54 protein-coding genes and 1 pseudogene (1 of these 55 cut by a window edge) are annotated in these 55,129 nt (G+C 67.5%); 26 read left to right on the top strand and 29 right to left on the bottom strand.

Annotation, left to right across the window (positions count from 1 at the left end; translation table 11 throughout):
* Both AACH00_RS15580 and AACH00_RS19890 read right to left on the bottom strand, forming a co-directional pair.
* Nucleotides 1–337: the 5' portion of a hypothetical protein gene (locus AACH00_RS15580; protein ID WP_341400090.1), read on the bottom strand. The gene continues 80 nt to the left of window position 1, outside the view; only the first 337 of its 417 coding nucleotides appear in the window; it begins with the start codon at nt 335–337; its stop codon lies beyond the left edge, outside the window.
* Nucleotides 321–950, bottom strand: a complete 630-nt coding sequence (locus AACH00_RS19890; RefSeq protein WP_423221947.1) for a DUF1328 domain-containing protein — start codon at nt 948–950, stop codon at nt 321–323. The genes AACH00_RS15580 and AACH00_RS19890 overlap by 17 nt, the downstream gene beginning before the upstream one ends.
* A gap of 318 nt (nt 951–1,268) precedes the next feature.
* Between AACH00_RS19890 and AACH00_RS15565 the strand changes: the two genes are divergently transcribed.
* The 4 genes from AACH00_RS15565 to AACH00_RS15550 all read left to right on the top strand — a co-directional run bounded on the left by AACH00_RS15565 (nt 1,269) and on the right by AACH00_RS15550 (nt 3,494).
* Nucleotides 1,269–1,742: a DUF4398 domain-containing protein gene (locus AACH00_RS15565; RefSeq protein WP_341400088.1), complete on the top strand. Its 474-nt coding sequence runs from the start codon at nt 1,269–1,271 to the stop codon at nt 1,740–1,742.
* 42 nt (nt 1,743–1,784) lie between these two features.
* Nucleotides 1,785–2,651: an OmpA family protein gene (locus AACH00_RS15560; protein ID WP_341400087.1), complete on the top strand. Its 867-nt coding sequence runs from the start codon at nt 1,785–1,787 to the stop codon at nt 2,649–2,651.
* Between the two features lie 82 nt (nt 2,652–2,733).
* Nucleotides 2,734–3,078: a BON domain-containing protein gene (locus AACH00_RS15555; protein WP_341400086.1), complete on the top strand. Its 345-nt coding sequence runs from the start codon at nt 2,734–2,736 to the stop codon at nt 3,076–3,078.
* A gap of 125 nt (nt 3,079–3,203) precedes the next feature.
* Nucleotides 3,204–3,494, top strand: coding sequence for a hypothetical protein (locus AACH00_RS15550; RefSeq protein WP_341400085.1), 291 nt, complete (start codon nt 3,204–3,206; stop codon nt 3,492–3,494).
* A gap of 26 nt (nt 3,495–3,520) precedes the next feature.
* Here the strand turns inward: AACH00_RS15550 and AACH00_RS15545 are convergent, their stop codons facing one another.
* Complete coding sequence (locus tag AACH00_RS15545; protein WP_341400084.1) at nt 3,521–4,576, bottom strand: helix-turn-helix domain-containing protein; 1,056 nt, start codon at nt 4,574–4,576, stop codon at nt 3,521–3,523.
* A complete protein-coding gene (locus AACH00_RS15540; protein ID WP_341400083.1) occupies nt 4,573–5,487 on the bottom strand; it encodes a GGDEF domain-containing protein in 915 nt (304 codons plus the stop codon). Before AACH00_RS15540 ends, AACH00_RS15545 begins: the two co-directional genes overlap by 4 nt.
* Nucleotides 5,488–5,686: 199 nt before the next feature.
* On the opposite strand from AACH00_RS15540, the gene AACH00_RS15535 reads away from it, so the two are divergent.
* The 4 genes from AACH00_RS15535 (at nt 5,687) to AACH00_RS15520 (ending at nt 11,038) form a co-directional block, all read left to right on the top strand.
* Nucleotides 5,687–8,221: a TonB-dependent receptor gene (locus tag AACH00_RS15535; RefSeq protein ID WP_341400082.1), complete on the top strand. Its 2,535-nt coding sequence runs from the start codon at nt 5,687–5,689 to the stop codon at nt 8,219–8,221.
* Nucleotides 8,222–8,238: 17 nt separating this feature from the next.
* Nucleotides 8,239–9,852, top strand: coding sequence for a phytase (locus tag AACH00_RS15530; RefSeq protein WP_341400081.1), 1,614 nt, complete (start codon nt 8,239–8,241; stop codon nt 9,850–9,852).
* A gap of 78 nt (nt 9,853–9,930) precedes the next feature.
* A complete protein-coding gene (locus tag AACH00_RS15525; RefSeq protein ID WP_341400080.1) occupies nt 9,931–10,407 on the top strand; it encodes a hypothetical protein in 477 nt (158 codons plus the stop codon).
* Between the two features lie 16 nt (nt 10,408–10,423).
* The gene (locus AACH00_RS15520) at nt 10,424–11,038 is read left to right on the top strand and encodes a pyridoxamine 5'-phosphate oxidase family protein (protein ID WP_341400079.1); all 615 of its coding nucleotides are present in this window, start codon (nt 10,424–10,426) and stop codon (nt 11,036–11,038) included.
* Nucleotides 11,039–11,104: 66 nt separating this feature from the next.
* Here the strand turns inward: AACH00_RS15520 and AACH00_RS15515 are convergent, their stop codons facing one another.
* Both AACH00_RS15515 and AACH00_RS15510 read right to left on the bottom strand, forming a co-directional pair.
* Nucleotides 11,105–11,752 carry a hypothetical protein gene (locus tag AACH00_RS15515; RefSeq protein ID WP_341400078.1) on the bottom strand — a complete coding sequence of 216 codons (648 nt, stop codon included), beginning with the start codon at nt 11,750–11,752 and terminating at the stop codon, nt 11,105–11,107.
* 129 nt (nt 11,753–11,881) lie between these two features.
* Nucleotides 11,882–12,844, bottom strand: coding sequence for a helix-turn-helix domain-containing protein (locus AACH00_RS15510; RefSeq protein ID WP_341400077.1), 963 nt, complete (start codon nt 12,842–12,844; stop codon nt 11,882–11,884).
* 137 nt (nt 12,845–12,981) lie between these two features.
* Here AACH00_RS15510 and AACH00_RS15505 point away from each other — a divergent pair, with 137 nt between their 5' ends.
* Nucleotides 12,982–13,884, top strand: coding sequence for a dienelactone hydrolase family protein (locus AACH00_RS15505; RefSeq protein WP_341400076.1), 903 nt, complete (start codon nt 12,982–12,984; stop codon nt 13,882–13,884).
* Here the strand turns inward: AACH00_RS15505 and AACH00_RS15500 are convergent.
* The 4 genes from AACH00_RS15500 to AACH00_RS15485 are packed head-to-tail and all read right to left on the bottom strand — an operon-like array spanning nt 13,865 to nt 18,405.
* Nucleotides 13,865–14,215: a DUF3325 domain-containing protein gene (locus AACH00_RS15500; protein WP_341400075.1), complete on the bottom strand. Its 351-nt coding sequence runs from the start codon at nt 14,213–14,215 to the stop codon at nt 13,865–13,867. The genes AACH00_RS15505 and AACH00_RS15500 overlap by 20 nt on opposite strands.
* Nucleotides 14,208–15,917, bottom strand: coding sequence for a PepSY-associated TM helix domain-containing protein (locus AACH00_RS15495; protein WP_341400074.1), 1,710 nt, complete (start codon nt 15,915–15,917; stop codon nt 14,208–14,210). The genes AACH00_RS15500 and AACH00_RS15495 overlap by 8 nt, the downstream gene beginning before the upstream one ends.
* Before the next feature lie 12 nt (nt 15,918–15,929).
* Nucleotides 15,930–16,244, bottom strand: a complete 315-nt coding sequence (locus AACH00_RS15490) for an iron uptake protein (RefSeq protein ID WP_341400073.1) — start codon at nt 16,242–16,244, stop codon at nt 15,930–15,932.
* Nucleotides 16,245–16,269: 25 nt separating this feature from the next.
* On the bottom strand, nt 16,270–18,405 hold the full coding sequence (locus tag AACH00_RS15485; protein WP_341400072.1) for a TonB-dependent siderophore receptor: 2,136 nt from the start codon (nt 18,403–18,405) through the stop codon (nt 16,270–16,272).
* Between the two features lie 262 nt (nt 18,406–18,667).
* On the opposite strand from AACH00_RS15485, the gene AACH00_RS15480 reads away from it, so the two are divergent.
* Nucleotides 18,668–21,910 carry an MHYT domain-containing protein gene (locus AACH00_RS15480; protein WP_341400071.1) on the top strand — a complete coding sequence of 1,081 codons (3,243 nt, stop codon included), beginning with the start codon at nt 18,668–18,670 and terminating at the stop codon, nt 21,908–21,910.
* Nucleotides 21,907–22,974: an HD domain-containing phosphohydrolase gene (locus tag AACH00_RS15475; protein ID WP_341400070.1), complete on the top strand. Its 1,068-nt coding sequence runs from the start codon at nt 21,907–21,909 to the stop codon at nt 22,972–22,974. The genes AACH00_RS15480 and AACH00_RS15475 overlap by 4 nt, the downstream gene beginning before the upstream one ends.
* Nucleotides 22,975–23,011: 37 nt before the next feature.
* Here AACH00_RS15475 and AACH00_RS15470 read toward each other — a convergent pair whose 3' ends face one another.
* From AACH00_RS15470 to AACH00_RS15455, 4 genes and pseudogenes are all read right to left on the bottom strand, one after another.
* Nucleotides 23,012–23,449, bottom strand: coding sequence for a PRC-barrel domain-containing protein (locus tag AACH00_RS15470; protein ID WP_341400069.1), 438 nt, complete (start codon nt 23,447–23,449; stop codon nt 23,012–23,014).
* 67 nt (nt 23,450–23,516) lie between these two features.
* Nucleotides 23,517–24,245 carry an ABC transporter ATP-binding protein gene (locus AACH00_RS15465; RefSeq protein WP_341400068.1) on the bottom strand — a complete coding sequence of 243 codons (729 nt, stop codon included), beginning with the start codon at nt 24,243–24,245 and terminating at the stop codon, nt 23,517–23,519.
* A gap of 40 nt (nt 24,246–24,285) precedes the next feature.
* Nucleotides 24,286–24,885, bottom strand: a complete 600-nt coding sequence (locus AACH00_RS15460) for an ABC transporter permease (protein WP_341400067.1) — start codon at nt 24,883–24,885, stop codon at nt 24,286–24,288.
* Between the two features lie 64 nt (nt 24,886–24,949).
* A pseudogene (locus AACH00_RS15455) lies at nt 24,950–25,423 on the bottom strand (ABC transporter permease); the annotation flags it as partial.
* Between AACH00_RS15455 and AACH00_RS15450 the strand changes: the two are divergent.
* On the top strand, nt 25,364–25,567 hold the full coding sequence (locus AACH00_RS15450; protein ID WP_341400066.1) for a hypothetical protein: 204 nt from the start codon (nt 25,364–25,366) through the stop codon (nt 25,565–25,567). The pseudogene AACH00_RS15455 and the gene AACH00_RS15450 sit on opposite strands and share 60 nt — an antisense overlap.
* Before the next feature lie 114 nt (nt 25,568–25,681).
* Here the strand turns inward: AACH00_RS15450 and AACH00_RS15445 are convergent, their stop codons facing one another.
* The 4 genes from AACH00_RS15445 to AACH00_RS15430 all read right to left on the bottom strand — a co-directional run bounded on the left by AACH00_RS15445 (nt 25,682) and on the right by AACH00_RS15430 (nt 30,124).
* Entirely contained in the window at nt 25,682–27,181 is a 1,500-nt protein-coding gene (locus AACH00_RS15445) for an efflux RND transporter periplasmic adaptor subunit (protein WP_341400065.1), read from the bottom strand.
* A complete protein-coding gene (locus AACH00_RS15440; protein WP_341400064.1) occupies nt 27,181–27,786 on the bottom strand; it encodes a sterol desaturase family protein in 606 nt (201 codons plus the stop codon). Before AACH00_RS15440 ends, AACH00_RS15445 begins: the two co-directional genes overlap by 1 nt.
* A 10-nt stretch (nt 27,787–27,796) precedes the next feature.
* On the bottom strand, nt 27,797–29,011 hold the full coding sequence (locus AACH00_RS15435) for an OmpA family protein (RefSeq protein ID WP_341400063.1): 1,215 nt from the start codon (nt 29,009–29,011) through the stop codon (nt 27,797–27,799).
* A 147-nt stretch (nt 29,012–29,158) separates the two neighbouring features.
* Nucleotides 29,159–30,124: a DnaJ C-terminal domain-containing protein gene (locus tag AACH00_RS15430; protein WP_341400062.1), complete on the bottom strand. Its 966-nt coding sequence runs from the start codon at nt 30,122–30,124 to the stop codon at nt 29,159–29,161.
* Nucleotides 30,125–30,295: 171 nt separating this feature from the next.
* Between AACH00_RS15430 and AACH00_RS15425 the strand changes: the two genes are divergently transcribed.
* The 4 genes from AACH00_RS15425 (at nt 30,296) to AACH00_RS15410 (ending at nt 33,780) form a co-directional block, all read left to right on the top strand.
* On the top strand, nt 30,296–30,889 hold the full coding sequence (locus AACH00_RS15425) for a Dps family protein (protein ID WP_341400060.1): 594 nt from the start codon (nt 30,296–30,298) through the stop codon (nt 30,887–30,889).
* A gap of 192 nt (nt 30,890–31,081) precedes the next feature.
* Nucleotides 31,082–32,830, top strand: a complete 1,749-nt coding sequence (locus AACH00_RS15420) for a galactose oxidase early set domain-containing protein (protein ID WP_341400059.1) — start codon at nt 31,082–31,084, stop codon at nt 32,828–32,830.
* 31 nt (nt 32,831–32,861) lie between these two features.
* Complete coding sequence (locus AACH00_RS15415) at nt 32,862–33,374, top strand: hypothetical protein (RefSeq protein WP_341400058.1); 513 nt, start codon at nt 32,862–32,864, stop codon at nt 33,372–33,374.
* A gap of 55 nt (nt 33,375–33,429) precedes the next feature.
* A complete protein-coding gene (locus AACH00_RS15410; RefSeq protein WP_341400057.1) occupies nt 33,430–33,780 on the top strand; it encodes a Spx/MgsR family RNA polymerase-binding regulatory protein in 351 nt (116 codons plus the stop codon).
* A gap of 35 nt (nt 33,781–33,815) precedes the next feature.
* Here the strand turns inward: AACH00_RS15410 and AACH00_RS15405 are convergent, their stop codons facing one another.
* The gene (locus AACH00_RS15405) at nt 33,816–35,318 is read right to left on the bottom strand and encodes a Ppx/GppA phosphatase family protein (RefSeq protein ID WP_341400056.1); all 1,503 of its coding nucleotides are present in this window, start codon (nt 35,316–35,318) and stop codon (nt 33,816–33,818) included.
* A 142-nt stretch (nt 35,319–35,460) separates the two neighbouring features.
* On the opposite strand from AACH00_RS15405, the gene AACH00_RS15400 reads away from it, so the two are divergent.
* Nucleotides 35,461–37,155: a galactose oxidase early set domain-containing protein gene (locus AACH00_RS15400; RefSeq protein WP_341400055.1), complete on the top strand. Its 1,695-nt coding sequence runs from the start codon at nt 35,461–35,463 to the stop codon at nt 37,153–37,155.
* Between the two features lie 123 nt (nt 37,156–37,278).
* Nucleotides 37,279–38,055 carry a ZIP family metal transporter gene (locus tag AACH00_RS15395; RefSeq protein ID WP_341400054.1) on the top strand — a complete coding sequence of 259 codons (777 nt, stop codon included), beginning with the start codon at nt 37,279–37,281 and terminating at the stop codon, nt 38,053–38,055.
* Between the two features lie 13 nt (nt 38,056–38,068).
* Here the strand turns inward: AACH00_RS15395 and AACH00_RS15390 are convergent, their stop codons facing one another.
* From AACH00_RS15390 to trpS, 4 genes are all read right to left on the bottom strand, one after another.
* Nucleotides 38,069–38,503 (bottom strand): universal stress protein, encoded by a 435-nt coding sequence (locus AACH00_RS15390; protein WP_341400053.1) that lies wholly within the window; start codon nt 38,501–38,503, stop codon nt 38,069–38,071.
* 116 nt (nt 38,504–38,619) lie between these two features.
* Nucleotides 38,620–39,492: a sulfurtransferase gene (locus tag AACH00_RS15385; protein WP_341400052.1), complete on the bottom strand. Its 873-nt coding sequence runs from the start codon at nt 39,490–39,492 to the stop codon at nt 38,620–38,622.
* A gap of 21 nt (nt 39,493–39,513) precedes the next feature.
* Nucleotides 39,514–40,428, bottom strand: coding sequence for a DMT family transporter (locus tag AACH00_RS15380; RefSeq protein ID WP_341400051.1), 915 nt, complete (start codon nt 40,426–40,428; stop codon nt 39,514–39,516).
* Between the two features lie 17 nt (nt 40,429–40,445).
* Complete coding sequence (gene trpS, locus AACH00_RS15375) at nt 40,446–41,447, bottom strand: tryptophan--tRNA ligase (protein WP_341400050.1); 1,002 nt, start codon at nt 41,445–41,447, stop codon at nt 40,446–40,448.
* A gap of 59 nt (nt 41,448–41,506) precedes the next feature.
* Here trpS and purN point away from each other — a divergent pair, with 59 nt between their 5' ends.
* Nucleotides 41,507–42,133 (top strand): phosphoribosylglycinamide formyltransferase, encoded by a 627-nt coding sequence (gene purN / locus AACH00_RS15370; RefSeq protein ID WP_341400049.1) that lies wholly within the window; start codon nt 41,507–41,509, stop codon nt 42,131–42,133.
* Between the two features lie 9 nt (nt 42,134–42,142).
* Here purN and AACH00_RS15365 read toward each other — a convergent pair whose 3' ends face one another.
* Complete coding sequence (locus AACH00_RS15365; RefSeq protein ID WP_341400048.1) at nt 42,143–42,760, bottom strand: DUF1345 domain-containing protein; 618 nt, start codon at nt 42,758–42,760, stop codon at nt 42,143–42,145.
* Between the two features lie 73 nt (nt 42,761–42,833).
* On the opposite strand from AACH00_RS15365, the gene AACH00_RS15360 reads away from it, so the two are divergent.
* Both AACH00_RS15360 and AACH00_RS15355 read left to right on the top strand, forming a co-directional pair.
* The gene (locus tag AACH00_RS15360; protein WP_341400047.1) at nt 42,834–44,093 is read left to right on the top strand and encodes an RsmB/NOP family class I SAM-dependent RNA methyltransferase; all 1,260 of its coding nucleotides are present in this window, start codon (nt 42,834–42,836) and stop codon (nt 44,091–44,093) included.
* 179 nt (nt 44,094–44,272) lie between these two features.
* Nucleotides 44,273–45,493, top strand: a complete 1,221-nt coding sequence (locus AACH00_RS15355; RefSeq protein ID WP_341400046.1) for a DesA family fatty acid desaturase — start codon at nt 44,273–44,275, stop codon at nt 45,491–45,493.
* A 246-nt stretch (nt 45,494–45,739) separates the two neighbouring features.
* On the opposite strand, the gene rpmG is transcribed toward AACH00_RS15355, so the two are convergent.
* The 3 genes from rpmG to trxB form a co-directional block, all read right to left on the bottom strand.
* A complete protein-coding gene (gene rpmG, locus AACH00_RS15350) occupies nt 45,740–45,910 on the bottom strand; it encodes a 50S ribosomal protein L33 (protein WP_141286813.1) in 171 nt (56 codons plus the stop codon).
* 35 nt (nt 45,911–45,945) lie between these two features.
* A complete protein-coding gene (gene rpmB / locus AACH00_RS15345; RefSeq protein ID WP_341400045.1) occupies nt 45,946–46,179 on the bottom strand; it encodes a 50S ribosomal protein L28 in 234 nt (77 codons plus the stop codon).
* 239 nt (nt 46,180–46,418) lie between these two features.
* Nucleotides 46,419–47,378 (bottom strand): thioredoxin-disulfide reductase, encoded by a 960-nt coding sequence (gene trxB, locus AACH00_RS15340; RefSeq protein ID WP_341400044.1) that lies wholly within the window; start codon nt 47,376–47,378, stop codon nt 46,419–46,421.
* Between the two features lie 181 nt (nt 47,379–47,559).
* Between trxB and AACH00_RS15335 the strand changes: the two genes are divergently transcribed.
* Genes AACH00_RS15335 through lolA form a run of 3 tightly spaced genes read left to right on the top strand, consistent with a single transcriptional unit; the run spans nt 47,560 to nt 51,198 of the window.
* A complete protein-coding gene (locus AACH00_RS15335; RefSeq protein ID WP_341400043.1) occupies nt 47,560–48,225 on the top strand; it encodes a Crp/Fnr family transcriptional regulator in 666 nt (221 codons plus the stop codon).
* Nucleotides 48,222–50,534, top strand: coding sequence for a DNA translocase FtsK (locus AACH00_RS15330; RefSeq protein ID WP_423221946.1), 2,313 nt, complete (start codon nt 48,222–48,224; stop codon nt 50,532–50,534). Before AACH00_RS15335 ends, AACH00_RS15330 begins: the two co-directional genes overlap by 4 nt.
* Complete coding sequence (lolA, locus tag AACH00_RS15325; protein ID WP_341400042.1) at nt 50,527–51,198, top strand: outer membrane lipoprotein periplasmic chaperone LolA; 672 nt, start codon at nt 50,527–50,529, stop codon at nt 51,196–51,198. The genes AACH00_RS15330 and lolA overlap by 8 nt, the downstream gene beginning before the upstream one ends.
* A 42-nt stretch (nt 51,199–51,240) precedes the next feature.
* On the opposite strand, the gene AACH00_RS15320 is transcribed toward lolA, so the two are convergent.
* Nucleotides 51,241–52,005 (bottom strand): hypothetical protein, encoded by a 765-nt coding sequence (locus tag AACH00_RS15320; RefSeq protein WP_341400041.1) that lies wholly within the window; start codon nt 52,003–52,005, stop codon nt 51,241–51,243.
* Between the two features lie 26 nt (nt 52,006–52,031).
* Entirely contained in the window at nt 52,032–52,562 is a 531-nt protein-coding gene (locus tag AACH00_RS15315) for a chemotaxis protein CheW (RefSeq protein WP_341400040.1), read from the bottom strand.
* Nucleotides 52,563–52,717: 155 nt separating this feature from the next.
* On the opposite strand from AACH00_RS15315, the gene AACH00_RS15310 reads away from it, so the two are divergent.
* Together AACH00_RS15310 and AACH00_RS15305 are read left to right on the top strand one after the other, a co-directional pair.
* Nucleotides 52,718–54,139 (top strand): replication-associated recombination protein A, encoded by a 1,422-nt coding sequence (locus AACH00_RS15310; RefSeq protein ID WP_341400039.1) that lies wholly within the window; start codon nt 52,718–52,720, stop codon nt 54,137–54,139.
* Between the two features lie 166 nt (nt 54,140–54,305).
* The coding region (locus AACH00_RS15305) for a branched-chain amino acid ABC transporter permease (RefSeq protein WP_341400038.1) at nt 54,306–55,129 on the top strand (824 nt) is incomplete at its 3' end.

The following is a 55,129-nucleotide window of genomic DNA, read 5'->3' as shown; positions in this document are numbered from 1 at the left end:
CGCGCTGGCCGCTGCGCCAGCTGGTGAACATCCACAGCGCCAGCAGCAGCGGCAGCGCGGGCACCGTAGCCATCAGCAGCCACTCCAGCAGGCTGGTGGGCGGGTGGCCCGCCACCCACCACAGCATCAGCCACACGCCTGCCAGCGTGCTCGCGACCACGGCCGCGGCCAGGCCCACGGCGAGCCTAAGCAACTGGCGCAGGGTGTGGCGCTGCGCTTGGGCAATGTCCTGCCGAAGCAGGCCACCCCAGGCGACCAGATGGTGGGGCAGGCCCGGCGGCGGGTTCAACAGCAGCCGGGCCAGCACCGCGCCTGTGGGTTCAGCGGGTGCGACCACGGCCCAGCCATTGGCTCAGCAGCATCACGGCGGCGCCAGTGGCCGCGGCCAGCATCACCGACTTCAGCGGTGCATGCCGGATGGCCGCCTGGGCCCCCTGGCGTGCCTGGTCTGCCTGATGGCGCCATTCGGTGGCTTGGGCGCGGATGGCGTTGCTGCCTGATTCAGCGATGCGGCTGGCGTCTGTGGCCAGGCCGTCCAGGGCGTTGCCGGCGCTGGCGCGGGCGGTGTCCAGACGCTGGGCCAGGTGGTCAAGGCTGCTGTTGGCCAGGTGACGGGTGCCGTCAATGGCGTGGTCGGCGCTGCGCACGGCGGCGTCGAGCATCTGGCTCGACTTGTCTGCAACGGTGGGTGAGGAAGAAGGATGGTTGGTCGACATGGTGGGGTTTCTTTCTGAAGGGTGGGTTGAGGGGAATCGGGAGGGGAATGAAGGGTTGGCTGTCGTGTTCAGCGTCGGCGGACCAGGCCCACCACCAGGCTGACCACGGCCAGCACGATGAAAGAACACGAACAACCACTGGGCGATGTTGGCGGCCGTGGCGGCCAGCCCGCCAAAGCCCAGCACGGCGGCGATGAGGGCGACTACCGCAAAGATCAGGGCGTAATGCAGCATGGGGATTCCTTCCGGTTGCAGGCACTGCAGGCTTGGCACGGGCGTGTCGGCGGTCGATGCCGGCATCACAGGTTGAGCCCACTGAGCAGCCAGCTTGGACCCTGCAGAACCGGGTGTCTGTGCGACAGCACACCGGCCGATGCTGTGTTGGTGCAGGTTGGCGCAGATCGATGTGCTGATGCCGCCGAGGCTTGTTCACCAGAGGGTGCGTTGGCGGACAGACACCCGGCCGGTGCCCGTGTCTGATCAGGTTCTCTTCAGAACCGCATCGTCAGGACCACCATGAACCGCACCCAGGGCCTTTTGCAAGCTCATGACGTGAGCCAGCCAGACGCTGGTGCACGGCCTGCTGCCTTCAGCGTCATAACACGCGCCACCTTGATCACCGCTGCGGCCGTTGCCTTGGCGGCGCTCGGCGGCTGCGCCAGCACCCCCACACCCTTGCCGGCGATGGCCGTCGCGCAGGCTGCGGTGAGCCGCGCCGACAGCCCGGGCACCAAGGCCGATGCCCCGGCGGCGCTGGCCGTGGCCACGGCCAAGCTGGAAGCGGCTCAGGTGGCGTTCAAGGGGGGCGATTCGAACCGCGCCCGCCAGCTGGCCGATGAAGCCGCGCTGGACGCTGAAGTAGCCGACATGCATGCGCAGGCCATGCGCTCACAACGCGCCGCCACCGACAGCCGGGCTGCCGCCAGCGTGCTGCAGCAGGAGCTGGCTCGCAAGTCGGGCATGCCGCCAGCGCAAGTGCCTGCGATGCCAATGCAGATGCCGATGCCCGTGCCTGCAGCGCGTTGAATGCCCACCCACCACAAGACCAGACCATCAGGAGCACACCCCATGATCAAGCAACTCCCGCCCCGCAGCACGCTGACCTGGGCCACGCTGGCCCTGCTGTCTGCCTGCAGCGCCACACCCGTCGTGCCTTCGTCACTCGTGCAGGCGCGCACCGCCATGGAAGAAGCCCAGGCGCAGCCTGAGGTGGTGCGCCTGGCCAGCGATGAACTGCAACGGGCGGGCGAGGCCTTGCGCCAGGCTGAGCAGGCGCAAACCCGCGACGCTGGCGCCGACACCGTCGGCCACCTCGCCTACCTGGCCCGTCAGCGCGTGACGCTGGCCGTGGATAGCGCCTCCAGCCGATCAGGCCAGGCGGCTGTGCGCAATGCTGCGGCTGAGCGTGACCGCGAACAACTCGGCCGTCGCACCGCCGAGGCCGATGCCGCCGGCGCGGCGCTGGGCCAGGCCCAGCAGAACCAGGCCACGCAGCAGGCGCGCATCAGCGAGATGGACAGCCAGCTGCGGGCGCTGAAGGCCCAACCGACCGACCGCGGCATGGTGGTGACGCTGGGCGACATGCGCTTCGCCACCAACCAGTCCACGCTGTCAGCTGATGGCGAGCACAGCCTGTCGCAGCTGGCCGATTTCATGAAGCGCTTTCCGCAGCGGCGGGTGCTGATCGAGGGCCATGCCGACAGCCAGGGTTCGTCTGAATCGAACCAGCGTTTGTCAGAGCGCCGCGCTCAAACCGTGAACAACGCTTTGCTGAGCCTGGGTGTGGCCGCTGACCGCCTGAGCGCCACGGCCGTCGGTGAAACCCACCCCGTGGCCACCAACGCCACCGCCGAAGGCCGGCGCATGAACCGCCGGGTGGAGGTGATCTTCGTGCCCGAAGACGTCACGACCAACCCGCCAGCGCCGCGCTCTTGAGCGTCTTGCCTGATCACTTCGCTTGATCGTCTGGTTTCCGCCTCGTTTTCCCGTTGATTCCCAACCCCAAGAAAGACACACCATGACCCAATCCCTGAACACCCGGAACACCCGCAGCCGCTTCCCCCGGGGCGCCACCTTGCTGCTCGGCAGCCTGGCCTTGACGCTGCTCGGCGCCTGCGCCGCCACCCGAACGTCGGAGGGCACCGGCGAGTACCTCGACGACACGATGATCACCACCAAGGTCAAGGCCGCGGTGTTGAACGAGCCGACGCTGAAGTCGGCCGAAATCAATGTCGAAACCTTCAAGGGCCGCGTGCAGCTCAGTGGCTTCGTCAACTCCCGCGCCGACATGGACAAGGCCACGGCCCTGGCCCGTGACGTCAAGGGCGTGACGACGGTGGCCAATGACATGAAGCTGAAGTGAGGTGAACTGAGCTGAACTGGGCTTCAGCGGCCGGTGGCGCTGGGCGGGCTGAACCGGGCCCGCCACGCTTCTTCTGGCTGCGTCAGTGGCTCTGTTGGGTGTTCTGTTTGCATGAGAATGCACACATGACCCCAACCCCCTTGAACCCTTGGTTGCGCCGGGCCGGCCTGTTGCTGGCCTCGCTGTTGGTGACTGCGCTGGTGATGCTGGCCGCTTCTGCAGGCGCTGGCGCTTACATGCGCTGGGCCGGTGCGCTGTCACCCAGCCAGGAGGCGCTGTTGCGCGGTGCCTTGCTGGTGACACCGGGCCTGGCCGTGCTGGCTGGGGTGTGGATGCGCCGACGTGCTGCCGCCGCAGCCGCAGCCGCAACGGACTCTGCCACCACCACCGCGACACCTGCCGCACGCCGCGGCTGATGCTCCCGGCGCGCAGCGCCGCAAAGTCACGCGCCCAGTTGCCCCGGCGTCAGCCCCGTCCAGCGCTTGAATGAGCGCCTGAAGTTGGCCGCGTCGTGGAAGCCCAGGGCGTGTGCCACACGCTCGTGGCCGTGGCCTTCCTCACGCAGCAGGTAGCACGCGAGGTGGCTGCGCAGGGTGTCGAACTCGCCCTGGAAGCTGCTGCCGTGATGGGCCAGATGGCGCTTCAGCGTGGCCGGGCTCACGCCGAAATGCCGCGCGGCGCCGTCGAGGCTGGGCTGGCCGGCGGCCTGTGGCAGCAGGTGGTCGTACAGGGCCGTCAGCAGGCCGCGGCGCGGTGCGTCGGGGTCAGCGGCCAGCACACGTTCTGAGGGCAAGGCCGCTGCGCCGCGCCAGGGCTGCAGGGCGCGTGCCAGTGGCAGGCGCATGGCGTCGACCTGGCAGTCAAACCGCAGGTCGGTGCCCAGGAAGCTGGCGTGACGGGCCAGATCACGCGGCACGGTGCGGTTGAAGCTGCAGCGCCACGGCAGGCGCGCTTCGCCTTGCAGCCAGGCCGCCATGCCCACCACCGCGCTCATGTGCAGGTCCACCAGAAAGGGCCGCAGCGGTGCCGGTGCGCCGCAGGCGTCGGTCCAGTACAGGAACAGCTCATCGCCTTGCACCAGCAGCCGCGGGGTGAGCAGCGGCGTCAGCCGGCCGGCGAAGCGGCAGAGGGTTTGCAGTGCGCCCAGCAGGTGTGGCGCCTGCTGCAGCGCCTGGCTGGCCAGGCCAAAGTGGCCGGGCAGCGCCAGACGGCCGAGCACGAAGGCGGCGTCGGGCGCGCTGCAGCGGGCTTGCTCCAGCAGGGCCAGCAACTGCCGCGGGCTGAGCAGCAGCCCCAGGCCAGAACCTTCTGCCACGCCGGCCCGGCGCCGCCACTCGGCCAGATCCATCTCCCGGCTGTGGGCGTATTCCGCCACCAAGGCGCCCTGGTAGGCCCAGGGGATCAGCGGCGTGTCCAGCGCATAGGCCGTGGCCCCGTCGGGCGTGGCGGGGGCCAACCCCTGCGGAATCAGGGCCTGCAGGCGGGCGGCCAGATTCACTTGCGGGCCTCGTTGTCTTCCAGCGTCTGCAGCAGGCTCAGCATCAGCGCATCGGGTAACAAGGGCGACAGCACCTCGGCGGACACGCCCTGGGGCGGCGGTGCTTTGGGTGCCCGGGCCTGCGCAAACAACTGCAGCGCCTGCAGCAGCAGGGCACTGCGCTCACGCGCGGCGGGGCCTGAGCGTTCAGGCAGCAGCACCAGCCAATGTTGGGCGGCATAGCGGCACAGCAACTCATCGGGCTGCAGGTAGAGCAGCAGCATCTGCGCGGCTTCCTGCAACAGTTTTTCCGCGGCCACCAGACCGTGCTCACGCTGCACGGCTTCCAGGCCGGGCCAGGCCAGCATCAGCAACTGGCCGGGGTGGCCGGCGGCGCGCTCACGCAGCAGCTGGGCCTGCATGTAGCTGGCATCACCCAGCTGCGTCAGCGCGTCGACGCTGCGGTGTTCGCGGAACAGCCGCTCGCGGCGTTGCTGTTGCTGGTTCAGGGCCAGCTGCTCACCGCGCCATTGCTGCAGGCCCCAGGTGAGCAGGCCCATGCCCAGCAGGTTCAAGCTTGATTCCAGCCCCCACAACCACACCACCTGGTGCGGCACCTTCCAGAACTCGTCCATCAGGTCGGCCCAGCTGCCGGCCAGCAGGCTGGCCAGGCCCAGGCACAGCAGGGTGGTGACGTGGCCTTCGGGGCGGCTGGCGCGCAGCTGCACCAGCCACACGCCGAGCATCACCACGGCCAGGCCTTCGCTGAGCAGATCGATCAAATGCCAGGCGGCCACGGGCTTGGCCACGGCGTGTTCGGCGTAGAGCAGGGTGATGCCGGCCAGGCCCAGCGCCAGCAGATGGCCGAAGTGGCGCAGTCCGCCCACATTGACCTGGGGCCAGGGTCGCCAGTTCGGCATGACAATCTTCATGGGCGCGATGCTAGGTGGGCTGTGTGACAGTTCGTCATACAAGGCGGCCAGCGGGTGGGCAGGGGGTTCCAAAAGCTCAGCCGGGCCGGGGGTGTGCGCCGGCCGGTACTGCGGCGCGGTGGTGTCACGGAAGTGCCATGAGCGCTTTCTAAGGTGCCCATCCACCGCACCACAGCGCGCCGCATCCGGCCCCACACCCATGACCACCAAAGCTTTCCCCCATCACTTGAACGTCATCTGCCTGGCCCTGCTGGCCGCCAGTGCCGCCCAGGCGCAAACCGCGCCGGTTGCTGTTCCGGCTGCTGTTCCGGCTGAAGCCGACAAGGCCGCCGTCGAGAAGGTCAACATCGTTGGCCAGGCGGCCAGCCTGCGCAGTGCGCTCGACAAGCAGCAGGCCGCGCAAGGCGTCATCAACGTGGTGCACGCCGACGCCATCGGCCAGCTGCCCGACAACAACGCCGCCGAAGCACTGGCCCGCCTGCCGGGCGTGTCGGTGGAGCGTGACCAGGGCGAAGGCCGCTTCGTGCGGGTGCGGGGCCTGGGCGCCGACTACAACGCGGTCAACATCAATGGCGCCCTCACGCCGGCGTCTGAAGCCGGCCGCCGCGCGCCGGGCCTGGACCTGGTGCCGGCTGGCCTGATCCGCTCGCTGGAAGTCGACAAGACCCCGCTGCCCGAGCACGACGCCAACTCGCTCGGCGGCACGGTCACGGTGCGCACGCTCAGCGCGTTCGACCAGCCCGGCCGACTGCTGACGCTGGACCTGGGCCTGAACCACGACACCAATGCCGGCCGCACCCGCCCGCGTGGCTCGGTGGCGTTTGCTGATCGCTTCCTGGACGGCACGCTGGGCGTGGCCCTGGCCTTGTCGGCCGACCAGCGCCGCTTCGCCAGTGACAACGTCGAGACCGGTGGCGGCTGGGATGGTGAGCAACTCGCCAGCTATGAGCTGCGTCGCTACGAGATCACCCGTGAGCGCGTTGGCGGTGCCCTGAACATCGATTTCAAGCCAGCCGATGGCCGTCACTTCTACCTGCGCAGCTTCAGCAGCCGGCTCACCGATGACGAAGAGCGCCAGTCGGCCAAGGTGTCGTTTGCCGCGCCGCAGGCGGATGGCGCCACGGGCAGCGGCAGCGTGACGCGCTCGCTCAAGGCCCGTCAGGAGATCAACCGCTCCAGCGCCCTGGTGCTGGGCACGGTGCTGCGTGAAGGCGACTGGAAGGGCGAGCTGGAAGGCGGCCTCTCACGGGCCAGTGAAGACAAGCCGAACGTGATTTCTTCCAGTGGCTTCAAGGCCTCGTTCACCGGCCTGGGTTTCACCGACAGCCAGCGGCCACAACTGGTGGCCCCTGACAGCGTGTTCAACGGCAGCCTCTATGCCTTTGACAAGGCCAAGCTGCAGCAGAGCGCCGCCACCGACCGCGTGCGCCATGTGCGCATGGACCTGCAGCGCAGCCTGGAAGCCGCGGGTTGGGACGTGGACCTGAAGGCTGGCCTGAAGGCCACCCGCCGCGACAAGGACAACGACGAAGAGACCTTTGCCATCAGCGCCAAGCAGCTCACGGCCACTGGCGGGGGCTTCACCAAGACCCAGCTGAACATGGGCAACTTCCTGACGGCGGATGAGCCAGCGTATGCCTGGGGTCGCTTCGGGCCGGGCCTGGACCAGGCCGCGCTGCGCAAGCTCTACAGCGGCCTGACGCTGGCCAACTTCCGCGATGCCGTTGATTCACAGACCAACGATTTCCGCCTCAAAGAAGACGTGGATGCGGGCTACCTGCAGGCCCGCCTGGAGCAGGGCGGCACCCAGCTGGTGACCGGTGTGCGGCTGGAGCGCAGCCGCTTCGTGGCCGATGGTTTTGCCTCGACCGACGACACGCTGGCCGATGTGCACAGCGAAAGCACCCGCCACCACTGGCTGCCCGGCGTGCTGCTGCGCCAGGATCTGGGCAACCAGACCCAGCTGCGCGCCGCACTGACGAACTCGGTGGTGCGCCCCGGGTTTGACCAGCTCAGCCCGGGCAAGGTCATCGATGGTGACGAGGCCACGGTGGGCAACCCGGCGCTCAAGCCGCTGCGCTCCCGCAATCTGGATCTGGGCATCGAGCACCGCCTCGCCCGTGATGCGTCGGTGTCGGCCTACGTGTTCCACAAGCGCATCCGCGACTTTGCCTTCCAGACGGATCTGGCCGGCACGCCGGGCTGGGAAGCCTTCAGCCATGTGAGCAGCTTTGCCAACGGTGATGCCGCCAAGCTCACCGGCCTGGAAGTGGCCTACAGCCAGGCCCTGCGCATGCTGCCGGCCCCGTTCAATGGCTTGATCGTTGGTGCCAATGCCAGCTTCGTGCACTCACGCGCCACGGTGGGCGGCTACAGCGGCGGTACCTGGACGGGCCGCAGCATCAGCCTGCCCAGCCAGTCTGACCGCAGCATCAACCTCAGCGTGGGTTGGGAAGGCCAGGGCCTGAGCACCCGCCTGGCGCTGAACCACAAGTCGCCCTACCTGCTGGAAGTGGGCGACGTGCTGGACGCCGCGCAAGACCGCTATGTGGATACGCAGAACCAGCTCGATTTTTCGATGAGCCTGCAGCTGGACAAGCGCTGGACCCTGAGCTTGGAAGCGCTGAACCTGAGCAACGAGCGCTACTACGTCTACCAGGGCAGCAAGGCGCGCAACGCGCAGTACGAACAGTACGGCCGCAGCATCAAGGTCGGCGTGAAGCTGGCGCTGTGAGGTGGGTTGAGGTGAGCATGACGATGTCAATCAAGAAGATCGCGGCGCTGGCCCTGGCCACCGTGCTGGCCAGCCCGGCCCTGGCCGATTCATTGAGCCTGGGCAAACAGGGCCTGCGCTTGCTGGGTGAGCAGGGCCAGGTGCTGGACGAGGTACAGCTGCGCGCCAAGCGCTGGGACCAGCGTCTGCTGGCCGATGGAGCGCCACTGGCCTTGCTGCATGACGCCGACAGCGGTGAGCTGCTGCTGTTGCAGGCTGCGGCCGGCCGCCTGAGAACCGTGGCCCGCTGGCCGGGCCCCGAGTTCAACCTCGAAGCACTGTGCCTGTACCGTGACCCGCAGCAACTTCTGCAGGTGTTCCTGCTGGGCGACGAGGGCTTGGGCGAGCAATGGCTGCTGGCGGAAACCGCACCTCAGCTGAAGCCCTTGAAGCAGGCTCGTGCGATGCGCCAGCTGGCCGCCGCGCCCGGCGTGAAGGCCTGCGCGGTGCGCGATGAATCGGCGGAGCTGCTGTATGTGGAGCCGGGCGTGGGCCTGTGGGCCGGCGCCACCAACCCCGAGCGGGCGGGGCGCCACCTGCTGGCCCCGGCGCCCATCACGCTGGAGGCGGGGTTGGCGGCCCACCCTGCAGTGGCCGCACCGGCCCTGCCGCGCGCCGTGTTGCCCGTGGTGCAGACCGAGCCCGTGCGCGGGCAGGGCGATGCGGCCGACGACCCCGCCATCTGGGTGCACCCCACCCAGCCGGCGCGCAGCCTGGTGCTGGGCACCGACAAGAAGCGCGGCCTGGTGGTGTATGACCTGCAAGGGCACGAGCGCCAGTTCCTGCCCGTGGGCCGGGTGAACAACGTGGACCTGCGTCAGGGCCTGCGCTGGGTCGACTGGCGCGGTGACCTGGCCGTGGCCACCCACCGCGACGAGAACAGCGTGGTGCTGTTCGAGGTGCAGCGCAGCGGCCGCGTGCAGGTGCTGGCCCACCTGCCGACCACGCTGACCGACATCTACGGCCTGTGCAGCGGCCGCAACCCGCAGGGCGGGCTGGACATCTTCGTCAACGACAAGGACGGCCACTTCCAGCAGCTGCGCTTGCAGCGGCCAGCCGGCCAGTGGCGCTCCGAAACGGTGGCGGCCGTGAAGCTGGAAAGCCAGCCAGAAGGCTGCGTGGCCGACGAGCGCGGCCGGCAGGTGTTCATCGGTGAGGAAAAGCGCGGCATCTGGCGCCTGGGCACCGACGAACAGGGCCGCATGAGCGCGCCGCAGATGGTGCTGCCGGTGGGCGGTTTGCTCACGGCTGATGTGGAAGGTATGGCCATCCACAACGGGCCGCAGGGGCGCCGGCTGGTGGTGTCGTCACAAGGCAGCGACAGCTATGTGGTGCTGAATGCCGACGCGCCGCACGCGGTGATCGGCGATTTCCGAATCGGGGTGAATGCGGCAGCGGGCATTGATGCCGTGTCGGAAACCGATGGTCTGGACGTGGTGTCGGCCAACCTGGGCGGCGCCTTCAGCGAAGGCCTGCTGGTGGTTCAGGACGGCCACAAGCGCTGGCCCACCACGCGGCAGAACTTCAAGCTCGTGCCCTGGAAAGCCGTGCGCGAGGCGCTGGGCCAGCCCCGTGTGGCCGGCGCGAAGTAAAGTGCAGGGCCGCCACGGCATGCCGGCCTGAATGGCTGGGTATGCGGTGGTGCCTTCACTCCGCTTCAAAGCCCCGCCGTGCCACCTTCAGACCTGCCGTTCTACCTTCAACCCCAGTGGTTCTTGCCGGGCCTGGTGCTGCTCTGGCTGGTCACCTCCGTGGTCATCGCCTGGCTGGCCGGCTGGCGCGCGCTGGCAGCCTTGTATCCGGCGCTTGCTGATGGCGCCGGCCCGTGGCTGCGGTTCGTCACTGGCACGCTGGGCTCACCGCACTGGCCCATGCGCTACAAGCGCTGTCTGCGGCTGCGGGTAGACGAAGCCGGCCTCACGGTGGGTGTGATGATCCCCTTCAGCTTTGGCAGCCGGCCCTTCCGCGTGGCGTGGACGGAGGTGGCGGCCGTGGCAGAAAGCCAGAGCATCAAGAACCGCATGGTGAGCTTGCAGTTCAAGGGCGCGAGCCCGGTGCTGACGCTCGGTGATGACATCGGCCAGCATGTGCTGGCGGCCTGGCGCGCGGCGGTGCCGGCTGGTGATGCAGCACAGCCCTTTGACTGAGCCTTGAGGTGCCCCGATGAAAGTGCAGACCCTTGAGCAGCTGCGCGGCCTGTACCCGCCGGCGTCCGAGCGCTCGCTGCGCAAGCAGCTGAGCGCGCTGGAGCCGCACAGCCGGCAGTTCATCGCGCTCTCGCCGTTTCTGGTGGTGTCCAGCGCTGGCGCCGATGGCAGGCAGGATGCCTCGCCGCGCGGCGGTGCGCCCGGTTTCGTGCAGGTGCAGGGTGACCACACGGTGCTCATCCCTGATGCGCCGGGCAACAACCGCCTCGACACGCTGGAGAACATCGTGGCCACCGGCCGCGTAGGCCTGCTGTTCATGGTGCCGGGGGTGGATGAAACCCTGCGCATCAACGGTCTGGCCAGCCTGAGCATCGATCCGGCCCATCTGGCCTTGTTTGCAGACGAGCCGCGCCCGCCGCGCGTGGTGATCGAGGTGCAGGTGCAGGAGCTCTACCTGCACTGCGCCAAGGCCCTGATGCGCTCGAAGCTGTGGCAACCCGGCGCGCAGGTGCCGCGTGAGGCGCTGCCCAGCATGGGCGAGATGATCCGCAGCCAGACAGGGCAGACTGCCCCTGCTGAAACCCAGGCAGAGATGCTGCGGCGCTATCAGTCGGATATCGGGCCGGCTTGAGCGGCATGGCCGAGTTGCCGTGTCACCCGGAGCCAGGCTGCAGCCGCTCAGGCGAGTAGATCAGCGTCACACTGGCCCGCTGGCCGGTAGCAGCAACACAGAACAGTGCTCACGACAGCCCGCGGGCCTTGTCAAAGCGGGGCTGCCCGAGCGAGGAGGCAGGGTGCGTTTACTGGTGGGTGGCCGACAGTGTTTGTAGACGTGCTCTTGCGGCCCCCTGGAATACACAAGAAAGCGTTCGAGGAATCCATTGGTCCTGCTGATGTAGGCTTCCCTGGGCTCCCCGACCGAAGGCACCCTGTTCTCATCGTGCGCAAGCGTGATGCCCTTGCGCAGGTCAGCCACCGCTTCCGCGAATGCCTTGCAGGGCGATGAGAATCGACGCAGGTTCTGAACTCGCTTGTCGAAACTAGGCAGGACCGAGGCCTTGCATTCGTCTTCGGCTTTCTGTGCGTTTGCAATCATCGCCTCGTCGACGTAGCCCATCAACTGCCCGTCGATCGTCTGACCCATGTCGCGAAAGATCGTGAAGATTTGCATCGAACGCTCCCTCCCCAGGTGAACACAAAGCTCGAGGTCGACTCGAGTGTCGCGGGTCAGCTCGATGACTGCCGCCAGAGGCGCAGGGATGGCCTTGACGTCTCGCGCGAGTGAGCTCGGCGGGCAGACGAAGGCGAAGAGGGCAACGGTGATCGTGGTAAACAGCTTGTTCATGCGCCATGACAGTCGAGGGGAGGCGAGGCCTTCAGCGAGCGGACTCGCCCGCCGCAGGGATGATACGCACGGCCCTGGAGCGGCTGCTCCCGTCTTCACCGCGCAGGCGGCAGGCCCCCACCCGCCCGATCACGAGCCGGCGCGCAGCTCCCTCACGCCGCGGCCCAGCTTGCGGCGCAGCAAGGTGCGCAGGGTGACCCCGTCGGAGTAGCCGATCTGTGCCGCGATCTGGTCCACGCTGTCGGTGCTGGTGCGCAGCAGATGCACGGCCCGCTCGACGCGCAGATCCTGGAAATACGACAGCGGTGACTTGCCAAGCACCACCTGCAGACGCCGCGCCAAGGTGCGTTCGCTGGCGCCCGTGGCGGCCGCTGCCTCGGCCAGCGAAAACCCGTTCGCGAGCTGCTGTCGAGCCCAGTCCTCGAAGCGCTCGACCACCGGGTCGGCGTGCGCGAGGTGGTCGGGGATCACGAATTCGGCTTGCGAGCCGCGCGCCTCGACCAGCAGGTAGCGGGCTGCCAGCGCTGCCAGCGTAGGGCTGCAACTGCGCACCGTGCCCAGGGCCAGATCGAGGTGGGCCAGCGCGGCGCCGGCCGTGGTGAAACCGGCCGAGTTCACGAGCATGCGGGATTCATTGAGCAGCACGTCCGGATAGCGCTGCCGAAACATCGGGGCCAGCCACCATGAGGTCGTGGCGCGTTGGCCATCCAGCAGCGCGCTTTCCGCCAGCACGAAGGTGCCGGTACACGCCGCGCCGACCACCGCCCCGGCGGCAGACCATTGCTGCAACGCGCCGGCTGCATCGGCCACGTCTGCAAGCGCCAGCCGCGCAGCCAATGTGTCGGGCATGTTGGCGCCCAGCGCGGGCACGAGCACCACGTCGGGATTGCGCACGCTGCGCACCGGCACCACGGGCACCGTCAGGCCCTGGGCCGTTCGCACCCGACGCCGTACGCCGACCACCGTCACGTCGATGGGGGCCGGTGCCTGCGCCAGCGTGCCTGCCAGTTGCCTGGCTGTGCTCAGCGTGTCAGTGAGGGCTGCCAGGCCGAGGTCAAAGACGCCGTCGAGGGCAAGGATGTGGATCTGCATGGCGGAAATGATATCAATATTGTCTTTCTTGCCACTCGTGGTCCTGGGTTTCGCGGCTTAGACTGCGACGCGGCGCCGAGGCTCATCCGGTCTACCGGAGCCTGGCGAACAACTCTCTCATCACCCTTGGAGCATTCATGAAACTGATGGACTACGGACTCGAGCCGATCGACTTCAACGACCCCGCCCCGACGGTCGACAAGGCCGACGCCGGCCTGTCACGGCGCGGCTTCGTGATGACGTCGCTGGCCTCCGGCTTTGCCGTTGCATCCAACCCTGTGCTGGCCCAGGCCATCACGACCGACAGCAAGGGCCTGGTGGCCGGCGAGGTCAGCATCCCGGTCGCCGACGGCAAGATTCCGGCCTACCGGGCCATGCCCGCCGGCCCCGGCAAGTTCCCGGTGATGCTGGTGGTGCAGGAAATTTTCGGCGTGCATGAGCACATCAAGGACATGTGCCGCCGCTACGCCAAGATGGGCTACTACGCCATCGCGCCGGAAATGTTCGCTCGCCAGGGCGATGTGGCGAAGATGACCGACATCCCGGCCATCCTGTCGCAGGTGGTGTCCAAGGTGCCCGACGCGCAGGTGTGCGCCGACCTCGACGCCACGCTGGCCTTCGCCCGCGCCAGCGGCCACGCCGATGCCAAGCGCACCGGCCTGGTCGGCTATTGCTGGGGTGGCCGCACGGCCTGGGTCTATGCGCGTCACAACGGCAACCTGAACGCCGCCGTGGCGTATTACGGGCTGCTCGAAGGCCTGAAGACGCCCGAGCTGCGCCCGCAGGATCCGATCGATTTCGCCGACTCGATCAAGGTGCCGGTGCTGGGGCTTTATTCCGGCATCGATGCCTTCGTCAAGCAAGAGACCATCGCCAAGATGCGCGGCCTCATCAACAAGGGCGGCAGTGGCTCGGAGATCGTGGTGTTTCCGGACGTTGACCACGGCTTCAATGCCGACTACCGGCCGAGCTACGACAAGGCCGCTGCCACCTATGCGCAGAAGCTGGCCAGCGACTGGTTCAAGAAGCACCGCGTCTGATACCCGGGCCCCCGGGCCCCCCGAGTGGCAGCGCCGCACGGAGGGCCCGCGGCCGGTGTGCCAGCAGCATGGCCACCAGCACCGCGCTGCCAGCCAGCAGCATCAGCCAGACGAGCACAGCCATGGAGGGCCGGTCTGCCCGCAGGCAGGCCAGCAGCGCTAATGGGAGGGCGATGGCGCCGAACATGCGCAGCGCTTGCCGGATGCGAATGGCCGCCTCAGCCGGGCGCTGCATCACCTGGCTCCAGTGCCCCTCCATCGCCAGCGCCAGCCAGGCCATGCCAGCCAGGCTGAGGGCGCCGGCGGTGATCAGCCAGAGTGCTTCAGCCATGGGCCACCTCGGCCAGTGGCGTTGGATGGGCGTTGGTGGTCGGCGCGGTGGCCGGGCGTTCTCGCCGCGCCAGGTGCCGCGCCGCCCATACGGCGACGCCTGCGGTGACCAGCAGGCTCAGATCAACACCAGCCACCGGCCAGTAAGGTTCGGTGATGATGGTCTTGAGCAGGTGGTCGCCCGTGGTGAGGGCATTGAGCACCACGGCCACCACGGCCAGCGCGGCCACTGCCCAGCTTTGCTCGCGCCAGGCCGGATTGATGCGCGCCCGGGCCACCGGGCCGCTGCGCGCCAGGGCGTGCAACAGGGCCAGCAGCCACACGCCCCAGAAGCTCCATTTCTCCCACTCGCCCTTGTTGGCCAGCTCGGCGGGCAGCAAGCGGTTGGCCACCAGCATGCCCACGGCGGCCAGCACCATGCCGGTGACGGTGGTCACCGCCAGTGCGTCGACCAGGCGGCTGCCCAGGACGTCAGTCTTGGCGTGCTGCTGCTTGCGCTTTTCCACGAAGAAGACAAAGCCGGTGGCGATGCACACGCAGCCCAGCAGCCCGCCCAGCACATACAGCCAACGCAGCAGCCAGTGCTTGAAGTGCTGCAGGTGCAGACCGGTGAGGAACTCGGTCACCTGGCCGACGGCGCTGGGCGGCGGGTCTTCGCGCAGCACCTCACCGGTGCTGGCCTTGAAGTGGATGCCCTCACCCACCAGGGCCACGCGGTCACTACCCGCGCGGTAGACGCTGACATAGCCGTTGGCGTCACCCATGTGATGCAGCTGCAAAAAGCCGACCTGGCCGGCCGCATCACGTGCCGCCCAGCGGCGCTGGGCCTCGGCCACCATGGCATCGACCGAGGCCAGCGGTGCCGCGACGCCCGAGCGTGCGTGCGGCAGGCCGGTGTCGCGGGCTTCAACAACCTCATGCCGGTCATGCAGGGCCTTGAGCTGGAACTGCGACACCGGGAACCAGTAGTAGCCGGCGAAGATCAGCAGCCCGGTGAAGGCAAAGAAGAAGTGGAAAGGCAGGGCCACCACGCCGGTGAGGTTGTGCAGGTCCAGGGTGGCGCGCTGGGTGTGTTTTTTCGGCCGGAAAGTGAAGAACTCCTTGAAGACCTTGCGGTGCATGACCACGCCGCTGACCAAGGCGGCCAGCATGCCCAGCGCAGCCAGGCCGACGATGTAGATGCCCAGGTTGTTCCACTGCCAGTTCAGGCCGTAATGCATGGGATAGAACCACTGGCTGCCGATCTTCAGCTGGTCTGCGCGGACCAGGGCGCCTGTACGTGGGTCGAGCGTGGCGTCCCCGTGGATGTGGTTTTCCGCGGTCGGGTCTTTGGCCAGCGGCACCCTAAAGCCGGCACCGATGGCCAGCACCGGGTCGCGGTGCGTGGTGTAGGCCCAGTATTCGTCGGGCGGCAATTGCAGGCGCGGCGTGGGTGCGCCGAGCGCCGGGTCGTGCAGCACCGGCATCTGGAGGTCGTATTCAACCGGGCTGGGTTGCAGCTGCGCGAAGGCCGGCTGGAGCACCTTGTCGAAGGACGGCATGGGCTGCGGCTCGAAGCGCGTTTCCGGCAGCGCCCATCGGTCGAACTCGCGGTCGAACACCGACAGCGTGCCAAAGAAAAAGCACGCCATCAGCACATAACCGAGCACCAGGCCGAACCAGGTGTGCAGCCAGGCCATGGAGAGATGGAAGCGGGTGAACATGGAGCGAATCCTTCAGGCCAGCAGGGCGCGCTGCAGCAGCCAGGCGCCAAGGTTGAGCAGCGTGGCACCAATGGCCAGTCCGCCGACGATGCGCAAGACACTGGCGCCGGCGATTGACCAGAGCAGGACGCCCAGCAGGCTCAGCAGACCCAGCATCTGCATGACGGCCTCGGCGTCGTGGAACGACAGGCCGAGGCCAGCCAGGGCGGCGGTGCCGCAGGCCACCAGGCCCCAGGAAAAGGCCCAGCCGCCCAGGGTGGCGCAGACGATGCGCAGGCCGATGTCCAGCTGGGGGAAGGGTGTGGCGATGCGCGCGTTGCGGGTCATGGCTGGGCGGCTTGCTGGCGCGTGATCAGAGCTTGTGCTCCAGCGAGATCGACGCCGTGCGCGGTGCGCCGTAGATCGCGCCGTATTGCACCGTGCGCAGGTACTTCTGGTCGAACAGGTTGTTGACGTTGACGCGGAGGGTGGCGGCTTCGTTCAGCGCATAGGCCGCATAGGCGTCGGCCACGGCATAGGCACCTTGGCTGGCGCCTGCGTTCTTCGAGATGCCGGACTGCCAGCGCACGCCACCGCCCACACGCAGCTGCGGCAGCATGGCCACGCGCGTGTCGGCGCGCAGCTTCAGCGTGCGGCGCGGCACCCATTCATAAATGTCGTTGCCGTCCGGGCCGGTCAGCTGGAGCGAGGTGAAGCCAGCGGTGAGCCGGGTGTCTGCGCTGAGCCGGCCGGTGGCCTCGATCTCGAAGCCGCGTGACTTCACGTCCTTGGGTGCGTAGTAGGTGTCTTGTGCCACTGGATCAAATCCGTCGATGGTGGCCAACCCTTTCTGCGTGCCGGTGAACACGGCCAGGCTGGTCAACAACTGGCCGCCCAGCCAGTCGGTCTTGACGCCGGCTTCGGCATTCAAGCCCTTCATGGGCGCCAGGAAGGCGCCGTTCACATCGCGCTGGTCCTGGGCCTGGAAGATGTCGGAGTACGAGGCGTAGACCAGCGTAGCGGGCGTCAGCTCGTAGGTCAGGCCCGCATAGGGGCTGACCTTCTCCGTCGTCTCGTTGTCGAGATTGACGCCGCCGCCGTAGATCGAGGTGCCATCGCGTTTCAGGCTGATGGCATTGAGGCCGGCGATGGCCTTGAGCCGGTCGGTCAGCGACAGGCGGGTGGCTGCATAGAAGCGCGTCAGGCGCTGGTTGCCGTCGGACGCCACCGACTTGTCACCCCAGACCGGCTCGGCGTAGACATCGCCGGCATAGGGAAAGGCCGGCAGAACCGCGGACGGGGCACTGGTGACGGCATAGGTGTCGGTGACGCTGGTCTGCCGGGACTGGGTGAGCCCGATCACGGCGTCATGCTGGCGGCCAAAGGCCTTGAAACGACCACTGAGGTTGAGATTGAGGACGTTGCTGCGGGTCTCGCCCTCGCTGCGGTAGGGCCAGGCTGACAAACCGGTGTTGTCGGCGTTCAGGTGGCCGGTCAGGCTGTAGGCGTAGAACAGCTTGGTGGCCGTGGTGCCCTGGTTGTGGCTGTAGGTCAGCTTGGCTTCCCAGTCGGGCGACAGGCTGTGGGTGTATTCGGCAAACAGATTGGTGGAGCGCACGTTCCAGTACGTCCAGTCCTGCGAGGTCGACGCCGACACATCGAACTCCGCCAGCGTGCCGTCGGCATAAGGCAGTGTCAGAGAGCCCCACATCGGCGACTTCTGGCGGCCGTCCTGGTGGCTGAAGCCGAGCGTCAAGGTGCCGTTGTCGCCGATCTGGCCCTCGACGACGCCATACAGCGTGCCGCGCCGGTCGTGCAGCGCGCGCAGGTACGAGTCCTTGTCCTCGAAGGCGGCCACCAGCCGGCCGGCCCAGGCGCCGTCGGTCGTCAGCACCTTGTTGTAGTCGATGGCCAGGCGACCCAGGCCGTTGGAGCCAGCGGTGGCGATCAGCTCACCACCGTCCTTGTTGGTCGGGCGCTTGCGGATGTAGTTGATCGTGCCCGAGGCATTGCCGACGCCGGTCAGCAGCCCGTTGGCGCCTCGCACCAGCTCGATGCTCTCGAACAGATAGGTGTCCTGCTGGCCCTCCACCAGGCCCCATTCATTGGTCATGCCCAGGCCATCGACCTGGGTCAGCATCACGTCAAACCCGCGCGCGCTGTAGTTGGTGCGGTTGGTTTCCCATTCGTCGACCGTCAGGCCTGTGCCCAGGCGCAAGGCATCGTTGCTGCCGCTCGCGCCGAAATCACGCAGGGTCTGCTGGTCGATGGTGCTGATCGATTGAGGCGTCTCCTTGATCGTCAGCGCGAGGTTGGTCGCGCCTTTGGATACCCGGCGTTCGCGCTTGGCGGTGATCTCGACCTTCTCCGGCGACACCTCGGCTTGTTGTGCAGCCAACGTGGGCTCGGGCTGGGCCACCGCCTGCGCATGGGCGGTGCCCAAGGCCGTCAAGGCGGCCAGCGCGACGGCGTTGCGAGTGTGTGCGTAGATGCTGGGCGAGTAGGTCATGGTGTTGTCTGTGGCGGGTGCAGGGCGGTGCCCGTGGGCAAGCCAGCAGTCTACGTTAATCTTAATGAGATTGATTCGTATTTGTATGTAAATGGTGTTTTTGCCGTGTGTCCGTTTGAACGCGGCGCCTCGACAAGCGGCATCAGATGGTCAATCCAGACCTTTTTCCGCCGAATGCCGGGGCGGCTTGTCGGGAAAACTGGATTCGCGCAGTCATGTCGACTGCCAGCTTCAGCTCACCCGGCCACGGCGCCGGCCAGCCATGGACCTGATCGCACGATTTTTTCTGCTCGACGAGGTACCAGAGACCCTGCTGCTGCCGGGCTCGCACGACCCGCTGCTGGTGGGCTTGTCGGTGCTGGTGGCGTTTCTCACCTCCTTCATGGCCTTGTCGCTGGTGGACAAGGCGCGCGCCACGCGCAACCGCAAGCTGCGGGCCGGGGCGCTGGCCGCTGGCGCCATCAGCCTGGGCGGTGGCGTGTGGACCATGCACTTCATCGGCATGCTGGCTTTCCAGTTCTGCGTGAAGGCGGACTACGACCCGCTCTGGACGATGTTGTCCATCGTGCCGTCGCTGGGTGCCGCCTGGGTGGCATTGCGCACGCTCATTCGCCCGACCCTGTCGCCACTGCAGTTGCTGGTGGCCGGCGTGATGATGGGCAGTGGCATCGGCCTGATGCATTACGGCGGCATGGGCGCGCTGCGCTCGTCGGCGCAGGTGCGCTATGACCCGACCTGGTTCGGCTTGTCGATCGTCGTGGCAGTGGCCCTGTCGGTCGCCGCTCTGTGGATGCACCACGGCCTGCGCCGCTCGCCGCTGGCCAGCTGGCGCCTGCGCACGGTGGTGGCGGGTGCGGTGCTGGGCGGGGCCATCAGCGGCATGCACTACACGGCGATGGGCGCCACGCGCTTCATCGGCGTGGCGGAGATCGAGGGCGTCACCCAACTGATGCATGTGGAACTGGCCATGGCGATTGCCCTGGCCGCGCTGACCATGGGCGCACTGGCCGTGGGCTTGTATGCCCTGGTCGCGCAGCGGCAGCTCTTCCGGGACAAGGTGACCAGCGAAGCGCGGTTGCAGGCGCTGGTCGACACCGCGGTGGACGGCGTCATTCGCATGGATGGCGCCGGTGTCATCGTGGCCGCCAATCGCGCGGCCGAGCTGATCTTCGGCCTGCCCGAAGCTCGCCTGATCGGCCAGGCCCTGACCACACTCATTCCCGATCTGCCCCATGACTACGCCGCGCAACTCGACGGCGTGATCGAGACCAGCGCCCGGCGCGCGGATGGCAGCGTGGTGCTGCTGCGCCTGGCCATCGGCCACAGTGATCACGATGGCGACCGCCTGGGCGTGGCCTTTGTCACCGACATCACCGAGGCCCAGCGCCGGCAGGCCGAGCTGGAAGGTGTGCAGGCTGCCATCCGGCGCGCGCTGGTGGTGGTGGAGTTCGACATGGCCGGCTGCGTGCTCAGTGCCAATGAGGCGTTCCTGAGCCTGACCGGCCACACGACACACACCTTGTACGGCCAGCACCACAGTGCCTTGTGCCTGCCCGAGGAAGTGCAGAGCGAGGCCTACCGGGAGCATTGGGCGGCCCTGCGTCGCGGCGAGTTCCGCACCGGTGACTTCGAGCGCGTGGGCGCCGACGGCCGACACATCTGGATCCAGGCCACCTACAACCCCATCCTTGATGCCAACGGCCGGCCGCTGCGCATTATCAAGTTCGTCAATGACCTGACCGAGCGCCATGCGATGGAGCTGGACCTGCGCCAGGCCAAGAGTCGCGCCGAGCAGGCCGCCGCCGCCAAGAGCACCTTCCTGGCCAACATGAGCCACGAAATCCGCACCCCGATGAACGCCATCATCGGCTTCAGCGAAGTGGCGCTGGACGGTGACCTGGGGCCTGATGCCCGCCAGCATCTGCAGGTGATCCACCGGTCTGCCCGGGCCTTGCTCGATCTGCTCAACGGCATCCTCGACACCGCCAAGCTCGACCACGGCGCGATGCAGCTGGAGCAGCAGGATTTCTCCCTGCGCCAGTTGTGCGCCGACGTGATCGACACGCTGCAGATCACGGCGGATCGCAAGGGCCTGGCGCTGGTGCTGGATGTGGCCGACACGGTGCCCGCACACCACCGGGGAGATCCGATGCGGCTGCGCCAGGTGCTGATCAACCTGGTGGGCAATGCGGTGAAGTTCACCGAGCAGGGCTCCGTCACGCTGTCGGCGCAGCTGGTGGCAGGCGGTGCCCTGGAGATGGAGGTGCGAGACACCGGCATCGGCATTCCGGCGGACCGGCTCGAGGCGATCTTCGATCCGTTTTCGCAGGCGGATGCCAGCACCACCCGGCGTTTTGGCGGCACCGGCCTCGGCACCACGATTGCGCGCCAGCTGGTGCAGCTGATGCAAGGCGAAATCGGGGTACAGAGCACGGTGGGGCAGGGCAGCCGCTTCTGGATTCGTGTGCCTCTGCCGGCCGGCCAGGCCCCGGCGCCAGCCGCACGTGGCAGTCATGCCGTGGCACTGCCGCCGCTGAACCTGCTGGCCGCCGACGACGTCCCTGAAAACCTCCGCCTGCTGGAGCTGCGCCTGAGCGCGATGGGCCACCGACTGACGCTGGTACAGGACGGTCAGGAAGCACTCGACCTGCTGTGCACAGGCACGTTCGACATGGCCCTGCTGGACGTGCAGATGCCGCGGCTGGACGGGCTGCAGGCTTGCGCGGGCCTGCGCGCCTTCGAGCTTGCGCACGGCCGGCCCCGGCTGCCGGTGATCGCCCTCACCGCCAGCGCCAGTGAGGACGACCGTGCAGACACCATCGCGGCCGGCATGGACGGCTTCGTGGCCAAGCCCATCGACTGGCAGAAGCTGCTGGTTGAAATGGCGCGTGTGCTGGGTGTGGCTGCCGGGCCTGTGGGCGCAACGACCACGGTGAGCGCGCCCTCGCCCGATGCTGGCATGCCCGGCTTGCCGGATGCCGTGGATTGGCCCGAAGCCCTGGCGCGCTGGGGTGACCTGGGAACCTGGCGCAGCCAACTCGGCCGCTTCCTGCGGGACAGCCTGAAACACTGGACACCGCCTGCGCCTGAGACGGCCTCAGCGGCGGCCCACAAGCTGCGCGGGGCCTGCGCCAACTTCGGCTTGACCAGCCTGGCCTCGACCTGCGAGCAACTGGAGCGCAGTGCTTATGGTGAGCAAGTGACGGCCGAGTGGGACGCGCTGCATGCGCGCTTGCTGGCCATGAACGGTGCGCTGGCCTTGGCGGCCGCTGCCGCTGGGTCGCCAGCTGCGGCGGCCCCGGCCATGCTGACGGCCTGGCCGCAAGCCGCGGCCGACAGTCTGGCCGCCGGCCTGGCCCGTGGCGAGCTGCCAGACACCGCCTACCAGGCCGTGCTGGCGGCACTGCCTGAGCCTGAACGCCAGCAGCTGATCGACAGGGTGGATAGCTTCGAGTTTGACGAGGCCCGTGCCTGGCTGGCACGCCGCCTGGAGGAGATGGCATGACGACCGACCAAACGACGGGCACCACGACCGACACAACGACCGACACAACGACGAACACCACGGCAGCAAGCGCCACGCTGCCCGATAAGCGTCCGCGGGTGCTGGTGGTGGACGACGAGCCTGCCAACCTGCAGGTGCTGCGCCTGATCCTGCAGAAGGACTACCGCCTGGCCTTCGCGCGCGACGGCGCCAAGGCGCTGGAGCTGGTGGAGCAATCGCCACCCGACCTCATCCTGCTCGACGTGATGATGCCCGGCATGAGTGGGCTGGAGGTGTGTGCCGCGCTGAAAGCGTCAACTGCCACCCGCGGTGTGCCGGTGATCTTCGTCACTGCGCTGTCTGACCCGCAACATGAGGCCGACGGCTTTGCGGCGGGCGCGGTGGACTACATCACCAAGCCGGTGAGCGGACCCATCGTGCTGGCCCGTGTGAAAACCCACCTGTCGCTGGTGGCGGCCGACGAGCTGCGCGCCAGCCGCCTGGCCATCGTGCAATGCCTTGGCCGCGCCGGTGAATACCGCGACAACGAAACCGGCCTCCACGTGATGCGCATGAGCCACTTCTCGCAGGTGGTGGGCCGCTCGATGGGCATGACGGAGGCGGAAGCCGATGACTTGCTGAATGCCGCCGCCATGCACGACGTGGGCAAGATCGGCATTTCAGATGCCATCCTGCTCAAGCCCGGGCCGCTGGACGGGCCGGAGTGGGAGCGCATGCGCCAGCACCCTTTGATCGGCGCCGAGATCATCGGCCAGCACAGCGCGCGGGTGCTGCAGATGGCGCGTCGCGTGGCCCTGTGCCACCACGAGAAGTGGAATGGCTCGGGCTATCCGCAGGGCCTGGCCGGTACCGACATTCCGCTGGAAGCGCGCATCGTGGCGCTGGCCGACGTATTTGACGCGCTGACCAGCGTGCGGCCCTACAAGGCGACCTGGGAGATTGACCGTGCCGTGCAGTTGCTGCACGACGAATCCGGCAAACACTTCGACCCCGAGGTGGTGACGCATTTCGTGCGCCACCTGCCCGAGATCCTCGACATCCGCGCGCGCTGGGCCGACCACTGACATTTGCCCGTGATCGGCACCACGCTTGCCGTGCCGATCAGGAGTCGCTGTCGCCCGCTTCCGTCAGGCCGTACCAATGGTGGATGCCCTGGGACCAGGTGCTGTCGGCCATGTCGGGCCAGTTGTCCTTGGCGAAGCCGGGGGCCTCGCTCAGGCGTTCCTTGGGCACCTTGAGCATGAAGCGCTTGTTCACGGTGTCCAACGTCAGCGCGGCCCACGGCACGGCGAAGAGCTTGTCGCCCAGGCCGAAGAAGCCGCCGAACGACAGCACGGCGTAGCCCACGCGGCCGCTGTGCACGTGCAGCATGATTTCCTTGATGTCGCCGAGCTTCTCGTGGTCATCGTTGAACACGTCATTGCCGATCAGCGTGTTGGCACCCATCAGCGATGGGCCCGGGCCTTTGTGCGGTGTTGAATCGCTGTCCAGGTTGAGGCGGCGGTACATGCCGTAGGGGTCGCGGTCTTCGTAGTTCATGGGGTGTCCGATCAGGGCTGTGGGTCAGGGCTTCACGATGGGGCCTGGCACGCGGCGGGTCTGTGCGTCAGCGCGCACCGGCCGGCAGCAGGTGGCCATCGACCACCTCGATGGTGTGGTCGCAGCGCGCCGCCAGTTCGGGGTTGTGGGTCACGAAGAGCACGCTGGTGCCCTGGGTCTTGTTCACATGGCGCAGCAGGGCGAACACGGCGTCGGCACTCACGGTATCGAGGTTGCCGGTGGGCTCGTCGGCCAGCAGCAGGGCCGGCGACATGGCCAGCGCGCGAGCCAGCGCCACGCGTTGTTGCTGGCCACCGCTGAGCTGGTCGGCCAGCTGGTCGCGCCAGGGCGTCAGCCCGACACTGTCCAGCAACTCGGCGGCGTGTTCGGTCATCGCGCGGGTGGCGAAACCGGCGTCGCCGAGCAGCGGCATCAGCACGTTTTCAAGTGCGGTGAACGCACCCAGCAGGTGGTGGTACTGGAACACGAAGCCGATGCGCTGGCCGCGCAGCCGGGTCAGGCCGGCGTCGTCCAGCGTGGTGGTTTCCTGGCCCATCAAGGCCAGGCTGCCGTGGGTGGGTCGGTCCAGCAGGCCGACGATGTTGAGCAGCGTGCTCTTGCCCGAGCCCGAAGGCCCGACCACCGCGCAGAAGGCGCCGCGTTCCAGCGTCAAATCGATGCCGTGCAGCACCTCGCACTCATTGCGCTGACCGAGGTTGTACGACTTGCGCACACCGCGCAGCACCAGCAGGGGCGCTGTGGTTGCAGTGGCCGGTGCGGTGGCTGGCGCAGTCACGGGCGCAGTGACGGGCGCTTTGTCGACCGCTTTGACAACTTCACCCACCAATCGCCTCCACCGGGTCAAGCCTTGCTGCCCGCAAGGCAGGCGCAAACGCAGCTGCCAACCCGGTGAGCGTGGCCAGGGCCAGCGTCACCACAAACAGCATCGGCGACAGGTTGATCGGGAAAAGCGCCGTGCCGTCGGCATTGCGCACCAGCGTCTGCCACGCCAGCAAGGAGCCTGCCCCCAGCGCGCAGCCCACGATGGCGCCGCCCAGGCCCAGCAGGCCGCCCTGGATGAGGAACAGCCGCAGCACCTGCGCACGCGTCACGCCCATGGCCCGCAAGATGCCGATCTCGCGTGAGCGCTGCACTACCGACACCACCAGCACGCTGGCAATGCCCATGGCTACCGACAGCGCCACGAAGGCCCGGATCACGGTGTTCGAGCTTTGCTGCGCATTCACCGCGGTGAAGAACTGCGCGTTGGTCTTGATCCAGCTGTCGGCCTGCACGCCGGTGTCGCTGGTGATGCGCTGGGCGACGATTTCGGCGGCGTAGGGGTCGGTCACGGTCACGTCCAGCACCGTCACGCCGCCGGGCAGGCCGAGCAGGCTTTGCGCGGTGCGCAGGGCCACGAAGGTGGTTGCGCGCATTGGCGCCCTTGTTGCCCAGGTCGAACAGGCCGGAAATGGTGAGTGTGCTGGCCGTTCCGGTGGCCGAGGTGACGCGCAGCTTGTCGCCCATGCCCACGCCCAGGTCGGCCGCCAGCTCGATGCCGATGAGGATGTCGCTGCTGCCCAGACGGGTGGTGCCGGCCACCAGCTTGTCGTCCATCGTGACGATGCGGAAGTACAGCGCGGGGTCAATGCCGAGGGTCGAGATGGACCGGCTGGCATCACCCCGCACCACCAGCATCGAGCCGGTGGCGGCCGGTGACACCACCTTCACCTCCGGCATCTGGCGGATCTGCACGGCCAGCGCCTGCCATTGGTCGAGGTGCTTGGTGCGCTGGGTGGGTGATTGCAGGATGGCGCCTTCGATCAGCTCGGGCGTGAGCTGGCCGCCGCCGGGGCCAGGCCACAGGCGCAGCGGCCGCGCCACCTCTTTGGGCGGCAGCAACTGGATGTGCGCTTGACCCGTCAACACGCGCCGAACGAAGTTGCTCTGCAGGCCCGAGAGCAAGGCGGACATGAACACGATGACGGCCACGCCAATGGCCACGACGCCAATGATGAAGGCCGTCTGGATGCGGCCCTCGCGCAGGAAGCGCAGCGCGACGATCCATTCAAACGGCTGCCACCGGGCCAGCACGGGCAGGTTGGCCGTGGCCGATGAGGGTGGCGTCTGGGGGGCGGGTTGCGGCGGTGCGGTGGGGCTCAGGGCGTCGGGCGGCATGGGGTGGCTTGGTGGTGCGGCTCAGTGGTGCGGCTCAGTGGTGCAACTCGGTGCTCAGGGCGCCGTTGGCTGCGTGGGCGTTTTCACCACGGCTGAAGCCGCCGAGGCCGCGCTGCTGGCGGCTGACGCAGGCCCCGCAGCGCGCAACCGTTGGCCCGCCACGATGCTGGCGGTCGCCACCGGCACCAGCCGGTCACCGGCTTTCAGAGGCGGTGCGCTGCTGTTGTTGTTGTCCTTGCTGTCATCGCTGCCCACCGGCCCGGGCAGGGCCTGCAACTGGCTGCCGCTGCGCAGGCCCGGCACCACGGCCACGCGCCGGGCATGGCGTCCTTCCAGGCGCAGCACCCACGGGGTGGCGGTGTCGGCATCGTGCACGGCGGCCGTCGGGATGAGCACCGCGTTCGTGCGCCGGGCCACCTCAATGTCAACCGACACGGTCATGTCTTGCGCCAGCGTGGGCGGTGGGCGGGGCACGGCCAGCTTCACTTCCACCGCACCGCGTTCGGCGTCGACACCGGGGTTGATGAACACGAGGCGGGCGTCGAAGCGTTCGTTCGGGTAGGCATCGGCCGAGGCGAGCGCGGTCAGCCCGGTGCGCATCAGGCGCAGGTTGCGCTCGTCGATCTGCACCACCAGCTCGGTGCTGCCTGCGGGTGAAAGCAGCATCAGCACCTTGCCCGGCTGCACCACGTCACCGGGCTCTACCGCACGGGCGATCAACACGCCGCTGGCCGGGGCGCGCACCACGGCGTAGGCCAGGCGGGCGCGAGCGGCGTCGTCACCGGCCCGGGCCAGGGCCAGCGTGGTCAGGGCCAGCTGGTGATCTGTGCCGGCGGGCAGGGCGCTGGCCCATTGCCGCTTGGTGATGTCGAGTTGCGCGGCGGCCACCCGTTCGGCGCGCAGACTGTCGTCGAGCGCGGCCTGGCCGATGAAGCCCTGGGCCACCAGCTCGCGGCTGCGCAGCAGGGTGCGCTGCATCTGGGTGTGCGTTGCGCTGGCCTGCAGCACGGCTTGGGCGGCCAGCGGGGCCTGCAGGGCTTGCAGGCTGCGCAGCCGAGCGTCGGCCTGGGCGCTGTTCAGCCGCGCCTGCAGCAGCGTGGCCTGCAGTTCGGTGTCGTTCAGGCGGATCAGCACGTCGCCGCTGGCCACGGTTTGGCCTTCCTGCACCGGCACGTCCGCCACGGTGCCGGTGATCTGCACGCCCACGCTCACGCGGTGCGGCGCCGCCACGCGGCCACTGGCCACCACGGTTTGCACCAGATCGCCCTGGCGCACCGTGAGCAGCTCAACGCGTGGCCCCAGCACCAGGTCAGGCCCGAACCACGCCGCAGCGGCCAGCACCACCACGCCGGTGCCGATGCGCCCGGACCGCGCCAGCAGCCAGTGCCAGCGCGGGTGCTGGTCTGGGTGCAGGGGCGGTGGGGTGGCAGCGCCGGTGGCGGTGGTGATGGGTGGATTTGTGGGTGGGTTCGTGGTTGGGTTTGCGGGCGCAGCTGTGACGGCCGGAGCCGCCGGCGTGCTCACGGGGGTGGCGGGCGTGGGGTTGTCGGGCATCAGCGTTGCCGGCCCGGCGCAGGGGCAGACGCCGTGCCGAACACCTGGTCCCAGAAGTCCAGCGTCACCCCGAAGTGCCGGCTGCCAGCCTCAGGGAACATCACGGCGTGGCCGTGGTGGGCATGGTGCAGCGCATGACTGCGGCGCCGCCGGGCCAGCCACGCGTTGCGGGGTGACAGCCACGGCACGCGGTGGTGCGTGGCATGGTGCGCAAGGCCATACCCCAGGTAGCCGGTGACCAGGCCGAAGCTCAGCGCGCAGGCCGGCCAGCGGCCCAGCAGCCACCAGGCCGGGCCAGCCGCCAGCCCGAGGAACAGCAGCACAGTGATCCACGTCGGTGAGGCGATCAGCGCGGTGGGGCGGCGGTGGTGCTCGGCATGCCAGTCGCTGAAGGGCGGCAGGCCGTGCAGCACGAAGCGGTGCAGCACATATTCCACCAGCGTCCAGCTGGCGACACCGGCGACCGCCCACAGCGTGAGTGTCAGGCCGCTGCCAGCCGGGCTGCCGGCCAGCAGGGTGAGGCACAGCGACAAGGACGCTGCGGCGTAGAGGGCGATGTCCGCCCACCACGCCGCACGGCTGTGCTCCAGAGTGAACCAGCGCATGGGCCGGCGCTCAGCGCGTGCCGCTCACGTCCACGTCCACCCGGCGGTCGGGTTGCAGGCAGGCCCGCAACTCGGTCGTCGGCAGGCTGGCCTTGCAGTCAGCAGGCTGTGTCGTGGGCGCGCGCTCACCCATGCCAGCGGTACTGATGCGCGTTGCATCAAACCCGCCGGAAGACACCAGCCAGGCCTTCACGGTGTCGGCCCGTTGCAGCGAGAGCTTCTGGTTGTAGGCGGCCGACCCGGTGCGGTCAGCATGGCCTTCCACCACGATCAGGTCGAACTGGGTGCCGGCCATGTCACGGGCGAAGGCGTCGAGCGCCGACTTGCCTTCGGTGCGCAGGCTGGCCTTGTCAAAGTCGAACAGCGCATCAGCCGAAAAGCTCACCCGCTTCGGCATGGCGGGCGGCGGTGCCGGCACCACCATGGGGGCGGCGGCCACCACCACCGGCTCAGGCATCGGGGCTGGCGTGGGGGCCGGGCCGGCGGCAGGGGGCGCGTAGCTCATCGGCATGGCGCGTGCGGTGCGCCGCATGCCGGCGCCTTCGCCAAACGGCATCACCAGGCTGATGGACGCCACCTGCACACGACCATGGTTGCCCATCGCGTCATTGACCCGGTATTGCTCGGCCTCGGCCCGCATCAGGAAGTTCGCGCTGAAGGCGTATTGCAGGCCCACGCCAACCTTGTAGTTCAGCTCACGGTGGCTGGGCGACGGGTTGTTCACCACGAACGCGCCGGAGCCGCTGAACACGCCGACCGTCTTGGCGTATTGGCCACCCACGCGGGCCAGGAACGAGAGCTGTTCACCCAGCGGCATGGCGCCCACCACATCAAGCCCACCACCCTGCATCTTCAGCTCGCCGTTCAGCGTGCCGGTGGGCAGGGTGTCGGCCTGCAGGTGGAAGCGGCCCAACTGGAAGAAGCTGGCTTCCAGGCCGATGTTGCGGTTGAACTGGTAGCCCAAGAAGACGCGGTAGCTGGTGTCTCGGGTGTCCTCGCTGATGCCGGTGATGGTCACGGCATTGCCGCCGCTGAGGCGCTGGGATTCGGCGATGGCGCCTTCATCGAGCAGCGCGCGTGAGCTGCCGAGCGACAGGCCACCGTAGTAGTAGGGCTGGTCCTGGCCTTGAGCTTGGGCGGATGCGCCGAAGCCGGTGAGCACCAGGGCGGCGAGCCAGATGGGGGAGGGGCGAAAGGTCGGGGTCTGGGTGGGGGTGCGGGTCATGGTGGGCTTTCGGGGTTTGTGGATTTGTTGGATGCGGTGTCACGGGGTGTCACGGGTGATGAGGCGTTGTAGGCCTTTGAGGCCGCAGCGTCTGTGCGCCACCCGACAGGGGCGGGGTGGCTCACCTGCTGCGCCTGAGCGGTTCAATCAATGCGCCCAGGCAGGGCGGGCATCAAACGGCAGCTGCCGCGCGAACTCGGCATAAGCGGCGCGGGCATCGGGCGTGTCGGCACGTGGCAGCACCAGCTGCAGCACGGCATACAGATCGCCCGCAGGCTTGCCCGGGATGCCGCGGCCACTCAGGCGCAGGCGGCGTCCGCCCGGGCTGTCGGGCGGCACGGTCAGCGTGAGTGAGCCGGTGGGGGTCGGCAGCGTCACCTGGGCGCCCAGCGCGGCTTCCCACGGGGTCACTGGCAGCTGCAGGCTGATGTCTCGGCCTTGCACGCTGAACAGGGGGTGTGGCTGCAGGTGCACGGTAAGCACCACGTCGCCATGCCGCCCGAGGGCGTCCACGCCCGCCTGGCCGGCCAGCCGCAGGCGTTGGCCGTCGGCCATGCCCGGTGGAATGGTCACGTCCAGCTCTCGCAGGCCATCGCTCTGGCCGCTGTGGTGGTGGCCCTGCAGCTGCACCAGGCGGTGGCCACCCGTGCAGGCCTCTTCCACGCTGATCTGCAGCTCGGCGGTCTGGTCTTGCGGTGGGGTGTCTTGCTGGTGCTGGCGCAGCAGGGCTTCGAGCAACTCGCTGGCGCTGTCGCCCTGCGTGCCCGAGAAGAAGTCTTCGTCGATGGACGGGCCCCGGCCCGCCGGGCGCCGCTGCGCGCGCTGTGACGGCCGAGTGCTGCGCTGCGGCGGTGGTTGGTGGAAGCCGGGATGGGTTTCGGGGTCGGGATCGCCGCGGTCATAGGCGGCGCGGCGGGCCGGGTCCTTCAGCAGCCGGTGGGCATCGGCCAGGGCCTTGAAGCGGGCTTCGGCATCGGGCGCCTTGCTCACATCGGGGTGGTAGCGCCGGGCCTGCCGCCGCCAGGCCTGCTTGATCTCCTGCTCGGTGGCGTTGGTGGCCACGCCCAGCACGGTGTAAGGGTTGGCAGGTGGTTCAGGGCGAGCAGCGGGCATGGCCCACAGCGTGAGCCTGTGCGTGTGCCGCGTCTGTGCGGTGGCCCGAGGCCCCCAGGTCAGGGTTCGCTGGCGAACCGACGCTGGCCGGGCCTGCCGCCAGCATCAGTGCAGGCGCTCTGAAACCCGTGCATGTTGCCCGGCCATGGGCGCACAACCAGCAGGCCCACCATGAACCCATCTTCTCATTCGCCCAGCTCTTCGTCCGCAGCCAGCACGGCTGAGTTGCAAGAGCGCCGAGCAGCACCGCTCAGCACCCCCACTGATCTGAAGAGCCCCGCCACCGAGCAGATTTCGAACACCCTGTCGGTGCTGCTGGCCGATGTGTTTGCGCTGTATGTGAAGACCAAGAACTTCCATTGGCACATGAGCGGCGTTCACTTCCGCGACCTGCACCTGATGCTGGATGAGCAAGCCGCGCAGCTGTGGGCGATGACCGACCCGCTGGCCGAGCGCTGCCGCAAGTTAGGGGGGCGCACGGTGCATTCGATCGGCGAGATCAGCCGCCTGCAACGCGTGCTCGACAACGACGCCGCCTTCGTGGACCCGCCAGACATGATGGCGGAGCTGCGCGAAGACAGCCGCATGTTGGTGCGCCAGTTGCGTCGCGCACATGCCTTGTGCGCCGAGCACGGCGACGTGGGCACCAATAGCCTGCTGGAAACCTGGATCGATCAGGGAGAGCAGCGCATCTGGTTCCTGTTCGAGGCCAGCCGCGGCGCCGGACAGGACAACGGCACCCACCGCACCACCTTGGCGCTGTGAGCCTGCCCTGAAACAGGCACCACGTGCAGGTGACACGGCATTGACGGTGCCGTGATCTGCTGATGAAGGCGTGGCGTGAACGTCACGTCAACGTACCTGCTTGTGTGGTGTGGGAGTGACGTGGACCGGTAGTTTCACCACACTTGTTTCATCACGTATTGCAAGCCGCCATTCCACCCGAGGAGGTTCGCCATGAGCGCCATCGATTTTTCGCCCCTGCCTGTTCGAAAAACCCTGCCGGCGGGCGGACGCCAGTGGGCGTCCTTGGGGATGTCGTTCAGGGTGTCGGCTGGGGTGTGCGCATTGATGGCCGTGGCCGTGCTGCCGGCCATCACCCGGGCCGCCGTGGTGGGCAGACCGGCGTTGCCGGAAGACCTGCTGCAGAGTCGCCCGGCCCTGGTCGACCGCGGGCTGGGTGCCGGCGTGCCGCTGGCCTGGCCGGGTAGCCAGGCCCGGCGTGTCGGGCCGGCCGCGTGGGTCAGCCCGGCGGGCTCGGTGAATGCGGCGCAGCAGGGTGTGTTTGGCGCGCCGTTCTACTGGCCCGTCATACCGATGCACACCGTGCTGCTGCCGGACGGTCGCGTGCTGGCCTACGGCTCGACGCCGGAAGGTGAGCAGGGCGCGTCGCTGAACTACGCGGTCTGGGACCCTCGGCTCGGCACCGGCGTTGAATCGATGACGCTGCTGCCCAACAGCACCGGCACCGACATCTTCTGTGCCGGACAAACCCTGTTGCCCGTCACGGGCGATGTGCTGGTGGTGGGCGGTGACCGGCAGGTGGCGGGCGTGCGCAACTTCGCCAACAGCGATGTCAATGTGTTCAGGCGCGGCACCAACACGCTGGAGCGGCAGACCGCCTCCATGGCCTGGCAGCGCTGGTATGCCACGGTGGTGTCGTCGGCGGCCGGTGAGCAGGTGGTGCTGGGCGGGCGGGTTGATCGACTCTGGGAGGGCAATGACGTCATGGCCCCCACGGTCGATACCTTCGCCAGCACACCCGAGGTCTGGCGCTCTGACACGGGTTGGCGCTCTTTGACGGGCGCCACGGCCAACTGGGTCTGGGGCAGCGATGACATGAGCTGGTACTACCCCCGCGCCTGGGCGATGCCGGACGGCCGCATCGTCAGCGTGGCCCATGCGGGCGGCGTGTTTGCGCTGTGGCCCTCGGGCGTTGGCAAGCTGCGCACCTTGCCGGTGGTGCTGCCTGCGGGTGATCCGTCGTATCCGTCGGTCATGTTCAGCCCGGGCAAGGTGTTGTCGGTGCGGCTGAACCGGCAGGCCGTGGTGCTGGACATGAGCGGCACGACGCCCGTGGTGCAAGCCACCACGTCCATCGACCAGGACCGCCAGTACGGCAATGCCACGCTGCTGGCCGACGGCCAGGTCTGGGTGAACGGCGGCTCTTCCACTGGCAATGACCTGGCTGGCGCGGCCTACCTGTCGAGCACCTGGAGCCCGGCCACGGGTTTGTGGACGGCTCAGGCAGCGGCCACCAAGGCGCGGCTGTACCACGCCACCTCGATGCTGCTGCCTGATGGCAGCGTGCTGACGGCCGGCGGTGGCGGGCCCGGCCCGGTGGCCCAGCTGAATGCCGAAATTTTTTACCCGCCTTACCTGTACCGCGCCGACGGCTCAGGCCAGCCCGCCACACGGCCGGTTGTGGCCAAGGCACCGACGGTGGTCCGCCCGTCGCAGACCTTCAACGTGACGATGGGCAGCACGGCGGCCGTGTCGCGGGTGACGCTGGTGCGCTTCGGCGCCGTCACCCATGCCTTCAACGCGGATCAGCGCTTCCAGGCACTGACGTTCAGTCAATCGGGCAGCGTGCTGCAGGTGAAGGCGCCAGCGAACAAGAACCTCGCGCCGCCCGGGTTTTATCTGCTGTTCGCGTTTGATCAGGCCGGCGTGCCGGCCATCGGCAAGGTGTTGAGCCTGCTGTGACACGGCCGGTTTCTCGGGTACGCTGCGCGGCATGACAAACCGCCTTTCGTCGCCCGCTCCCCAGTCTGCCCGCGCACCCGCAGCCAGCTCAGTCGTCTGGCTGCTGTGCCTGGCGCTGGCTGCGCCGGTGGCCCTGGCCCAGCAGTCTCAGGCCCCCACCGAGCCGCGTCCGATCAGCCGACCCACGCCGGAAATGCCGAACTGGCTGCGTGACAAGGCCGGTGCCGTGAAAGACGCGGAGGCTCTCTCGGTGAAAGAGCTGTTCGTGGCGTCCGACAACACCTTCAGCCTGCTCGACACCTCGGCGAGTGGCCGCTTCGTGCGCCCGCGTGACGGCGGGTTTGTGGAAGCCACGGTACAGGTGGCCAACCCGGCCAAGTCACTGCTGCGCACCTTCCTGTTCCGCGCTCAGTGCAGCGAGCGCAGCTACTACTTCGGGCCCGCGCCAGTGGCTGCGGCGGCCTCAGCGGCCAGCCCGCCGGCGATGAAGCCTGTCGACGACGGCACGGTCATCGCCTTGCTGTTCAAGGACGTCTGCGCCTGAGTCGGCGAACGTTCCCGGTCTACCTGTTCAGCTCTACTTTTTTCCGGTGCCCTGCATGGTTCTCTACGGCATTCCCAATTGCGACACGGTGAAGCGCGCCCGCGTCTGGCTCGCCGAGCATGGCCAGAACGTGGCCTTCCACGATTTCAAGAAGCAGGGCGTGCCGCTCGACCGCTTGCCGGTTTGGGTAAGCGCCGTGGGGTGGGAAAAGCTGGTGAACCGGCAAGGCACCACCTGGCGCAAGCTGGACGCGGCGGTGCAGGCCGCGGTGGTAGACGCCACCTCGGCGCAGGCCTTGATGCAGACCCAGGCCAGCGTCATCAAGCGCCCCGTGGTGGAGTGGCCCGACGGCAGCGTCACCGTGGGCTTTGATGCGGCGCTGTGGGGCAGCAAGCTGCCCGGCTGAACTGTTTGAGCGCACCTGCCTCGCAGGCTCGGCGCTCAGCCCAGGCGCAGCGCCAGCACCTCGGTGCGTGACCAGCCTTCGGCTTCTTCGCGCAGCAAGTGCATGGTGCGTGGCGAGGCCTCGGCCCATGCCGGCGTGAAGTGCAGGCGTGCCTGACGGCCGCGGTGGCTCAGGCGCAGCGCGTCCAGGCGGATCGGTTGTCGGGCATGGCACTTGATGACCGCCAGCCGCAGGCACAGCACCTGCCACAGGCAGGCGGGCTGTTGAAGCAGGCCTTCCACCTTCTTCAGGCCACCGCGCTGCGACAAGACCAGGTCGGCCAGGTGCCGCTGCTGGCTTTGTGAAAAGCCGGCGATGTCGACGTTCGCCATCAGGTAGGCGCTGTGGCGGTGGTGGTCGTGGTGCGAGACCATCAGGCCGATCTCATGCAGCTGCGCCGCCCAGCGCAGCTCGTTGCGTTCGGCCACCGTGGCGCGGGGCGCCACCTGGTCGTACAGCGTCAGGGCCAGGTCGCTCACGCGGGCAGCCTGGTGAACATCCACGCCAAAGCGCGCCTGCAGGTTGCGCACGGAGTCGTCACGCAGGTCGTGGCCGTTGTCCTGGCTTTCGGCCAGCAGACGGTCGTGCAGGTCCACGATCACGCCCTGGCGCAGCGCGCCCTTGGCGGGTTGCAGCTGCTGGATGTTGAAGTGGGTTGACAGCGTGTACAGGATGGCCACACCGCCGGCAATCACCTGACGGCGGTCAGCCTTCAGGCCGGGCAGATCAAGCGCGTCGGCGGTGCCGGCTGCCATGCATTGGTCGATCAGCCAGCGCAGACCGTCCGGCGTGATGCTGCCGTCGGTGATGCCGCTGGCCTTGAGGATGTCAGACACCGCACCGGCCGTGCCAGACGAGCCCAGGGCCTCCTGCCAGTGCTTGGGCGCGAATTGGTCGAGCGCTTCTTCAAACGCGGCGCCTGCGGCCACCTGCGCCTGCCGGAAGCCTTCAGCGGTGAAGCTGCCACCCGGGAAATAGCGCATCGACAGGCTGACGCTGCCGACCTGGAAGCTCTCGGCCTGGCTGGGCACGCGGCCCTTGCCGAGGATCATCTCGGTCGAGCGACCGCCGATGTCGATCACCAGCCGGTTGGCCGCGGACGGTTGCAGGTGCGACACGCCTGCGTAAATCAGCCGGGCTTCTTCCCGGCCCGAGATGATTTCGATCGGCAGGCCGAGCGCGGCTTCGGCACGCACCAGGAAGGCATTGCGGTTGCGGGCTTCACGCAGGGTTTGCGTGGCCACGGCCCGCACCTGCGATGGCCGCAGGCCGCCCAGGTTCTGCGCAAAGCGCTGCAGTGACAGCAGGCCGCGTTGCGTGGCCTCTTCGGTGAGCATGCCGTCGGCATCCAGACCGGCACCCAGACGAACGGTGTCTTTCAGATAGAGGTTGCGACGGTAACGGCCGTCACGCACCTGGCCAATTTCCAGCCGGAAGCTGTTCGACCCCATGTCAATGGCGGCCAGCAAACCGGTGGCGGCGATGTTTTTCTCGGACATGGGTGGACATTGTGCCCGCCGTTCAGTGACAAGCAGGTGTGGGATGGCACATCCATCGCCGGATTCCCACACTATGGATCAGCAGTACCCCTTTTCATCCCTGAATGCCCGAGTGGCTGGAGGTACTGTGACAGCGAAATTCATGTATTGGCCCTCGTCGGCCTGGGCGATGGGTGTGGTGCTGGCGGCCTGCGGCGGTTCGTCGGTCAGCCCGAACCAGCTCAGTGAGGAAGACCATGATCTGGGCCGGGCCACGCCGGTGGACACCGGTGACGCATCGGGTACCGACGCCGCGACACTGAGCACGACTTTGGGCGCAGCTGGCCGGGCGCAGGCGCTGGCGGTCGGTGCAGTGGTGGGGGCCGTGCCTGGCGCCTTGCCCGTGCCCGACGGACCACCCGACGCCGGCGAGATGGGCGTGTTCGGTCGCTCCTTCGGCTGGCCGATCATCCCCATCCACACGGTGTTGCTGCCCGATGGCCGGGTGCTCAGCTACGGCAACCAGTTGCCCACCCGACCGGTCCCCCTGCTGAACTACGCGCTCTGGGACCCGGCTGCCGGCACAGGCACCTCGGCCATGCAGGTGCTGGTCAACACCACTGAAACCGACATCTTCTGCGCGGGCCAGGCGCTGTTGCCGGCGGGTGATGTGCTGATCGTCGGCGGGGACCGCGCGGTGGACGGCGTGCGAAATTACGCCAACAACGACGTCAATCGTTTTTCACCGGCCACTGGTGTCTTGCAACGCGAGCCCCTGTCGATGGGGTTTCGCCGCTGGTATGCCACGGTGGTGATGAGCGCACAGGGCGACGCGGTGGTGCTGGGCGGGCGCGACGACCGCGACAGTCTGGAAGGCGGCCCCGAGAGCACGCCGACCTTCTCGCCCACGCCCGAGCTGCGCAGCCCGGACGGCCTGTGGCGCAGCTTGCCGGGTGCCACCAGCGACCAGGCCCTGGGTTCGATCGGCTCGCATTGGTACTACCCCCGGGCCTGGCAATTGCCGGAGGGCCGCATCGGTGTCATCACGGTGAACGGCCCGATGTATGCGGTGAGCACGGCCGGCGACGGTGCCATCGAGCGCATGCCGGCGGAGCTGCCGACGGGGTCGGCGCGCCTGCCTTCGGTGATGGTGGCGCCGGGGCGGGTGCTGTCGGTGCGCAATGACGGGGCCAGCTGGCTGGTGGACTGGTCCACCAAAGCCAAGCCGACGGTGGCCCGCAGCGGCAATCTCTCCGGCCACCGCCTGTATGCCAACGCCACCGCACTGGCTGATGGTTCGGTGTGGGTGAACGGCGGCTCGTCCTCCGGCAACTCACTGGCCGGCGCGTTTTACGCCAGCGAGCTTTGGCAGGCGCAGACCGGCCAGTGGCGGCCCACGGCGGCGGCGGCCAAGCCACGGCTGTATCACTCGATCTCGATGCTGATGCCCGATGGCTCGGTGTTGACCGGAGGCGGCGGGGCGCCTGGGCCGGTGGCACAACTCAATGCCGAGGTGTACTTCCCGCCTTACCTGTACCGCAAGGACGGCAGTGGGCTGGCGGCCGAGCGGCCGGTGGTCCGCGAGGCGCCTGCTGCGCTGGGCTGGGGCCAGCAGTTCGATGTGCGCATGCGCGGCGAGGGGGCGGTCTCTGCGGTCAACCTGGTGCGCTTTGGCGCTGTCACCCATGCCTTTGGCAACGATCAGCGCGTCGTGCCGATGACCTTCACCCAGACTGGCAGCAAGCTGCGCCTGCACAGCCCGGCGGCGGCCACGCTGGCGCCACCGGGCTTCTACATGCTGTTCGTGCTGGATGCGGCCGGGGTGCCTTCGGTGGCGCGGGTGCTGCGGCTGGGTTGAAACACCGCCCGCAAAGCGGCGGCCGCCCGCTCGTGGCATGATCCACGCCCACCTCGCGCGGCAGCTGCCCGTGTGGGGCACACTCTCTGCAGTCGCCCGCCGGGCACGCTTTCCGGTTTCTGAATGACGCTGTTCTACATTGTTCTGGCCACCTTCATGGGTGGCGTGCTGTCCGTGGTGGTGGCGGCCTCGCTCACCTACGCAATGCTGGGTCAGCTGGTGAAGCACCTGGTCAGCCTGTCGGCCGGCGTGTTGCTGGGCACGGCCTTGCTGCACACGCTGCCGGAAGCCTTCGAGAGCCAGGTTGACCCCCGGACGCTGTTCGCGGTGCTGCTGGGCGGCCTGCTGTTCTTCTTCCTGCTGGAAAAGGCCGAGCTGTACCGGCATGACCACCACCACGAAGGTGACGGCCACGACCACCACCACCATTTCGACGCCGAGCAGGCAGGCCGCGGTGGCTTCAGCGTGCTGGTCGGCGACAGCATCCACAACTTCTGCGACGGCATCATCATCGCCGCCGCCTTCATCGCCAGCCCCGAGCTGGGCCTGACCACATCGCTGGCGATCATCCTGCACGAGATCCCGCAGGAAGTCGGCGACACCATCGTGCTGATCAACGCCGGCTTCACCCGGCGCAAGGCCCTGTTCTACAACGCCTTGTCGGGCCTCGCGGCCGTGGTTGGCGGCGTGCTGGGCTACTTCGTGCTGGGCACCTGGCAGGCGATCTTCCCGTACCTGCTGGTGGTGGCGGCCAGCAGCTTCATCTATGTGGCCGTGGCCGACCTGATCCCGCAGATGCAGCGCCGCATGCCCTGGCGCGAGATGCTGCAGCAGGTGCTGTGGATCGGTGCCGGCCTGGGCCTGATCGTGCTGGCGCTGTCGCACCTGCACGAGCACTGAGCCCGACGCAGGCTTACTTCACCACCAGCACCGGGATCTGGCAGTGCGTCAGCACCTTCTGGGTTTCGCTGCCCAGGAGCAGGGCGCTCACGCCGCGGCGGCCGTGTGAGGCCATGACGATCAGATCGCAGCCCAGCTCCTTCGCCTGATCGACGATGGCTTCCCAGGGGTGCACAGATTCGACGGTGAAGGCGTCAGCCGTGACGCCGGCGGCCAGCGCCACCTCGCGAACCTGCTTGACGCGGCCTGCGGCGATGCGCTCTTGCGCGTCGAAAAACTCCTGCGGCGGCACCGGCTGCATTTCCGAGATGGCGCTGTAGGGGAAGGGCTCTTTCACGCTGATGGCGCTGAGCTTGGCGCCCAGGGTGCTGGCCAGCTTCACGGCGGTCTGCACGGCCTTGTCGGTGATGTCCGAGCCGTCGGTGGGAACCAGGATGTGGGTGTACATGAGGCGCTCCTTCTGTGGGCAGCCGGGAATGTCCGGCACATGCACACAGTGTTGCGCGTCAGGCCACACACGCCTTGACGCGCATCAAGCTCCTCACAGAACCGGTTTGGCCCAGATCAAGCGCCGCGTGCCACGGGGCGCAGCGGGTCGGCGCACCACTCGCTCCACGAGCCCGGATACAGCGCTGCACCCGGCAAACCAGCCGCCGCCATGGCCAGCAGGTTGTGGCAGGCTGTGACGCCCGAGCCGCACTGGTGGATGACCTGTGCGGGCGCCACGCCCAGCGCGCTGAAGGCGGCGTGCAGCTCAGCTGCCGGCTTGAAGCGGCCGTCGGCTTGCAGGTTGTCCTTGAAGAAGCGGTTGCGCGCGCCCGGAATGTGGCCGGCGATGCGGTCCAGCGGCTCTACCTCGCCACGGAAGCGCTCACCGGCGCGGGCATCCACCAGCACGTGGCTGCCTTGCAGCTTCAACAGCTCGTCTGCGCGCACCGTGGGCATGCCGGGCTCGCCCAGCGGGTAGTCGGGCAGCGGGGTGGCGCTGCGCTCAGCTGCCGGGCCTTCTGCCACTGCGCCGCCAGCGGCTTGCCAGGCGGGCAGGCCGCCGTCCAGCACCCGCACATCGCGGTGGCCCAGCCAGTGCAGCAGCCACCAGGCGCGGCCGGCGAAGGCGCAGCCCTGGCCATCAAGCACCACCACCGAGGTGCCCGGGCCAATGCCCCACTGACCAACCGTGTGCGCCCAGGCTGCGCGATCGGGCAGCGGGTGGCGTCCGCCTTCAATCGATCCGGCCGCTGATTTGGAGCCTGACAGGTCGCGCTCCAGGTGGGCATACAAGGAGCCAGGCAGGTGGGCTTGCGCGAACTGCCGCTGGCCTTGAGCCGGGTCACTCAGCTCGAAGCTGCAGTCGAGGATGACGGGTGCCTGGCCCGAGGCGCACAGCGCCATGAGTTCAGCGGCGCAGATGAGGGGGGACGTGGCGTTGGCGTTCATGCGGGTCTCCGGTGTCAAGGTTCAGGCCTCGGTGTTGTTCAGCGGGGTGGCGGCCGTGCCGGGCGCGGCCTTGGTGCGCAGCAGCGTCGCGGCAATGCCGGCGATGACGATCAGGCCCATGCCCAGCAGGGCGGTGGAGGTGACGGGGTCGTCAAAGATGAACACGCCGAACAGGAAGGAGTGGGCAATGCCCAGGTAGTTCAGGCTGGCGTTGGTGAGCGGGCGGCCGATGGCATAGGCCCGCGTCATCACGATCTGCGCCGAGGTGGCCAGCAAGCCCGTGGCCAGCAGCAGGCCCGCGCCTTGCCAGGTGTGCCCGTGCAAGGTGGGGCCGCCTGTGCGGCTGGTGGCGAGCGTGAGCAGCAGGCCGGCGGTCAGGCTGCCCAGCGAGAAATAGAACACCACGCGGTCTTCCGGCTCACCGGCGCGCCCGAGCGCGGTGACCTGAAGGTAGGCCATGGCCGACAACATGCCCGACAGCAGCCCGGCCAGGCCGCCCCAGAACTGTTCGCGCTCGATGGTGGGTTGCAGCACCAGGGCCACGCCGGCAAAGCCGGTCAGCACGGTGGCCACGAGGCGGCCGTCCACCTTGCTGGCGCCCAGCAGCACGGCACCACCGATGAGGAACAGCGCCATCCACACTGACGACATGTAGTTCAGCGTGATGGCGGTGGCCAGTGGCAGCTTGCCGATGGCGTAGAACCACAGCATCAGCGCGGCCACGCCGCTCAGGCTGCGCCAGAAGTGCATCGAGGGCACGGGCGTGGCAAACGGGGTGCCGCGCCAGCGCATCAGGCCGAACAGGAACAGCGCGCCCACCAGGCCGCGGTACAACACGATCTCGCCGGTGCCGTAACTGGCCGAGGCCAGCTTCACGCAGACCCCCATCAGCGCGAACAGGAACGACGACAGGAGCATCAGGACGGAAGCGGGCATGGGCGGCGGGCCTGTGCTCAGTAAGCCAGGCCAATGGCCTCGCGCACGTCCTTCATGGTCTGGCGCGCCACGGTGCGTGCCCGCTCGGTGCCCAGCTCGACGATCCACTGCACCTGCTTCGGATTCGCCAGATAGCGCTCGGCACGTTCGCGCCAGGGCTGCTGCTCACGCACGATGGCGTCGATCAGCGGCTGCTTGCAGTCGAGGCAGCCGGTGCGGGCCTGGCGGCAATCGGCGGCCAGGGTGTCGCGGGTGGCTTCAGGCGTGTACACCGCGTGCAGGGCCCACACCGGGCAGCGGGTGGGCTCACCGGCGTCTTCGCGGCGCACGCGCTGGGGGTCGGTGGGCATCTTGCGCACCTTTGTGGCCACGGCCTCGGGTTCATCGCGCATGGCGATGGTGTTCCCCAGGCTCTTGCTCATCTTTTCGCCGTCCAGACCGGGCAGGCGGGCGGTGTCGGTCAGCAGCACTTGTGGCTCGATGAGCACCGGCTCTGTGCGGCCGGCGCCGTGCAGGTGGTTGAAGCGGCGCGCCACTTCACGGGTGATTTCGACGTGCGGCGCCTGGTCTTCGCCCACCGGCACATGCTGCGCCCGGTAGATCAGGATGTCGGCGGCCTGCAGCAGCGGGTAGCCCAGGAAGCCGAAGGTCGGCGATTCACCCTCGCCGAGCTTGGCGATGCGGTCTTTGTAGGAAGGCGTACGCTCCAGCCACGACAGCGGCGTGTGCATCGCCAGCAGCGTGAACAGCTCGGCGTGCTCCGGCAGGCGGCTCTGGATGAAGAGCGTGGCCTGGTCGGGGTCGATGCCGGCGGCCAGCCAGTCCACCACCATGTCGTACACATGTGCGCTCAGCGTCTGGTGCTTGTCGGGCGAGGTGGTCAGCGCATGCCAGTCGGCCACGAAGAAGAAGCAATCATGGGTGTGCTGCAACTGCACCCAATTCTTGATGGCGCCATGGTAGTGGCCCAGGTGCAGCGCGCCAGTGGGGCGCATGCCAGAAAGAACGCGGGAACGCATGGCTGTCAGACGAAATCGTGAAGACCGCCATTGTGTCAGCCCGTACACTCCCGGGCCTCATGAAAAGAATCGTCATCCTGATCTCGGGCCGCGGCAGCAACATGCAGTCGGTGGTGGAAGCGTGCGCGTCTGAGGGGTGGCCGGCCGAGGTGTCGGCTGTGATCAGCAACCGGGCTGACGCCTCAGGCCTGGCCTGGGCGCAGGCGCGTGGCATCCACACTGCCGTGCTTGATCACAAGGCCTTTGCCGACCGGGAAGCCTTCGATGCCGAACTGGCGACATTGATCGACAGCCACCAGCCCGATCTGGTGGTGCTGGCCGGCTTCATGCGCATCCTAACGCCCGGTTTCGTGCGGCACTACGAGGGCCGCCTGCTGAACGTGCATCCGTCGCTGCTGCCGGCGTTTCCGGGCCTGCACACGCACCGTCGCGCCATCGAGGCCGGCTGCAAGCTGGCTGGCGCCACCGTGCACTTCGTGACGGCTGAACTGGACCACGGGCCCATCGTGGCGCAGGCGGCGGTGCCGGTGCTGCCCGAGGATGACGAACAAGCGCTGGCCGCGCGGGTGCTGGTGCAGGAGCACCGGCTTTACCCGCTGGCCGTGGGCTGGTTTGTGCGTGATGAGCTCGACATCACCGACGGCCGGGTGCACCACCGTTCGGGCGCCGCGCAGCTGCTGCGCTGAGCCACCCGCTCAGAACAGGCCGGCGGCGATGTTGATCGACAGGGCCAGGATGGCCGTGTTGAAGGCGAACGAGACCACGGCCTGCACCATCACCAGCTTGCGCATGTCGGGCCGGGCAATGGCCACATCGGCAGTCTGCGCTGCCACGGCCAGGGTGATGGCGAAGTAGAGGAAGTCGCTGTAGTGCGGCTCGAAACCGGGCGTGTCGTCCGGAAATTTCAGTGGTGGCCGCTCGTCGGCCCGGGCGTAATAGAGGCTGGCATAGCTGAGCGTGAACACGACTGGCAGCAGCAGCCAGCCACCCATCACGGTGCCAAAGGCCAGCAGCAGGTGCGGCCAGACCATCACGCCCGCGTCGTGCCGCACCCGGGCGACCTCCAGCACGATGGCCACCAGGCTGGTCACCGCAGCGGCAATCACCATCGTCAATACCAGCCCCGTGCCTTCCGCCTGCGCCACGGCCTGGCGGCGCAGGTGGCCGTGGTCAGCCCGGATCATCATCACGCCCACCAGCACCAGGTAGGTCCACACGCCGATGTTCCAGCCCAGCAAGGCGCGGGTGGCATGGCTGGTGCCCGTGGGCAGGCACAGGGCGGCGGCCACGCCCAGCAAGACGGCGACACTCATCCGAGGGCGCACCCGGAGGTGCTGGATCAGCGGGTTTGCAGACACGGAAGGCTGAGGCTGGGATAATCCATGGATGCATCCTAATGCCCTGTTGGACCTGGCCACCGAACTGGTGCGCCAAGTCGTGAAGCTAGACGCCCCGGCCGACACCATCGTGTCCGGCTTTTTCAAATACCACCGAGCCCTGGGCCAGCGTGAGCGCCATGCCCTGGCTGAGACCGCCTACGCCGTGTTGCGGCAGCGGCTGCTCTATGTGCACCTGGCACAAAGCGGCAGCGGCACCATGGAGCGCCGGCTGACCCTGCTGGCCTGGCAAGGCACCGACAGCTTCCGCCGCGGCGCCATCGGCCCGAACGAGCAGAAGTGGCTGGCCGATGTGGCCGCCATCGACCGCGCCACCCTGCCCGAGAAGCTGCGCCACAACCTGCCCGACTGGCTGGCGAACCCGCTGAAGGCCGAACTCGGCGAAGAGTTCTGGCCGCTCGTGGAAGAGATGGACAAGGTGGCCGCCCTGGACCTGCGCGTGAACACCTTCAAGGCCAAGCGCGAAGACGTGCAGGCCGAGCTGAAGGAAGCCGGCATCGACGCCGAGATCACGCCTTACTCGCCGTGGGGCCTGCGCATTCACGGCAAGCCGGCGCTGCAGAAGCTGGCGCTGTTCACCCGCGGCGACGTGGAAGTGCAGGACGAAGGCAGCCAGTTGCTGGCCGCGCTGCTGCAAGCCAAGCGTGGTGAGATGGTGGTGGACTTCTGCGCTGGTGCCGGCGGCAAGACGCTGGCACTGGGCGCCACCATGCGCAACACCGGCCGCCTCTACGCCTTTGACGTGTCCGGCCACCGCCTGGAAGGCCTGAAGCCGCGCCTGGCACGCAGCGGCCTGTCGAACGTGTACCCGGCCCAGATCGCCCATGAGCGTGACGAGCGCATCAAGCGCCTGACCGGCAAGATTGACCGCGTGCTGGTGGACGCACCGTGCTCCGGCCTGGGCACCCTGCGCCGCAATCCTGACCTGAAGTGGCGCCAGTCCCCGAAGGCGCTGGAAGAGCTGTGCGTCAAGCAGACAGCGATCCTGGACAGCGCGGCCCGACTGGTCAAGCCGGGTGGCCGCCTGGTGTATGCGACCTGCAGCTTGCTGCGCCGCGAGAACGAGGCGATTGCCGAGGCCTTCGTCGCCGCGCACCCTGACTTCGAGCTGCTGCCTGCAGCCGCCACGTTGGCTTCGGCCCATGTGGAGCGCGCGGAAGAGCTGGACGTGCAGGGCTACCTGCGCCTGTGGCCGCACCGCCATCACACCGACGGCTTCTTTGCCGCGGCCTGGCAGCGCAAGGCTTGAGCGGTCAGCCTGAACGTTGAGCCCGGGGCGGCCCTTGCTGGGCTGCCCCCCGCGTGACTTCCGGACGGTGAACCTCGGGAAAGCGCTGCCCGGGTTAGCCTGTTCCCGGGGATGGGACTCGTTGATCCGCGCCTAGAATTTCGCCATGCCTGCCAAAGTGGCGGGGCGAGGTTGGGGCGATGGAATTACAGATTTTCTTGGACGCGTTCGTGGATTGGGCCTCGAACGGCGTGCTCGGCTTGTCGACATGGCAAGTCGTGGCGGTGACGCTGGTGATGACGCACATCACGATCGCGGCGGTCACCATCTTCCTGCACCGGGCACAGGCGCATCGCTCGCTCGAGCTGCATGCGATCCCGTCGCACTTCTTCCGCTTCTGGTTGTGGATGACGACCGGCATGGTGACCAAGGAGTGGGTGGCGATTCACCGCAAGCACCACGCCAAGTGCGAAACCCCGGATGACCCGCACAGCCCGCAGACCCGCGGCATCAAGACGGTGCTGCTGACCGGCAGCGAGCTCTACCGCAGCGAAGCCAAGGTGGCCGAGACGCTGAAGAAGTACGGCCACAACACCCCCGATGACTGGGTCGAGCGCCATTTCTACACGGGCCGCAGCGCCTTGGGCGTGAGCCTGATGCTGGTCATCAACCTGGTGCTGTTCGGCGCACTGGGTGCCACGGTGTGGGCGGTGCAGATGCTGTGGATCCCGATCACGGCGGCCGGCATCATCAACGGCATTGGCCACTGGTGGGGTTATCGCAATTTCGAGGCGGTGGACGCGTCGACGAACATTTCGCCCTGGGGCATCGTGATCGGTGGCGAGGAGTTGCACAACAACCACCACACCTACCCGACGTCGGCCAAGCTGTCGGTGAAGCCTTATGAGTTCGACATCGGCTGGGCCTACATCCGCGGGCTGGAAATCTGTGGCCTGGCCAAGGTGCGCAAGACTGCGCCGCAGCTGGTGCTGGGTGCGGTGAAGCCGCAGGCCGACGCGCAGACGCTGGAAGCCATCATCGCCAACCGGTATGAGGTGATGGCCAATTACGCCAAGGAACTCCGTCGGGCGTGCGCCGTGGAGGTCGCACGGCTGAAAGCCCAGGGCGTGGCCACGGGCAGCGCCTGGACCGATCTGCGTCTGGCTGAGCGCTGGCTGCACCGCGACGCTGAAAAGATCCCTGGTGAGGTTCGTCTGCGCTTGGCCAATGCCATGAGCAATGCACCGACGCTGGAAAAGCTGGTGGCCATGCGCGAAGAACTGCGCCAGCTCTGGACCCGAACCAATGTGTCGGCGGAGCAGCTGGTGGCTGATCTGCAGGACTGGTGCAAGCGGGCAGAGGAGAGCGGCATCGCGGCGCTGCGGGAGTTCTCGCTGCAGCTGCGTGCGGCCCATGCCTGATCAGGGCTGAAGGTGAGGGCGCTGCTGGCGCCCGACTCACCCAGACCGATTTGACCAACCCGCCACCCGGCGGGTTTTTTCATGGGTGATGTGCGGTGGCATGCGGGGCACAGGCCAGCCGGCTGGACTTAGGCACCGTGTAGCAGCATCGATGGCGGCAAGTCGCCAGTGCCAGGCGTTCACAAGAGTCCAGACGAAAAAAAGCCCGCTGTGGAGCGGGCTCTTTGAGACAAGGCTCAGGCTGAATTACTTCAGCTTGATTTCCTTGTACAGCACGTGCTTGCGTGCCTTGGGGTCGAACTTCATGAATTCCAGCTTTTGGGGCGTGGTCTTCTTGTTCTTGTTCGTGGTGTAGAAGTGGCCAGTGCCCGCGGTGGACTCCAGCTTGATCTTCTCGCGGCCGCCTTTGCTTGCCATGGTGTGTTTCTCCTGACGTCAGTGATAGGGGCTGATTACAGCTCGCCCTTGGCGCGCAGATCGGCCACGACTTGGTCGATACCGACCTTGTCGATCAGACGCAGCGCCGCATTGCTGATGCGCAGGCGCACCCAGCGGTTCTCGGTCTCGACCCAGAAACGACGGTACTGCAGGTTCGGCAGAAAACGACGCTTGGTCTTGTTGTTGGCGTGGGAAACGTTGTTACCCACCATCGGGCGCTTGCCCGTGACTTGACAGACGCGTGCCATGACGCTTCTCCAATTTGTCCAGATGTTCAGGAGCTGGTGCCTAGAGCAGGGGTCAAACCTTGGCCCACACGTGACTGTGTGCGAAGGGCTTGGCTGCGCCTGATGGACACCCATGAGGCCGAGCTCCTCGTGCGTCTTGCGCTTGGCAGCATTGATTCATGCTTGCCATGCGCAAGGGCATCAAGCCCGGCAAAGACAATGAGTATACCCTATTTTGCGAGGGTTTGGCGAGCCCCGGCTCAGCCGGCGTTCTGCTCCAGAAAGCGCTGGGCGTCGAGCGCGGCCATGCAACCCGTGCCGGCCGAGGTGATGGCCTGACGGTAAATGTGGTCCTGCACGTCGCCGGCAGCGAAGACGCCCGGCACGCTGGTCATCGTCGCGAAGCCGTTCTGGCCGGTGCGGGTGATGATGTAGCCGTCCTTCATGTCCAGCTGGCCCTTGAAGATGTCGGTGTTCGGCTGGTGGCCGATGGCGATGAAGCAGCCCTTCAGGGTCAGGTCCTTCGTGGCACCCGTGTTGGTGTCCTTCAGGCGCACGCCGGTGACGCCCGACTGGTCGCCCAGCACTTCGTCCAGCGTCTGGAACAGATGCAGCTCGATCTTGCCGGCCGCCACCTTTTCGTTGACCTTGTCGATCATGATCGCTTCGGCGCGGAACTTGTCGCGGCGGTGCACCAGGTGCACCTTGCTGGCGATGTTCGACAGGTACAGCGCCTCTTCGACTGCCGTGTTGCCGCCGCCCACCACGCAGACTTCGTCACCGCGGTAGAAGAAACCGTCGCAGGTGGCGCAGCCGCTCACGCCGCGGCCCATGAAGGCCTCTTCAGAAGGCAGGCCCAGGTACTTGGCCGATGCGCCGGTGGCCAGGATCAGGCTGTCGCAGGTGTAGGTGCCGCTGTCGCCCTTGAGCTTGAACGGACGCTCGCTGAAGTCGACCTCGTTGATGTGGTCGAAGACGATCTGCGTGTTGAAGCGTTCGGCGTGCTTCTGGAAGCGCTCCATCAGCTCAGGGCCTTGCACGCCCATCACGTCCGCCGGCCAGTTGTCGACTTCGGTGGTGGTCATCAGCTGGCCGCCCTGGGCCATGCCGGTGACCAGCAGCGGCTTCAGGTTGGCCCGCGCCGCATAGATGGCGGCCGAGTAGCCGGCAGGGCCGGAGCCGAGGATCAAAACCTGTGCGTGTGTGGATGTGGTGCTCATGAGGTGTGACACATAGCGGCCAACGGCGGGTCAGCCAGTGCCTGCAAGCAGGCTTGCGGGCGATAAGCAGTCAGGAAGCGTTTATGCTCAGGACTGCACAGAGAATGTGATCTATTCTAGAGAACAGGCCGCGGCATTGCCGACGACACTGTGTGAACTGAGTTGACTGAGGGGGTCATTGATGTCGATGTTGTCCAACTTGGACCTGATTCGGCGAGTGCCGCTGTTTTCAATGCTGACCAACGACCAGGCACGTGCCGTGGCCGATGGTGTCGTGAAGCGTCGTTATCGGCGTGGCGAGCTCGTGGTTGAGCAAGGCAAGAAGAGCAACGCCTTGTTCATCCTGCTGAATGGCCGTGCCCGCGTGCTGACGGCCGACTCCCGGGGTCGCGAGGTGATCTTGGCGGTGCTTGAAGCCGGTGACTACGTCGGTGAAATGAGCTTGATCGACAACCAGTCGCACTCGGCCACTGTCCGCTGCGAAGTGCAGTGCGACATGCTCATCCTGGGCCGTGCTGAATTTGCGCGCTGCCTGCCCGAGAACTCCAGCCTGTCCTACGCCATCATGCGCGGCCTGGTCACGCGTCTGCGCAGCGCCGATCGCCAGATCGAATCGCTGGCCTTGCTGGATGTGTATGGCCGCGTGGCTCGCACGCTGCTCGACATGGCCGAAGACGTGGACGGCGAGAAGCTGGTTCGCAGCAAGGTTTCCCGCCAGGACATGGCCAAGATCGTCGGGGCTTCCCGCGAGATGGTCAGCCGCGTGATGAAAGACCTGGAAGAGCGGGGCGTCATCGAGACCCTCGAAAACGGCTCTGTGCTGCTGAAGAACCGCTTGCCTGAATGAGGCACAGTTTGAACGCGGGGTCCGTCCCCGCCGGCGCCGCCGTTGGCGCCCCTGAAGCCGGCCTCATCCGCCGGCGTCTTCGTTTGTTGGTGCTGGGTGCGCTGTGGATCGGCTTGCTGGTCGCACTCGCCAGTCGCCATCCGGAAGACCCTGGCTTTTCCACCTCCGGCACCGGCGCCGCGCTGCACAACCTGCTCGGGCGCCCAGGCGCCTGGGTGGCTGATGTCTGGCTGGTGGCCTTCGGTTTTTCCGCCTGGTGGGGTGTGGTGGTGGGCGCACGCGCCTGGCTGATCGCCCTGGCCGACCTGGTGCGGGGCAGCGGTGCGCCTGATCTTCCGCGCAACGAGGGCTGGCTGCGGCTGCTCGGTTTTGCGCTGCTGCTGGTGTCGAGCTGCGCACTGGAATGGACCCGTGTGTATGGCTGGGAAGCCCGTCTGCCCGGTCATGCCGGTGGTGCGCTGGGTGTGATGCTCGGTCCCTTGTCGATGCGCCATCTGGGCTTCACCGGCTCCGGCGTGTTGTGGATCGCCGGCGTGGTGCTGGGATTGCCGCTTGCTCTGCGGTTCTCGTGGGTGCGCATGGCCGACAGCATTGGCGCCTGGCTCGATGGCGTGCGCGAGAAGCAGATCGAGAAGCGTGAATTCGCCGAGGACGTGCGCCTGGGCGTGAAGGCCCAGCGCGAACGTGAAATCGAGGTTGAGGTCGAGCGGGTCGAGCATGAAGTGCATGTGCCGATCGTGATCGAGCAGCCGGTGCTCGAAGTGCCGAAATCCGAGCGCGTGGCGCGCGAGCGGCAGAAGCCGCTGTTCACCGAACTGGCCAATACCAAGCTGCCGCAAGTTGATTTGCTGGACAAGCCGCCGGCGCGGGTCGAAACCGTCACGCCTGAATCGCTGGAAATGACCAGCCGGCTGATCGAGAAGAAGCTGTCCGACTTCGGCGTGGAAGTGCGTGTGGTGGCGGCCCAGCCTGGCCCGGTCATCACCCGCTATGAAATCGAGCCCGCCACCGGCGTCAAGGGCTCGCAGGTGCTGAACCTGGCGAAGGACCTGGCGCGGTCGCTGAGCCTGGTTTCGATTCGTGTGGTCGAAACAATTCCGGGCAAGAACCTGATGGCGCTGGAGCTGCCCAACGCCAAGCGCCAGACCATCCGCCTGGCGGAAATTCTCGGCTCGCAGGTCTACAACGACGCGACGTCGATGCTGACCATGGCTTTGGGCAAAGACATCGTCGGCTTGCCGGTGGTGGCTGACCTGGCCAAGATGCCGCACTGCCTGGTGGCCGGTACCACCGGTTCGGGCAAGTCGGTGGGTATCAACGGCATGATCCTCAGCCTGCTCTACAAGGCCGAGGCGCGTGACGTTCGCCTGATCATGATCGACCCGAAGATGCTCGAAATGAGCGTCTACGAAGGCATTCCGCACCTGCTGTGCCCGGTGGTCACCGACATGAAGCAGGCCGGCAATGCGCTGAACTGGTCGGTCGGCGAAATGGAGCGCCGCTACAAGCTGCTCAGCAAGATGGGCGTGCGCAATCTGGCGGGCTACAACAAGAAGATCGACGACGCCACGGCGCGCGGCGAGCTGGTACCCAACCCGTTCAGCCTGACGCCGGAGCAGCCCGAGCCGCTTGAGCGCCTGCCGCACATCGTCATCGTGATCGACGAACTGGCCGACCTGATGATGGTGGTGGGCAAGAAGGTGGAAGAGCTCATCGCGCGTCTGGCCCAGAAGGCCCGTGCCGCCGGCATCCACCTGATTCTGGCCACCCAGCGCCCGAGCGTGGACGTGATCACCGGCCTGATCAAGGCCAACATCCCGACCCGCATTTCCTTCCAGGTGTCGAGCAAGATCGACAGCCGCACCATCCTTGACCAGATGGGCGCTGAAGCGCTGCTGGGCATGGGTGACATGCTCTACATGGCCTCCGGCACGGGCTTGCCGATTCGCGTGCACGGTGCGTTTGTCAGTGACGAGGAAGTGCACCGCGTGGTCGAGGCGCTCAAGGCCCAGGGCGAGCCGAACTACATCGAGGGCATTCTGGAGGGCGGCACGCTCGACGGCGAGGGTGGTGATGCCCCGGGCGCCGGCGGTGGTGGTGCCGACGCTGAAGCCGACCCGATGTACGACCAGGCCGTGGCCGTGGTGCTGCAGCACCGCAAGGCGTCGATCTCGCTGGTGCAGCGCCACCTGCGCATCGGCTACAACCGGGCCGCCCGATTGCTGGAACAAATGGAGACGTCCGGACTCGTATCCTCCATGTCCACCAACGGCAACCGGGAAATCATGCTGCCCAAGCGCGATGAATGATCTGTTTCTGAAATCCACCAGCCGCCGTGCCGGTCTGCGGGGTGCGGCCCACCTGGGCCTCGCGGCCTTCGTGGCTGCCGCGTTGCCCCTGTCGGCGCAAGCCGCGCAAGGCGATGCCGTGGAGGCGCTGCGCGCCTTCGTGCGCGAAGTGAAGGTCGGTCGCGCAGACTTCACCCAGACCGTCACCTCGCCCGATGGCGCGAAGAAAAAGGTCTCCAGCGGCCGCATGGAATTCAGCCGTCCGAACCGGTTCCGCTTCAGCTACCAGAAGCCGTATGTGCAGACCATCGTCGGCGACGGCCAGAAGGTGTGGTTCCACGACCCCGACCTGAGCCAGGTGACGGTGCGAAAGATGGGTGACGCGCTGGGCTCGACCCCGGCGGCGTTGCTGGCGGGTCAGTCGCTGGAACGCGACTTCGAGCTCAAGGCCGATGCCAGCCGTGACGGTGTTGATTGGGTCTTGGCCACGCCGCGCCAGAAAGACGGCACGCTGCAGTGGATGAAGGCCGGTTTCCGTGGCCGCGCCTTGGTGGCGGTGGAGATCGCCGACAGCTTTGGCCAGCGCTCCATGCTGCAGTGGACCGAGCTTCAGACCGACATGGTGCTGCCGGCCGATACCTTCCGGTTCGTGGTGCCTGCGGGCACGGATGTGTCAGAGCAGTGATGCCTGACGCCGGTGCGCGCGCTGGCGCCACCGGCACCGCGGTCAGAAGAAGTAGTGCAGCCCGACGGTGAACAGCCGTGCCTTCACCGCGCCGGTCTGCATGCCGTAGCTGGTGTCCAGCAGAAACTTGTCGGCCACCACTGTCCAGCGTGCACCCACCTGCAACCACGGTTGGTTTTCGCGGTCGTTGCCGTGGATCTCGGCTGTCAGGTCGAGGGTCGGGCTGGTGGCGTATTCCAGCCCGGTCGCCCAGACCGTCGTGCTCATCGATTCGGATTTCGAATGGGTCCAGCCCAGGTTGGCGTGCCAGATCAGGTCGTCTGACAGGTCCATGCTCATCACGGCGGTGAGGTAGCTGGCTTCGTGCTTCAGCGTCTGCCCGCTCTGCCGCTCGGCGCTCACGCCCCAGGCCAGGCTGTAATTGGTGCCCTGCTCGACCGGGGCGGTCAGCCGGGTCTTGCCCAGCACGGCCACGGCCTGTGCGCTCAAGCCGTCGAGGCGGCTGCCGCTGATGGCCAGGGCCACCTGGTTGCGGTTGCCCACACCACAGCCGATCTGCACCGAGGCTGCCGACAGGCGCGGCTCACCGGGTGCACGTGCCCGCCCGACGAACGATTCCACCTCGCAATCGCCATCGGGCAGTGTGCCGGCGTCTTCGGTGGCCATCGGCCTGCCGGCGTGGGCTGGCCCGACCAGCACGGTTGTGCAAACCGCGGCGACGATCGAGGCGCAGGCGGCCATGCGTGCGGCCCGACGTTGTTCGGGCTGTCGCGTGTCGCGTCGCCCTGTCAAGGTGGTGGTGTTCATGTTGACGGGGCGAGTTGGCCGTTGAATCAGTGCAGAACGCTGTCCATCAGCCCCATGTCGGGCGAGGTCATCATCTGCTCGATGTCCATCAGGATCAGCATGCGCTCATCGTCGTCGCCGTGCTTGATCGTGCCCAGGCCGGTGATGAAGGTCGCATCGATCGCGCCGTTGAACTCGGGCGCCGGCTTGATGTGGCCCGGGGCCAGCTCCAGCACGTCGCTCACCGAATCGACCACCATGCCCACGGTGCGGTGTGCCACGTTCAGGATGATGACCACGGTGAAGCTGTCGTACTTCACGTCCGGCAGGTCAAAGCGCAGGCGCATGTCGACGATCGGAACGATGACGCCGCGCAGGTTCACGACGCCCTTGATGAAGTGCGGCGCGTTGGCGATGCGGGTCGGCGGCTCGTAGCCACGGATTTCCTGCACCTTGAGAATGTCGATGCCGTATTCCTCATGCCCCAGCTTGAACGAGAGGTATTCGCGGGGGGCGCCCGTCACCGCACCGTTGACGGCGGAGCTGGCGCGGTTGTCGGTCTGTGCGATGGCACTCATGGGTGCGTTCTCCTTGATGGACGTAACGAAAGGCAAAGTCTGATGCCCGCCAGTGTGGCGCGGGGTGAGTGTGCCCAGCGCCCGAAAAAGAGGCATTTGCGGGCGTATTTGTGGCAACGGCGGGTTGTCGCCATCACCGCTGCGACAATCCCGCCATGAACCGGCAAGACGCCCTTTTTGACTTGGCCGGCCCGGGCGGGCAGGCTGATGGCAGCCCGCCTGACGACACGCCGGCGCCATCGAATACCCATGCGCCGCTGGCCGAGCGCCTGCGGCCGCGCCACATTGATGAAGTGATCGGCCAGGCCCATCTGCTCGGGGCGGGCAAGCCGCTGCGCACCGCTTTCGAGGCGGGCCGGCTGCACTCGATGATTCTGTGGGGCCCGCCCGGTGTGGGCAAGACCACGCTGGCGCGCCTGGTGGCCGGGGCGGTCGAGGCTCGGCTCATCGTGCTTTCGGCCGTGCTGGCAGGGGTGAAGGACATCCGCGACGCGGTGGTGGAGGCCGAAGCGCTGCGCGCCAGTGGCCGCCGCACGATCGTTTTCGTGGATGAGGTGCACCGTTTCAACAAGTCGCAGCAGGATGCCTTCCTGCCGCATGTGGAATCCGGACTGTTCACCTTCATCGGCGCGACCACCGAGAACCCATCGTTCGAGGTGAACTCCGCCTTGCTCTCGCGGGCCACGGTGCATGTGCTCAAGGCGCTCGATCTGGCCGAGATGCAGGCGCTGCTGGCGCGGGCCGCCGAAACGCTGCAGGCGCCGCCGATGACCGAATCGGCATCGCTGCGCCTGATTGCCTATGCCGATGGCGATGCGCGCCGCCTGCTGAATGCCTACGACAACCTGCTGGCGCAAAGCAGCGGGCTGGCGCAGCTCGATGAGCAGGCGCTCGAGCGCTCACTCGGCGAGCAGCTGCGGCGCTACGACAAGGGCGGCGACCACTTTTACGATTCGATCTCTGCCCTGCACAAGTCGGTGCGCGGCTCAGACCCCGACGGTGCGCTGTACTGGCTGGCCCGCATGCTCGATGGCGGGGCGGACCCGCGCTACATCGTGCGCCGGGTGGTGCGCATGGCCAGCGAGGAAGTGGGCAACGCCGATCCCCGCGCGCTGCGCATCGCGCTGGACGCCGCTGAAACCTATGAGCGCCTGGGCTCACCCGAGGGCGAGCTGGCGCTGGCGCAGGCCGTGGCGTACATCGCGGTGGCGCCCAAGTCGAACGCCGTCTACAAGGCCTGGAACGAGGTCCGCGCCTTCGTCAAGCAAGACGGCAGCCGGCCGGTGCCCATGCACCTGCGCAATGCCCCGACCAAGCTGATGAAGGGCCTGGGGTTCGGCCAGGCCTACCGGTATTCGCACGACGAGCCGAACGCGTTTTCGGCCGGGCAAACCTACCTGCCCGACGGCATGCCCCCGGTGCAGTTCTACGCCCCGGTGCCGCGCGGGCTGGAGCTGCGCATTGCCGACAAGCTGGCCGAACTCCAGCGCCTGAATGCCGAGGCCGCCGCCGCGGCGGGTGATACCGGCAGTTTGGGCCAGCTACCCGGCGATGAGCCCGGCGCAAATCAAGCCTGATTTCCGCCACTTGGCCAGCGGGTAAGCCCCGCAGCCGGCAGCCAGACCCCTTCCTACAATCCGGCCACCTTGGGGGTGGCCGGATTCTTGCGTTCCCCAATGGCGGGCCAGTGGCGGTCCATCCAGCGTGATCTGGGCCGCCCGTGACGACACTCGGAGACCATCCATGGACATTTTTGTACAACAGATCATCAACGGCCTGGTGCTCGGGAGCATGTATGCGCTCGTGGCCCTAGGCTACACGATGGTCTACGGCATCATCAGCTTGATCAACTTCGCGCACGGCGAGGTGTTGATGGTGGGGGCGATGGTCAGCTGGACAGTGGTCACGGCGCTGGCGGACTCGGGTCTGCCGGGCTGGGCGCTGCTGCTGATCTCGCTGGTGGCGGCCATCATCGCGTGCTCGGCGCTGAACTTCGCGATCGAGAAGATCGCGTACCGGCCGCTGCGCAACGCACCGCGTCTGGCCCCGCTGATCACGGCGATGGGCATGAGCCTGTTGCTGCAGACGCTGGCCATGATCATCTGGAAGCCGAACCCCAAGCCGTATCCGCCGCTGCTGCCGACTGACGTGATGTTCCTGTGGGCCGAAGGCCCGGTGATCACGGTCACGCAGATCCTGATCCTGGCGACCACCGTGATCGTGCTGGCCTCGCTGCTGTGGCTGGTCAACAAGACCAAGCTGGGCCGCGCGATGCGCGCCACGGCCGAGAACCCGAAGGTGGCCGGCCTGATGGGCGTGAAGCCCGACTTCATCATCTCGATGACCTTCGTGATCGGTGCGACGCTGGCGGCCATCGCCGGCATCATGTGGGCGCTCAACTACGGCACGATCCAGCACTCGATGGGCTTCCTGCCGGGTCTGAAGGCTTTCACGGCGGCCGTGTTCGGCGGCATCGGCAACCTGACCGGTGCGATGGTCGGCGGCGTGCTGCTGGGCCTGATCGAGGCGATCGGCGCTGGCTACCTGGGTGACCTGACGGGCGGCGT

Origin of the sequence: Ideonella margarita (genome assembly GCF_038066635.1) — a bacterium.
GTDB classification, from domain to species: Bacteria; Pseudomonadota; Gammaproteobacteria; order Burkholderiales; family Burkholderiaceae_C; genus Ideonella; species Ideonella margarita.
Note: the sequence above shows the minus strand (reverse complement) of the source record. Positions and strands in the feature narration are given on the sequence as shown.

Bases quoted from the DNA above. Each gene is read 5' to 3' on its own strand.
- AACH00_RS19890 (WP_423221947.1), bottom strand. From the start codon at position 950: ATGCTGCATTACGCCCTGATCTTTGCGGTAGTCGCCCTCATCGCCGCC.
- AACH00_RS15560 (WP_341400087.1), top strand. From the start codon at position 1,785: ATGATCAAGCAACTCCCGCCCCGCAGCACGCTGACCTGGGCCACGCTG.
- AACH00_RS15555 (WP_341400086.1), top strand. From the start codon at position 2,734: ATGACCCAATCCCTGAACACCCGGAACACCCGCAGCCGCTTCCCCCGG.
- AACH00_RS15550 (WP_341400085.1), top strand. From the start codon at position 3,204: ATGACCCCAACCCCCTTGAACCCTTGGTTGCGCCGGGCCGGCCTGTTG.
- AACH00_RS15540 (WP_341400083.1), bottom strand. From the start codon at position 5,487: ATGAAGATTGTCATGCCGAACTGGCGACCCTGGCCCCAGGTCAATGTG.
- AACH00_RS15535 (WP_341400082.1), top strand. From the start codon at position 5,687: ATGACCACCAAAGCTTTCCCCCATCACTTGAACGTCATCTGCCTGGCC.
- AACH00_RS15530 (WP_341400081.1), top strand. From the start codon at position 8,239: ATGACGATGTCAATCAAGAAGATCGCGGCGCTGGCCCTGGCCACCGTG.
- AACH00_RS15520 (WP_341400079.1), top strand. From the start codon at position 10,424: ATGAAAGTGCAGACCCTTGAGCAGCTGCGCGGCCTGTACCCGCCGGCG.
- AACH00_RS15515 (WP_341400078.1), bottom strand. From the start codon at position 11,752: ATGAACAAGCTGTTTACCACGATCACCGTTGCCCTCTTCGCCTTCGTC.
- AACH00_RS15510 (WP_341400077.1), bottom strand. From the start codon at position 12,844: ATGCAGATCCACATCCTTGCCCTCGACGGCGTCTTTGACCTCGGCCTG.
- AACH00_RS15505 (WP_341400076.1), top strand. From the start codon at position 12,982: ATGAAACTGATGGACTACGGACTCGAGCCGATCGACTTCAACGACCCC.
- AACH00_RS15500 (WP_341400075.1), bottom strand. From the start codon at position 14,215: ATGGCTGAAGCACTCTGGCTGATCACCGCCGGCGCCCTCAGCCTGGCT.
- AACH00_RS15495 (WP_341400074.1), bottom strand. From the start codon at position 15,917: ATGTTCACCCGCTTCCATCTCTCCATGGCCTGGCTGCACACCTGGTTC.
- AACH00_RS15490 (WP_341400073.1), bottom strand. From the start codon at position 16,244: ATGACCCGCAACGCGCGCATCGCCACACCCTTCCCCCAGCTGGACATC.
- AACH00_RS15485 (WP_341400072.1), bottom strand. From the start codon at position 18,405: ATGACCTACTCGCCCAGCATCTACGCACACACTCGCAACGCCGTCGCG.
- AACH00_RS15480 (WP_341400071.1), top strand. From the start codon at position 18,668: ATGGACCTGATCGCACGATTTTTTCTGCTCGACGAGGTACCAGAGACC.
- AACH00_RS15475 (WP_341400070.1), top strand. From the start codon at position 21,907: ATGACGACCGACCAAACGACGGGCACCACGACCGACACAACGACCGAC.
- AACH00_RS15470 (WP_341400069.1), bottom strand. From the start codon at position 23,449: ATGAACTACGAAGACCGCGACCCCTACGGCATGTACCGCCGCCTCAAC.
- AACH00_RS15460 (WP_341400067.1), bottom strand. From the start codon at position 24,885: ATGCGCGCAACCACCTTCGTGGCCCTGCGCACCGCGCAAAGCCTGCTC.
- AACH00_RS15445 (WP_341400065.1), bottom strand. From the start codon at position 27,181: ATGCCCGACAACCCCACGCCCGCCACCCCCGTGAGCACGCCGGCGGCT.
- AACH00_RS15440 (WP_341400064.1), bottom strand. From the start codon at position 27,786: ATGCGCTGGTTCACTCTGGAGCACAGCCGTGCGGCGTGGTGGGCGGAC.
- AACH00_RS15435 (WP_341400063.1), bottom strand. From the start codon at position 29,011: ATGACCCGCACCCCCACCCAGACCCCGACCTTTCGCCCCTCCCCCATC.
- AACH00_RS15430 (WP_341400062.1), bottom strand. From the start codon at position 30,124: ATGCCCGCTGCTCGCCCTGAACCACCTGCCAACCCTTACACCGTGCTG.
- AACH00_RS15425 (WP_341400060.1), top strand. From the start codon at position 30,296: ATGAACCCATCTTCTCATTCGCCCAGCTCTTCGTCCGCAGCCAGCACG.
- AACH00_RS15420 (WP_341400059.1), top strand. From the start codon at position 31,082: ATGAGCGCCATCGATTTTTCGCCCCTGCCTGTTCGAAAAACCCTGCCG.
- AACH00_RS15415 (WP_341400058.1), top strand. From the start codon at position 32,862: ATGACAAACCGCCTTTCGTCGCCCGCTCCCCAGTCTGCCCGCGCACCC.
- AACH00_RS15410 (WP_341400057.1), top strand. From the start codon at position 33,430: ATGGTTCTCTACGGCATTCCCAATTGCGACACGGTGAAGCGCGCCCGC.
- AACH00_RS15405 (WP_341400056.1), bottom strand. From the start codon at position 35,318: ATGTCCGAGAAAAACATCGCCGCCACCGGTTTGCTGGCCGCCATTGAC.
- AACH00_RS15400 (WP_341400055.1), top strand. From the start codon at position 35,461: ATGTATTGGCCCTCGTCGGCCTGGGCGATGGGTGTGGTGCTGGCGGCC.
- AACH00_RS15395 (WP_341400054.1), top strand. From the start codon at position 37,279: ATGACGCTGTTCTACATTGTTCTGGCCACCTTCATGGGTGGCGTGCTG.
- AACH00_RS15390 (WP_341400053.1), bottom strand. From the start codon at position 38,503: ATGTACACCCACATCCTGGTTCCCACCGACGGCTCGGACATCACCGAC.
- AACH00_RS15385 (WP_341400052.1), bottom strand. From the start codon at position 39,492: ATGAACGCCAACGCCACGTCCCCCCTCATCTGCGCCGCTGAACTCATG.
- AACH00_RS15380 (WP_341400051.1), bottom strand. From the start codon at position 40,428: ATGCCCGCTTCCGTCCTGATGCTCCTGTCGTCGTTCCTGTTCGCGCTG.
- trpS (WP_341400050.1), bottom strand. From the start codon at position 41,447: ATGCGTTCCCGCGTTCTTTCTGGCATGCGCCCCACTGGCGCGCTGCAC.
- purN (WP_341400049.1), top strand. From the start codon at position 41,507: ATGAAAAGAATCGTCATCCTGATCTCGGGCCGCGGCAGCAACATGCAG.
- AACH00_RS15365 (WP_341400048.1), bottom strand. From the start codon at position 42,760: ATGAGTGTCGCCGTCTTGCTGGGCGTGGCCGCCGCCCTGTGCCTGCCC.
- AACH00_RS15360 (WP_341400047.1), top strand. From the start codon at position 42,834: ATGCATCCTAATGCCCTGTTGGACCTGGCCACCGAACTGGTGCGCCAA.
- AACH00_RS15355 (WP_341400046.1), top strand. From the start codon at position 44,273: ATGGAATTACAGATTTTCTTGGACGCGTTCGTGGATTGGGCCTCGAAC.
- rpmG (WP_141286813.1), bottom strand. From the start codon at position 45,910: ATGGCAAGCAAAGGCGGCCGCGAGAAGATCAAGCTGGAGTCCACCGCG.
- rpmB (WP_341400045.1), bottom strand. From the start codon at position 46,179: ATGGCACGCGTCTGTCAAGTCACGGGCAAGCGCCCGATGGTGGGTAAC.
- trxB (WP_341400044.1), bottom strand. From the start codon at position 47,378: ATGAGCACCACATCCACACACGCACAGGTTTTGATCCTCGGCTCCGGC.
- AACH00_RS15335 (WP_341400043.1), top strand. From the start codon at position 47,560: ATGTCGATGTTGTCCAACTTGGACCTGATTCGGCGAGTGCCGCTGTTT.
- AACH00_RS15330 (WP_423221946.1), top strand. From the start codon at position 48,222: ATGAGGCACAGTTTGAACGCGGGGTCCGTCCCCGCCGGCGCCGCCGTT.
- lolA (WP_341400042.1), top strand. From the start codon at position 50,527: ATGAATGATCTGTTTCTGAAATCCACCAGCCGCCGTGCCGGTCTGCGG.
- AACH00_RS15320 (WP_341400041.1), bottom strand. From the start codon at position 52,005: ATGAACACCACCACCTTGACAGGGCGACGCGACACGCGACAGCCCGAA.
- AACH00_RS15315 (WP_341400040.1), bottom strand. From the start codon at position 52,562: ATGAGTGCCATCGCACAGACCGACAACCGCGCCAGCTCCGCCGTCAAC.
- AACH00_RS15310 (WP_341400039.1), top strand. From the start codon at position 52,718: ATGAACCGGCAAGACGCCCTTTTTGACTTGGCCGGCCCGGGCGGGCAG.